Annotated in this window: 40 protein-coding genes (1 of these 40 running past the window's edge); 20 read left to right on the top strand and 20 right to left on the bottom strand. The window is 47.2% G+C overall.

Annotated elements, in window-relative coordinates; translation table 11 throughout:
- Positions 1-232 precede the first annotated feature (232 nt).
- A complete protein-coding gene (locus ABDZ76_RS15320; protein ID WP_343807386.1) occupies positions 233-835 on the bottom strand; it encodes a helix-turn-helix domain-containing protein in 603 nt (200 codons plus the stop codon).
- Positions 836-962: 127 nt separating this feature from the next.
- Between ABDZ76_RS15320 and ABDZ76_RS15315 the strand changes: the two genes are divergently transcribed.
- The 9 genes from ABDZ76_RS15315 to ABDZ76_RS15275 all read left to right on the top strand — a co-directional run bounded on the left by ABDZ76_RS15315 (position 963) and on the right by ABDZ76_RS15275 (position 10,397).
- Positions 963-2,618, top strand: a complete 1,656-nt coding sequence (locus ABDZ76_RS15315) for an ABC transporter substrate-binding protein (RefSeq protein ID WP_343807374.1) — start codon at positions 963-965, stop codon at positions 2,616-2,618.
- A 67-nt stretch (positions 2,619-2,685) separates the two neighbouring features.
- Positions 2,686-3,687 (top strand): ABC transporter permease, encoded by a 1,002-nt coding sequence (locus tag ABDZ76_RS15310; RefSeq protein ID WP_343807371.1) that lies wholly within the window; start codon positions 2,686-2,688, stop codon positions 3,685-3,687.
- The gene (locus ABDZ76_RS15305; protein WP_343807368.1) at positions 3,680-4,525 is read left to right on the top strand and encodes an ABC transporter permease; all 846 of its coding nucleotides are present in this window, start codon (positions 3,680-3,682) and stop codon (positions 4,523-4,525) included. The genes ABDZ76_RS15310 and ABDZ76_RS15305 overlap by 8 nt, the downstream gene beginning before the upstream one ends.
- Positions 4,522-5,520 (top strand): ABC transporter ATP-binding protein, encoded by a 999-nt coding sequence (locus ABDZ76_RS15300; RefSeq protein ID WP_343807365.1) that lies wholly within the window; start codon positions 4,522-4,524, stop codon positions 5,518-5,520. The genes ABDZ76_RS15305 and ABDZ76_RS15300 overlap by 4 nt, the downstream gene beginning before the upstream one ends.
- On the top strand, positions 5,520-6,488 hold the full coding sequence (locus ABDZ76_RS15295; RefSeq protein WP_343807362.1) for an ABC transporter ATP-binding protein: 969 nt from the start codon (positions 5,520-5,522) through the stop codon (positions 6,486-6,488). The genes ABDZ76_RS15300 and ABDZ76_RS15295 overlap by 1 nt, the downstream gene beginning before the upstream one ends.
- A 28-nt stretch (positions 6,489-6,516) precedes the next feature.
- Entirely contained in the window at positions 6,517-6,774 is a 258-nt protein-coding gene (locus ABDZ76_RS15290) for a hypothetical protein (protein WP_343807360.1), read from the top strand.
- Between the two features lie 8 nt (positions 6,775-6,782).
- Positions 6,783-7,292 carry a (2Fe-2S)-binding protein gene (locus ABDZ76_RS15285; protein WP_343807358.1) on the top strand — a complete coding sequence of 170 codons (510 nt, stop codon included), beginning with the start codon at positions 6,783-6,785 and terminating at the stop codon, positions 7,290-7,292.
- Complete coding sequence (locus tag ABDZ76_RS15280) at positions 7,279-8,253, top strand: FAD binding domain-containing protein (RefSeq protein ID WP_343807356.1); 975 nt, start codon at positions 7,279-7,281, stop codon at positions 8,251-8,253. Before ABDZ76_RS15285 ends, ABDZ76_RS15280 begins: the two co-directional genes overlap by 14 nt.
- Before the next feature lie 17 nt (positions 8,254-8,270).
- Positions 8,271-10,397, top strand: a complete 2,127-nt coding sequence (locus ABDZ76_RS15275) for a xanthine dehydrogenase family protein molybdopterin-binding subunit (protein ID WP_343807354.1) — start codon at positions 8,271-8,273, stop codon at positions 10,395-10,397.
- A 122-nt stretch (positions 10,398-10,519) separates the two neighbouring features.
- Here ABDZ76_RS15275 and ABDZ76_RS15270 read toward each other — a convergent pair whose 3' ends face one another.
- From ABDZ76_RS15270 to ABDZ76_RS15235, 8 genes are all read right to left on the bottom strand, one after another.
- Positions 10,520-11,461, bottom strand: a complete 942-nt coding sequence (locus tag ABDZ76_RS15270; RefSeq protein WP_343807351.1) for an XdhC family protein — start codon at positions 11,459-11,461, stop codon at positions 10,520-10,522.
- A 28-nt stretch (positions 11,462-11,489) separates the two neighbouring features.
- The gene (locus ABDZ76_RS15265; RefSeq protein ID WP_343807348.1) at positions 11,490-12,809 is read right to left on the bottom strand and encodes a TRAP transporter large permease; all 1,320 of its coding nucleotides are present in this window, start codon (positions 12,807-12,809) and stop codon (positions 11,490-11,492) included.
- Position 12,810: 1 nt separating this feature from the next.
- On the bottom strand, positions 12,811-13,374 hold the full coding sequence (locus tag ABDZ76_RS15260; protein ID WP_343807345.1) for a TRAP transporter small permease subunit: 564 nt from the start codon (positions 13,372-13,374) through the stop codon (positions 12,811-12,813).
- Between the two features lie 136 nt (positions 13,375-13,510).
- Positions 13,511-14,581, bottom strand: coding sequence for a C4-dicarboxylate TRAP transporter substrate-binding protein (locus ABDZ76_RS15255; protein ID WP_343807342.1), 1,071 nt, complete (start codon positions 14,579-14,581; stop codon positions 13,511-13,513).
- A 29-nt stretch (positions 14,582-14,610) separates the two neighbouring features.
- Positions 14,611-15,078, bottom strand: a complete 468-nt coding sequence (locus ABDZ76_RS15250; RefSeq protein WP_343807339.1) for an SRPBCC family protein — start codon at positions 15,076-15,078, stop codon at positions 14,611-14,613.
- A gap of 16 nt (positions 15,079-15,094) precedes the next feature.
- Positions 15,095-17,464 carry a xanthine dehydrogenase family protein molybdopterin-binding subunit gene (locus tag ABDZ76_RS15245; protein ID WP_343807336.1) on the bottom strand — a complete coding sequence of 790 codons (2,370 nt, stop codon included), beginning with the start codon at positions 17,462-17,464 and terminating at the stop codon, positions 15,095-15,097.
- Positions 17,461-17,943 (bottom strand): (2Fe-2S)-binding protein, encoded by a 483-nt coding sequence (locus ABDZ76_RS15240; RefSeq protein ID WP_343807333.1) that lies wholly within the window; start codon positions 17,941-17,943, stop codon positions 17,461-17,463. The genes ABDZ76_RS15245 and ABDZ76_RS15240 overlap by 4 nt, the downstream gene beginning before the upstream one ends.
- Positions 17,940-18,824, bottom strand: a complete 885-nt coding sequence (locus ABDZ76_RS15235) for an FAD binding domain-containing protein (RefSeq protein ID WP_343807330.1) — start codon at positions 18,822-18,824, stop codon at positions 17,940-17,942. The genes ABDZ76_RS15240 and ABDZ76_RS15235 overlap by 4 nt, the downstream gene beginning before the upstream one ends.
- 150 nt (positions 18,825-18,974) lie before the next feature.
- Here ABDZ76_RS15235 and ABDZ76_RS15230 point away from each other — a divergent pair, with 150 nt between their 5' ends.
- A complete protein-coding gene (locus tag ABDZ76_RS15230; protein WP_343807327.1) occupies positions 18,975-19,619 on the top strand; it encodes a TetR/AcrR family transcriptional regulator in 645 nt (214 codons plus the stop codon).
- A gap of 97 nt (positions 19,620-19,716) precedes the next feature.
- On the opposite strand, the gene ABDZ76_RS15225 is transcribed toward ABDZ76_RS15230, so the two are convergent.
- Both ABDZ76_RS15225 and ABDZ76_RS15220 read right to left on the bottom strand, forming a co-directional pair.
- Entirely contained in the window at positions 19,717-20,979 is a 1,263-nt protein-coding gene (locus ABDZ76_RS15225) for an FAD-dependent oxidoreductase (protein WP_343807324.1), read from the bottom strand.
- Entirely contained in the window at positions 20,972-21,790 is an 819-nt protein-coding gene (locus ABDZ76_RS15220; RefSeq protein WP_343807321.1) for a shikimate dehydrogenase family protein, read from the bottom strand. The genes ABDZ76_RS15225 and ABDZ76_RS15220 overlap by 8 nt, the downstream gene beginning before the upstream one ends.
- A 109-nt stretch (positions 21,791-21,899) precedes the next feature.
- Here ABDZ76_RS15220 and ABDZ76_RS15215 point away from each other — a divergent pair, with 109 nt between their 5' ends.
- The 6 genes from ABDZ76_RS15215 to ABDZ76_RS15190 all read left to right on the top strand — a co-directional run bounded on the left by ABDZ76_RS15215 (position 21,900) and on the right by ABDZ76_RS15190 (position 27,498).
- A complete protein-coding gene (locus ABDZ76_RS15215; RefSeq protein WP_343807318.1) occupies positions 21,900-22,820 on the top strand; it encodes a LysR family transcriptional regulator in 921 nt (306 codons plus the stop codon).
- A gap of 22 nt (positions 22,821-22,842) precedes the next feature.
- Positions 22,843-23,745 (top strand): alpha/beta fold hydrolase, encoded by a 903-nt coding sequence (locus ABDZ76_RS15210; RefSeq protein WP_343807315.1) that lies wholly within the window; start codon positions 22,843-22,845, stop codon positions 23,743-23,745.
- Positions 23,742-24,695 (top strand): LysR family transcriptional regulator, encoded by a 954-nt coding sequence (locus ABDZ76_RS15205; protein ID WP_343807312.1) that lies wholly within the window; start codon positions 23,742-23,744, stop codon positions 24,693-24,695. Before ABDZ76_RS15210 ends, ABDZ76_RS15205 begins: the two co-directional genes overlap by 4 nt.
- Positions 24,696-24,819: 124 nt before the next feature.
- A complete protein-coding gene (locus ABDZ76_RS15200; protein WP_343807309.1) occupies positions 24,820-25,842 on the top strand; it encodes an ABC transporter substrate-binding protein in 1,023 nt (340 codons plus the stop codon).
- A 53-nt stretch (positions 25,843-25,895) separates the two neighbouring features.
- A complete protein-coding gene (locus ABDZ76_RS15195; protein WP_343807306.1) occupies positions 25,896-26,663 on the top strand; it encodes an ABC transporter ATP-binding protein in 768 nt (255 codons plus the stop codon).
- A 10-nt stretch (positions 26,664-26,673) separates the two neighbouring features.
- Positions 26,674-27,498, top strand: coding sequence for an ABC transporter permease (locus ABDZ76_RS15190; RefSeq protein ID WP_343807383.1), 825 nt, complete (start codon positions 26,674-26,676; stop codon positions 27,496-27,498).
- A gap of 136 nt (positions 27,499-27,634) precedes the next feature.
- Here the strand turns inward: ABDZ76_RS15190 and ABDZ76_RS15185 are convergent, their stop codons facing one another.
- On the bottom strand, positions 27,635-29,050 hold the full coding sequence (locus ABDZ76_RS15185; protein WP_343807302.1) for a CHRD domain-containing protein: 1,416 nt from the start codon (positions 29,048-29,050) through the stop codon (positions 27,635-27,637).
- A gap of 436 nt (positions 29,051-29,486) precedes the next feature.
- On the opposite strand from ABDZ76_RS15185, the gene ABDZ76_RS15180 reads away from it, so the two are divergent.
- The 3 genes from ABDZ76_RS15180 (at position 29,487) to ABDZ76_RS15170 (ending at position 31,971) form a co-directional block, all read left to right on the top strand.
- Positions 29,487-29,975: an HPP family protein gene (locus tag ABDZ76_RS15180; protein ID WP_343807299.1), complete on the top strand. Its 489-nt coding sequence runs from the start codon at positions 29,487-29,489 to the stop codon at positions 29,973-29,975.
- Entirely contained in the window at positions 29,975-30,529 is a 555-nt protein-coding gene (locus ABDZ76_RS15175; RefSeq protein ID WP_343807296.1) for a TetR/AcrR family transcriptional regulator, read from the top strand. Before ABDZ76_RS15180 ends, ABDZ76_RS15175 begins: the two co-directional genes overlap by 1 nt.
- Before the next feature lie 119 nt (positions 30,530-30,648).
- Positions 30,649-31,971: a type I glutamate--ammonia ligase gene (locus ABDZ76_RS15170; RefSeq protein WP_343807293.1), complete on the top strand. Its 1,323-nt coding sequence runs from the start codon at positions 30,649-30,651 to the stop codon at positions 31,969-31,971.
- 43 nt (positions 31,972-32,014) lie between these two features.
- On the opposite strand, the gene ABDZ76_RS15165 is transcribed toward ABDZ76_RS15170, so the two are convergent.
- The 7 genes from ABDZ76_RS15165 to ABDZ76_RS15135 form a co-directional block, all read right to left on the bottom strand.
- Positions 32,015-32,692, bottom strand: a complete 678-nt coding sequence (locus ABDZ76_RS15165; RefSeq protein ID WP_343807290.1) for a cysteine hydrolase family protein — start codon at positions 32,690-32,692, stop codon at positions 32,015-32,017.
- A gap of 45 nt (positions 32,693-32,737) precedes the next feature.
- Entirely contained in the window at positions 32,738-33,757 is a 1,020-nt protein-coding gene (locus ABDZ76_RS15160) for a branched-chain amino acid ABC transporter permease (protein ID WP_343807287.1), read from the bottom strand.
- Between the two features lie 14 nt (positions 33,758-33,771).
- A complete protein-coding gene (locus tag ABDZ76_RS15155; protein WP_343807284.1) occupies positions 33,772-34,662 on the bottom strand; it encodes a branched-chain amino acid ABC transporter permease in 891 nt (296 codons plus the stop codon).
- Positions 34,663-34,666: 4 nt separating this feature from the next.
- Complete coding sequence (locus tag ABDZ76_RS15150) at positions 34,667-35,374, bottom strand: ABC transporter ATP-binding protein (protein ID WP_343807281.1); 708 nt, start codon at positions 35,372-35,374, stop codon at positions 34,667-34,669.
- Entirely contained in the window at positions 35,367-36,134 is a 768-nt protein-coding gene (locus ABDZ76_RS15145; protein WP_343807277.1) for an ABC transporter ATP-binding protein, read from the bottom strand. Before ABDZ76_RS15145 ends, ABDZ76_RS15150 begins: the two co-directional genes overlap by 8 nt.
- A 114-nt stretch (positions 36,135-36,248) precedes the next feature.
- Positions 36,249-37,415 (bottom strand): ABC transporter substrate-binding protein, encoded by a 1,167-nt coding sequence (locus tag ABDZ76_RS15140; RefSeq protein WP_343807380.1) that lies wholly within the window; start codon positions 37,413-37,415, stop codon positions 36,249-36,251.
- Positions 37,416-37,545: 130 nt separating this feature from the next.
- Positions 37,546-38,157: a helix-turn-helix domain-containing protein gene (locus ABDZ76_RS15135; protein ID WP_343807274.1), complete on the bottom strand. Its 612-nt coding sequence runs from the start codon at positions 38,155-38,157 to the stop codon at positions 37,546-37,548.
- Between the two features lie 616 nt (positions 38,158-38,773).
- Between ABDZ76_RS15135 and ABDZ76_RS15130 the strand changes: the two genes are divergently transcribed.
- Positions 38,774-41,125: an autotransporter family protein gene (locus tag ABDZ76_RS15130; protein WP_343807271.1), complete on the top strand. Its 2,352-nt coding sequence runs from the start codon at positions 38,774-38,776 to the stop codon at positions 41,123-41,125.
- 46 nt (positions 41,126-41,171) lie between these two features.
- Here ABDZ76_RS15130 and pdxR read toward each other — a convergent pair whose 3' ends face one another.
- Positions 41,172-42,043, bottom strand: the 3' portion of a protein-coding gene (gene pdxR, locus ABDZ76_RS15125; RefSeq protein WP_343807268.1) for a MocR-like pyridoxine biosynthesis transcription factor PdxR. It continues 568 nt past the right edge of the window; 872 of the gene's 1,440 nt are visible here — the last part of the coding sequence; the start codon falls outside the window, past its right edge; it ends in the stop codon at positions 41,172-41,174.

Raw genomic sequence — 42,043 nt, 5'->3', positions numbered from 1 at the left:
CCAGCTTCCTGCTCTTTAATCATCCCGATTATCTGTTCGTCTGAAAACCGTGAGCGTTTCATTGTCCATCTCCTACCAAGGATTGAACTCTACCAAAATCTGGAGGAGTTTGCGGGGCTCACGTCAAGATGATAGAATATTAAACGATATCAACTGGTGCCGTTTATAGTGGCACCAATAGTCTATGAACTGTATTTTAGATTATTCTACAAATTAAAATCCGTGATAAAAACTACCCAAATTCTCTTGATAAGATAATCCACATGATAACACTCTCCCCATCATATGTGTTTTTAAACATATGTGGCGCAGAACTATCGAACTGGAAGGCGTCTCCTTCATTCAAATTATACGGAGACGAGCCAATAGTGAGTTCGAAACTACCATTGAGCACGATGCCGCATTTTTCCCCAACTCGACGCCAAGGCTCATCGCCAGAGTAGCCGTTAGGCTGAAGACGTAGCAGCATCATTTCAAGCTGCGTCCCGCGCACAGGAGAGAGTAACTCCTTCACAAGACCCGTAGAGTCGAACCTAAGAAGCGGCCGTTCATTACGCCGCATGACAACGGTTGCCTCTGTTTCCTTATTATCTTGGGGATTTTCTTCGAAAAGCGCCCCAAAAGGCACTCCGAGGCCGTGGCGAATGCGATCAAGCACCTTAATTGATGGTGTAGAGCGGTTGAGTTCAATGTGGCTGAGCATCGCAACCGAAACTTGGCACTGAGCTGAGAGTTCTTGCAATGTCATATTGCGCTGAGTGCGCAATGCGCGAATACGCTCCCCCAGACTATCAAGAATGGAATCGGATGGCAGCTCCAATTGTTCAACATTCATCACGCCAAGTCTCCTAAGTATCACTCAAGTTTGTATAGTCTTTAAAGAAAATTCTATCCAGTCTAAAAATTATCTTGCAAATTTATCATGAGGCGATAATTATTAAGAGCAACAATGATGCGAGTCCTTGGGCAAAAGCCATAGCACTTGCAGCAGTGTACAACACCACGGGAGGGGTCAATTGTTCTTTGCAAGAAAATTTATATTTTCCAGTGCACTCGCAGCCAGTGCGCTTTTCGGCAGCCTGCATGTCAACGCGCAGCAGCAAGGTGGCAGCATTGTTATCACGACAACGCCTGAGCCGTCACTTATTACAAATGCATTAAGTTCAGCGCCGACTACTGCTGAAATCGCAACCAAGATTTTTGATGGCTTGCTTGAGTATGATACCGATCTCAACCCTAAGCCGTCGCTTTCTACCAGTTGGGAAGTCAGTGAGGATGGTAAAACCGTCACTTTCAAACTTCGTGACGGCGTCAAGTGGCATGACGGCAAACCTTTCACATCAGCAGATGTAAAATTCTCTTTGCTGGAAGTTGTTAAACAGTATCATCCACGTGGCAAAGGCAATCTCGGACCTGTAAATGCCATTGAAACTCCGGATGATTTGACGGTCGTTTTAAAGCTCGATCACCCATATTTGCCGCTTATGAAAGGGCTTTCAAGCCTAGAGACGCCTATTGTTCCAAAGCATATTTATGAAGGAACTGATTTTCGTAATAACCCAGCAGTTAATGCGCCTATCGGCACAGGACCTTATCGGTTCGTCGAGTGGTCAAAAGGCAGCCATATCCAGCTAGAGCGTAATCCTGATTATTGGCGTGACGGTCGTCCTTATCTCGACACCTTGATTTTCCGTTTTGTTGCTGATGCTGCAACACGCGCAGCTGGTCTTGAAAGTGGTGAGATTGATGTTGCAACCTTTGGAACGATTAATCCAGTTGAAATGCGCCGCTTAGAACAGCTTGATAATGTTTCAATCGCTTACGGCGGTTATGAAGCTATCGCTCCGGTGATGATGCTGGAGCTTAATACCAATGCGGCACCCTTTGACAAGAAAGAGGTGCGGCAGGCCGTTGCTTACGCGATCGACCGCAAGCGGATTATCGATACAGTCTGGTATGGTTTTGGCAAGCCTGCAGTCGGGCCAATCTCATCCTTTGTCAAAGGAGCTGGTGCCTGGACAGATGAGGGTGTAACGGATTTTACAGTTAAAGATCGTCTAGATATTGCTAACAAATTGCTTGATGATGCAGGCTACCCCGTTCAAGCAGACGGTAAGCGCTTTAAGATCATTCACGACGTTGCAACCTTTGGTGAAGATTGGCGACGTATGGGCGAAGTGATTAAACAGCAGCTTGCCCGTGTTGGCATTGATGTTGAGCTGCGAACTCGTGATTATCCAACCTTCGTTCGCGAAGTTCACAATAATTACGATTTCAATATGACGTCCACTTGGTCTATCGGCATGGCGGATCCAACACTTGGCGTCCAGCGTAATACCTGGTCAAAAAACATCAATAAAGAAGTACCATTCGGAAATGTTGCTCAATATTCAAATCCTAAAGTAGATGAACTTTGGGAAGCCGCTCAGACGGAAGCAGATCCCGTAAAGCGCAATGAGTATTTCCATGAATTGCAGCGCATTCTCGTCGACGACAGCCCTATTATTTGGATCATGGATATGGATCTGGTTGCAATGCAAAGTAGCCGCGTCAAAGATCTGATTACGTCTCCACTTGGCTTACGTGGCGGACTTTATGACGTCTGGGTCGAAAAATAACATTTTTTGATCGTGGCAGATCCCGGCGATGTACCGGGATCTGCAATAATATTGTCAAAGAAAGTCTATGGCTATGTGGTTTGCAAACGGTAAATATGTCTTGAGCCGTATCTTGCACGGTATCCCTATTATTATTGCAATTGTCGTTGTGAATTTTTTCCTGATCCGCCTGGCTCCAGGCGACGCAGCTCAGGTGCTTGCCGGAGAAGCTGGCTCGGCAACAGAAGAATATATGGCACAAATACGTGCGCAGTTCGGCCTTGATCAACCACTTTGGGTGCAGTTCATAAACTATATGAAAAACCTGCTTGTTTTTGACCTTGGTTATTCTTTCCGCCATGGGCGGGAAATTTCTTCCCTTATTTTTGAACGCCTGGGTGCCACTGCGCTTCTGATGTTTACCTCGATGATATTATCAATCAGCTTTGGCATTCTGCTTGGTGCTATAGCAGCTATTCGTGACCGTACTTATGTTAGCTACGTCATTATGATCCTTGCTATCATCACTTATGCTACCCCGCTTTTCTGGGTCGGCTTAATGTTGATCATTTTGTTTTCACTCAATCTTGGCTGGTTTCCAACGAGTGGATACGAGACCATTGGCACGTCACTGACCGGCTTCCGTTATATCCTTGATGTGGCACATCATTTGGTCTTGCCAGCAATTGCCCTCTCATTTTTTTACATGGCGCTTTATACACGCCTTATGAGAGCTTCGATGTTGGAAACACTCGGACAAGACTTCATTAAAACCGCACGCGCCAAAGGCTTATCTAATAGTCATATCGTAATGCATCATGCGCTACGTAATGCAATTATTCCTGTTGTCACAATGGCAGGTGTGCAGGTTTCAGCAATGCTGGGTGGCTCAGTTATTATTGAATCTGTTTTCGGATGGCCGGGGCTCGGATTGCTTGCTTATGAAGCTCTATTCGCACGTGATCTCAACTTGCTTTTGGGTATTTTCTTTCTGAGCTCGATTTTGGTCGTTATTACCAATGCATTGGTTGATGTCATTTATACCCTGATCGACCCTCGTATTCGTTTGACAGGTGGGCGACATGGTTAATCAAATTTCACGACCGTCCATGATAAAAAAACTGCTAAGTAATCCAAGCGGCGCAATAGGTTTTTTGGTGCTCGCCTGCGTTATACTTTTGGCCGCCTTTGCATCCATACTTTATCCGGAAGGCCCTTTCGAAATGGTAGGCATGCCATTCGAAGCCCCATTCTCCGGTGAGTTCTTATTGGGCACGGATATGCTCGGGCGTGATATTGCAGCCGGTATAGCATATGGCGCACGTATATCTCTGCTTGTCGGAGGCGTCGCAACAATTGTTATTGTTCTACTGGGCACAATTATTGGTGCATTAGCTGGCTATTTTGGTGGCTGGGTCGACAGTTTTGCAATGCGGATCACTGAATTTTTTCAGACGATTCCAACCTTTATCGGTGCCATTGTCATCGTTGCGGTTTTGGGGCCAACCTTACCCAATATTATAGGTGCTATTGCTATTGTTAGCTGGGCACCATTAGCGCGATTAGTGCGTGCTGAAGTTAAAAGTATTAAAAGTCGAGAATTCGTAGAAGCATGTGTTTCATTAGGAATGAATGATCTACGCATTCTCATTGTACAAATATTACCCAATGTTTTGACAACAATTGTTGTCGCCGGCTCTCTTATGGTTGCTACAGCTATCCTTTTTGAAGCCGGACTGTCCTTTCTGGGGCTCGGTGATCCCAATACTATGACTTGGGGTTATATGATTGGCGCAGGAAGGTCAGCAATCAGAACGGCATGGTGGATGGTTACCATACCCGGATTGGCCGTACTTTTGACGGTGCTGGCGATCAACCTGATCGGTGATGCGCTCAATGAGGCCTTAAACCCGAGAGCTAAGCGATGAACATTTCTTCCCCTGTTTTGCAGGTCGAAGGCCTGCGAACCGAATTTCGTAATGAACGCAAACAATGGTTTCCTGTTGTTAACAATATAGATCTCAAACTTTCAGCTGGTGAAATTTTGGCTGTTGTGGGTGAATCTGGTTGCGGTAAAAGTATGCTCGCGCATTCAATGCTGCAATTATTGCCAAAGCGCATTGCAAGGATTTCTGCCGGAAGTATTCGCCTTGATAATACGGATCTAGTGAAATTATCTGATAAAGAAATGCGCCGGGTGCGCGGTAAAGATATTTCCATGGTCTTTCAAGAGCCAATGACCTCTCTCAATCCCCTTATGAAAGTAGGGCAGCAAATTGCAGAGAGCGTACTTGAGCATGAAGCTTGTAGTCATACTGAAGCAACTAAGCGTGCGCTTCAACTCATGGATATGGTAGGCATTCCTGAAGCGAAATTACGCGCAGAACAATATCCTTTTCAACTTTCCGGTGGCATGCGCCAACGTATTGTTATTGCGATAGCACTTGCATGCCGCCCTCGGGTTTTAATTGCCGATGAACCAACAACTGCGCTTGATGTTACAATTCAAGCTCAGGTACTTGAATTGATTGATCAATTAAAAACTGAAATTGGCATGGGTGTTATCCTTATCACTCATGATCTTGGTGTGGTTGCCGAATGGGCACAACGCGTAATGGTCATGTATGCTGGCCGTAAAGTTGAAGAAGCAGATACGGAAACTTTCTTTTCAAATCCGGCTCATCCATATAGCCAAGCTCTTCTGGCTTCCGTGCCACGCCCTGATGCTGTCATTGATGGCTGTGAAATTGTGCCTCTAGCCGAAATTGCAGGAACTGTACCTCCTATGGATCAATTAGGATCAGGATGTGCTTTTGCTGCACGCTGCTCACGGGTCGAGAGTAACTGCCTTCAGGCTGTACCTGTCTTAACGAACCATCCTTCAGGTGGTCGCGTGGCCTGTTTCCATGCCGGAGTGTCTTGATGAGTAATGATCCAATTTTGCAAATTCGTAATCTTGTTAAATATTACGACACACCTCGTGGACGTGTTCACGCTGTCGATCATATAAATCTAGAATTAAGTGCCGGAGAAACTCTCGGTATAGTTGGTGAATCTGGTTGCGGTAAATCGACACTTGGCCGCACGGTCATTCGTTTACATGAACCAACATCAGGTGAAATCCTCTATCGAGGACGAAACATAGCCCATCTTTCCCGAGCTGAAATGAAACCGGTTAGGCGTGATCTGCAAATCGTTTTTCAGGATCCGTTCGCCTCGCTTAATCCCAGACGCACAATTCGGCAAATTCTAACCGAGCCTTTTTCAGTTCATAATGTAGGCTCGAAAGCAGATAGAAAAGCGATGGTTGAAGCGCTCATTGAGCGTGTGGGTTTACATCCAAGTTATGCTGATCGTTTTCCGCATGAATTATCCGGTGGTCAGCGTCAGCGTATTGCAATCGCACGTGCCATTGCACTCGAGCCCTCAACTGTGGTTTGCGACGAGCCGGTTTCAGCTCTTGATGTGTCCGTACAAGCCCAGATTATTAATCTGTTGCAAAAGCTTCAGCATGATATGGGCGCCTCTTATATCTTCATCTCGCATGATCTATCTGTCATCGGATATTTGGCAGATCGAATAGCTGTCATGTATCTGGGCGAGATTGTTGAAATTGCACCAAAGGCTGCATTATGGAAGCGCCCTTTGCATCCCTATACTCAGGCTTTATTTTCAGCCATTGCGCTTCCGCTACCACCGAGTGTAGCGCGCCGTGAACGCGTCGTCATCAAGGGCGACATTCCAAGCCCCATTAATCCGCCGTCAGGCTGTCGCTTCCGAGGACGCTGCCCTGTAGCACAACCAATCTGTGCCGAAATTGCTCCAAAGCTAGTAGATGTCGGCGATGGTGCACAAGTTGCCTGCCACGTTGCCATTGGTGTCACAAACTAAATCTATTCACACATCTTTTGAGGTTCTGATGTCTCTTTATTTTACTGCCCGTATTCGTTGTCGCACAGTTTTGATCGGTTATGATAACGATGGAAACCGTATCTCTCGTCCAGCCAACAAAACAGAATTCGTCGAAAAAGTTATCAAACTCGACCGTATTCTTTCATTCACCGATGACCACCTGTTTGTAGCATGTCCACATGATACTGTTGAAGTCTGGGATTATGAGGGTGACTTATCAAAGGTAAAAGAACATTTGGTAGCGCGCGAGCTGTTGATCGCTTGAGGTTAAACATGTGTGCAGGAACCTGTCATGACGATGATACAACCATCATTCCGATAAATGTGACCATGCTTGTCAATGGCAACCTAATCAGCCGGATGGTCGATCCCCGTCGAAGTCTTCTGGATTTTCTTCGTGAAGATCTCAACCTGACGGGAACTAAAAAAGGTTGTGATCATGGTCAATGCGGAGCCTGCACCATTCACGTTAATGGCGAACGACGATTAGCGTGTTTGCAATTTGCTGCTCAATTGCAAAGTACCTCAGTCACCACGATTGAAGGCATCATATCTGTTGATGGTAAGTTGCATCCTTTGCAAGATGCCTTCATCCGTCATGATGCCTTGCAGTGCGGTTATTGTACACCTGGACAGATCATGTCAGCACTAGCACTGATAAAAAGCGGGTGCCCGAAAAACATAGATGAAATTAAAGAGGCCATGAGCGGCAATATTTGTCGTTGCGGTGCTTATAACGGTATCATTGCTGCGATCCGAGAGGTTGCACATGGCACAGATTGAATGGATTTTCCCATCCTCAGTTGATGAAGCTCTATATGCACTTTCGCAAAGTGGGCATCAAGCCGTTGCCGGTGGAACAACCTTATTCGACCTTATGAAATTAGGTCATGCCGTCGGACCGGTGCTGGTTGATGTTTCAAAGCTTCCCCTAACATCGATTTCCCAACATGATGACTATATTCACATCGGAGCCTTGGCTTCAAATAGTGATGTTGCGAAATCATCTCTCATTAGCGAACATCTACCTGCACTTTCTGAAGCAATTTTATCTGGCGCATCAGAACAAATCCGCAATGCTGCAAGTATTGGCGGAAATTTACTGCAAGCCACGCGTTGCATTTATTTCAGAGATACCTCATGGGCATGCAACCGTCGCGTTGAAGGGGCAGGTTGTGAAGCCTTGCAAGTACCTACATCAGGGCATGCAATTCTTGGCACTTCATCCGCTTGTATTGCCACTCAGCCATCGGATATGGCGGTTGCATTGCTTGCAATGGATGCAATAATTGTTGCGCAATATCGTGGGTTAAATATTCGTATCCCCATTGCCGATTTTTTCCGTAAACCTGATCAAAAAGCAATGCCGTTAAACACTTTGCCTGTAAACGCATTAATTACATCCGTTGAGGTTCCAAGCGGGCGAATGCAAGCCAAATCTGGCTATCTCAAACTACGTGGTCGCGCTTCTTATGAGTTTGCAAGTGCCTCTGTTGCGGCTTGCCTCGAACTTGACGACAACAAAATTAGTCGGGCGGCAATTGCTTATGGTGGTGTTGGAACAGTACCGTGGCGAGATGTAAATGCGGAGCGACTTCTTCTCGGTCACATTCCGTCACGAAACCAAATTGATCTTTATCTGGACCGCGTATTTGAGCACGCCGAAATACGGCCGGAAACCGCACATAAAGTTTCACTGGCTCGTGGAGCAGTTCACCATATGCTTGAAAGACTTGCACAATGACACTGACTGGATCGTCTGTGAAACGTTATGATGCAGTGGAAAAAGTAACCGGGCGCGCGCAATATGCAGCAGATCACCAGCCCGATAACTGCCTTGTTGCTATGGCTTTAAGAGCTGATCAAGCGCCTGCCCGTATTGTTAAAATAGAAAGCGTGTCTGCGCGCGCATTACCCGGCGTTGTTGATGTTTTCTGTCATGAAAATGCTCACAAACTTGATTGGTTCAGTCGTCCTGAAGTTGATGCTTTAAGCGCAGAAAGCCTGGGGCGGACTGTTTTAGCGGACGCAGCTTCAAAATTGCCTGCCTACAGGCCGTTTATAACAGATGAAATTCAATTTGCCGGACAATGGATTGCCATTGTTGTCGCGGATACAATTGAGACAGCGCGCGAAGCATTATTGCGTATCAAAGTGGAACTTGAAGATTTACCCAATATTACAGAACAACCTATATTGCCCGGCCCATTCTTTGGCGGCGAAATGCAACATAGTTTTGAAACCACACATCCGGCAGGTAATACGGTCGCGATCGTTGATCAAGTTTACCAAACGCCTATACAGTTGCACCAACCAATGGAGCCATCCGCAACAGTAGCGCATTGGGATGAGGACAATGTAACATTGTGGGACTCTACGCAAGGCGCTTACGCAACCCGTGATTACATTGCCGCAAGCCTTGAGCTACCTCAAGATAAAGTGCGGGTTATTTCCGCTTATGTAGGTGGAGGCTTTGGTTCTAAGAACCAAATTTGGCCTCATCAAGCATTAGCTGCACATTTGGCTCGTTATCTTAAACACCCCGTCCGTGTTCAGCTGACACGTCAGGACATGACGCTCGTTTCTGGACATCGCAGTGAAACACGCCAACATATTCGTCTGGAAGCAGACGCTGATGGGCGGCTATCTTTACTTCATCATAACACTGAAGTTCCTACATCGCTACGTGGCGGCTTTTTCGAGCCATGCGGTTTAAGCTCTCTAATGCTTTATGCAGCTAAAAAAATCACAGTATCTCATCATGTTCAGCGCTCACCTATTCCCACCCCTACTCCTTTTCGCGCACCTGGTGAGACACCAGGATCATTTGCACTCGAAACTGCGTTAGATGAGTTGGCACATATTCAAAAGATTGATCCTTTAGAGTTGAGATTACGTAATTTTGCAGACCATGACTATTCACATCAAAGGCCATGGTCATCCAATTATTTACGTGATTGTTATAATCAAGGATCGGATGCTTTCGGCTGGTCAAGTCGTAATGCTGTGCCGGGTCAAACTTTTCGCAATGGTCGAAAAATTGGAATGGGGATGGCGACAACCGCTTATCCGGCGCCACTATTGCCGGCAACTGTAAGGCTACGCTTGCGCAGAGATAAGCCGCTACGGATTGAAACATCAGCCACCGATATTGGCACAGGTATGCGAACAATTTTAGCGCAAAAAGTAGCAAGCGAACTTGGGCTGACGCTAAATGACGTTGAGGTTTGTCTAGGTGATACTCAATTCCCCTATGCGCCCACCGCAGGAAGGTCTAAATCAACCTCAAGTGTCATGCCAGCAGCAGCAGACGCTTGTCGAAATCTGCTGGAAAAGCTCGGTCGTGAAGGAAAGAATACTTCCTTGCAAGACCGGCTTAAAGAGCTTGGTACGTTAGAGATTGAAGTAGAAGGGAGTTCTGGCCCCCGTAAAGAGGACGGTCATCTTAGTTTCTATTCATTTGGTGCACATTTTGTCGAAGTAGAGCTCGATGAGCAAATTGGACGCCTGCGCGTGACACGTGTGGTTAGTGCCTTGGATTGTGGGCGGGTTCTTAATCCGCTTCTTGCCGCTAGCCAAATTCGTGGCGGTATAATTTTTGGAATAGGAATGGCCTTAATGGAAGAAGGTATACGCCATCCAACTACGCATAAACTCTTAACAGATAATCTAGCTGATTATGCTGTGCCCGTACATGCGGATGTTCCAGAAATCGACGTTAGGTTTATCAATAAGCCAGACTTTGCAATGGGTGATGACGGAGCCCGTGGTTTAGGTGAAATCGGCCTGCCGGGACTTTCTGCGGCAATTGGAAATGCATTCTTCAACGCAACAGGCAGAAGAGCACGTTCTGTTCCTATCCCGTTTTCATTAATGACAAAAGATTGATGTAAATAATCAATCCCATATTGTGTCTTAAACGGCTATGCCAGCCCTACTCATCAATGATTTTGATAAATTAAGAGACTTTATCTTTTGTACCGCTATATCAGCTACATGAGATTTAATTTTTAACTCGCCACTTGCAAAACTTCTGCCAAGACAGAAATAGCAAGGGTACGGGCATCGCGAGCCGAGGGGATCAGGCCAATCGGGCCGTGCAATCTTGCAATGTCAATTTCACTTACACCTTGTGCAAGTAAATCTGCATAACGCATATCCCGCGCTCTGCGGCTGCCTTGTGCACCGATATAAAAAGCATGACTTTTCAATGCCTTTTTTAATATTCCGGGCTCCCAGCTATGATCGTGAAAAAATAAAACGACAGCCGTCCATCTATCAATCAACAAACCATCGGGTATTGTCGGGCAACTAATAGTTTCAGTTCTTACCCCTAATATCTCAACCCAGTGTAGTGTTTCTTGATCCGGTGATATTAAGATACACGGATAGTTAATAGAATTCACTAAGGAAGCAAACGTGCTTGCTTCAGGTCCTTTTCCAAAAATGAAAAAGCGTATCTGAGGAACAAAGCGAACGTAAAATACGCCATTTTCCAAACCTGTCGGGCGGTCAACACCCGCTAAAGAACAAGACCCTTGCTCCACATCCAAGGCCAGCACACATACTTGGCGCATATTTCGCATGCTGTTTAAAGCAACCAATACCTTAATATTAGGATTGGGTATGAGCAGAATATCCAGGCCACCCCCGCAGGGAAGCTGTATGTCAAAATATGGCGAATTCTTACCGTAGCGAAGCTGTAGCGGGCTGTTATTGGCCAATGTGCTTTTAGCATGAATAACCAAGTCGGCTTCAACACAGCCCGATGAAAGTGACCCGATACACCCTCCGTCCGGCATAATTGCCATCACGGCTCCTAAAGGGCGGTATGACGGACCTTCAACACCCACAATAACAGCGAGTACACCATGACCACCCTCAGCTAAAAGGGCATCTATCGGATCCTTGTTAAAATCCGGTTGTATATTTGCTTGTTGCAGCGGGTACATCAGTTTGACTTTATTTTTAACTTCACGGTTATTTTATTATCAATTGCGGGAATACGCTAAGTAATACTATTACTGCAAGCATAACACCAACAAAAGGTAACGCACCTAGGAATATAGATTCCAACTTTACGGATCGATCTGCAAGTGTCGCATGAACAGTAAAAATGGATATCCCGAATGGTGGCGTTAATAAGCCAACCTCGACGGCAATAACTGTGATGATACCAAAATTCACTAAATCAAAACCCAAAGCTTGAGCAATCGGAGCCGCAATCGGTACAATGATTAGTAGAATTGATGTGCTATCAAGGATCATCCCCATTGCTAACACGATCACGATATATAAAACCAAGAAACCAGTTGATCCCAGCCCGCTATGACGAACAATATCACCAATTGCAGTGGGAATTCCTGCAACAGCCAACATCTGACCATAAAAATTTGCAGCAACCAAAAGGATTAGAATTCCTACCGAGACTACACCAGTTTCAGTTAAAACTTGCCATAGCTTGTTACCGTTCAAACTACGCCTGAACACAGCAATAACGAAAGCAGCAAACGCCCCGACACCACCAGCTTCTGTAGGTGTGAAGTAACCGCTGTACAGGCCACCGATTACAAATACTACCAGGAGTAAAATCGGCGTTATTTTACGGATTACCTCTCCCGTTCCCATGATATGTTGATCATGTTTATGCTTTTTATTTTGTTTCTTATCTAAGTCAAAGGCAATATTGGGTGCGAATTTTGCCATTCCCAAAATCAAAGCGACAAAGCCCAATGCAAGAATTGCACCCGGAACAAGACCGGCGATAAACATTTGGCCAATAGATACTTCAGCTAATACGCCATAAACAATTAATAATAAGCTTGGAGGAATGAGCATTCCTAACACCGAACTACCGGCCACAATGCCCGTGGCAAATGCAGGACGATAGCCGTGGTGGCGCATTTCTGGTACGGCTACTTTTGTAAAAACAGCAGCAGAGGCGATCGATACGCCGGTGACAGCCGCAAAGATTGTATTGGCTGCAACCGTTGCAACTCCTAAGCCGCCACGTAACCTTCGCAGCATTGACTCCGCGACATCGAAAGTATCCTTACCCACATTTGAAATACTAACGAGCTGCCCCATCAGAACAAACAAAGGGATAGTTGCAAAAAGATAGTTTGCTACTCCGTTATATGTTGCAATCGACATTAATTTAAGCGCGAGATTGAAATTATCACGGATAATCCAAACCCCCACAAAAGCCACTGTCATAAGAGCAATAGCGATGCGCATTCCTAATAATACCAGAACGAGTAACGCCAATATCAAAATATAGCCGATGGTTATACTGGACATATCAGGATGCTTTCCTGTTTGTGTTTTGCGTTAAACGTGAAATTAAATTAGCCAGGAACGCAACAGCAGCAGCCAATGAACCAATCACAACGATGATACGGAAAGGCAAGGTAGGCAGTGTCCACACCCCTCTGACACCAAAAAACTCTGCTGTTTTCCAAGCCCTGTATGTATCAGGCCAAGCAGACCAAGCCATGATAAGGCATATGGCTACCGCCACGAGGCTAAATATAAAATCAATGAGATCGAGAACCCTCTTATGACGAGCCGGCACCATTCGAATAAGGAAATCAGCACGGATCAGTGTCCCCTTAAGAGCCGCCGCCGGAAGCATCAAAAATACAATAGCCACAACTGATCGTGCTGCGATTTCTGCCACCCCTGTCACCGGCATTTGTAAGAAATTGCGTCCAACTACATCTGCTACGATCAGGAGCATAATCGCGGCAATCCAAATTGTTCCAACCGCGGCCATGGCCTCAAGCAAGCGTTGTAATAAACGCATCGCCTTGGATGCAGTTAAAGGATCATAAGCATCATGATCCACATGTAATTCGGTACCCATGGATATGCTCCTTGCAGCTTTTGATAAAGTGCTTGAAAGGTCCGCTCACAGCTCAGTTTTATAACTAAAACCAAGATGAAAGTGGGATAAAACTATAAAGACGCGCAATGAGATTGCGCTGTCATTCACCTGAAGATTAAATACCAGCAGTCCAATCGCGTGCTGGTTTAATGCCTCGGCTTTGCAATGCTTTAAAATAAGCTTTCAATACCGTAGCGGCATCTTCTCCATTAGCTTCCAGCCATGGTTTAGCAATATTTGGTAAAGTGGCAGCCCACTCAGCTCGTTCCTCCGGACTGAATTCATAAATCTTCAGACCTGCATCCTGCATTTCTTTCAATGCGGCATCTGTTCGCTCAGTGACATAATCACCATGCTTACGCGAGGTTATACGCCCAGCCTCTTTAATGGCTTGAGCAACGTCTTCCGGCAAATTATCAAAGAAAGTTTTATTAGCCGCGATGCCTCCGAAATACATGGAACCAAAGCCAACACGGGCTAAATGCGGAGCCACTTCATAAACACGTGTTGGCTGAACGCCGGAAGCAAAAGAGAGCGTTCCTTCAGAAACACCTGTTTGAATGTCAGTATAATAAGTGGTCAATGCACCATCAACCGGAGTGCAATCTGTACCTGCCAACCAATTGGCTGATGTGCCTGGTGCACTCAGTCGGCGATTTTTCACATCTGCAACTTTTGTGATCGGGAAATTTGCATAAATATCATAACTATCAGTAATTAATGATGACAAATGCACCATATTATTATCAGACCAGCTATTTTTCAGCTCAGGCAATATTTCGGTGAGCTCGTCAAATATTTCGATGACTACATTATGATCTGAATTTGCAAAGGGTGTAAAATAAGTCACATTTTGCAATGGCATGGCAGAGCCTTCCCACAGCGTACCAACCATTCCTATATCAACGATACCATCGCGCACTGCAGCCAGAGTATCAGTGAATTTATATAATGTACCGCCATAATTTTCATGCCAACGGATAGAATATTTACCACCGGCCTCCGCTAAAATTCTATCAACTTCTGGCTGAAGTGCGGCCTGCATTGCATGAGCCCAGATATTATTCACCGGATGACTTGATCCGATCTGAATATCGATAACTTCACTAGCTAATGCGTTTGAATGAATAAACGGCATAGCCAATGTCGCTGTAGTGGCAGTTAAAAATACACGACGTGTTAGCATAATCCCCTCCCAGGAAATTTATTTGCAACTTATTGCTGCGTTTCTTCCAACTCGTATTTTTCATTAAGAATTGTTGTGAAGTTGGTAAAAAATTCTTCAGCCAGCTTTTGCGCGGTTGATTGAATAAGACGGCCACCCAAGGCAGCTAATTTCCCGCCAACTGAAGCATCCGCACTATAGTTGAGCAACGTGCCGCCATTATCCTCACTTAAGGTCACATGAGCTGATCCTTTGGCAAAACCAGCTATCCCACCAGAACCTTTTCCGGCAAGCACACAAGAAAATGGCTCTACAATATCACTGAGCTCTACATCGCCTTTAAACTTTGCAGAGACAGGGCCGATCTTAAGCTGCACCACCGCTGAAAATGTTGTTTCGCTCGTTTGCTCAAGCTCCTTACAGCCAGGAATTGCACTGGCTAATACCTCACGGTCAAACAGCGCCTTCCATACAACAGCTGGTGGCTGCATCAAACGTTGGGTTCCGATCAGTTCCATGGTCGTGTCCTCCTTATTATTTCTCACCAATGCCCAAGGCTGCCAGAATTCTTGCTGGTGTCATGGGGGTCTGTTCTATGATGGCATTTAACGGCCTAAGCGCATCGTTCACCGCATTCATAACAGCGGCACCGGCAGCAGCTGTGCCGGCCTCCCCAACACCTTTGGCTCCCAAAATTGTATCTTCTGTAGGAGTTTCAACATGGCCAATGATAATGTCGGGCATTTCACCAGCCATCGGCACTAAATAATCGGCCAAAGAACCATTCGTTAATTGTGCCATTTCATCATAAAGACACTCTTCAAACAGAGCCGGCCCCAGACCTTGCACAACTCCGCCACGAATTTGCTCATCAACCAAAAGAGGATTAATAATGCGCCCGCAATCCTCTACAACCCAGTGCTTCAGTAATTTGACCAAACCCGTCTCGGTATCAATTTCTAAATAAGAAGCTTGAACACCGTTTGTAAAAGCGAATGGATATCCGGTTGGTGCAAAATGATGAGCAACTGTGAGAGAACTATCCGTACCAATTGGCAATGTGTCTGGCCGGTAAGTCGCTATACGGCTGAGTTCAGCAAGTTCCATGCGCCTCTGATTAGTTTTTACTTCAAATATTGCCTTATCACGCAATATCAGCTCATTCGGTGAAGTCTGTAAGATAGCACCGGCAATAGTTAGTATTTGAGTAGCTAGTTTGCGCGAAGCCAATAAAGCTGTCTCTCCACCAATACCGGCTCCCCGACATGCCCATGTCGCACCGCCGGAAGGTGTATGATCCGTATCGCCTGTTGTTACTTTCACATTTTCTGGTGCGACGCCTAATTGATCTGCAACAATTTGAGCAATGATCGTTTCAGTACCCTGCCCTTGCTCTGTCACCGAAATAGAACAATGAATGTCACCACCGGGTGTCAAACGTAAAACCGCACCATCCTGTGCAGAAATACGCGCACCACCAACACCATAAAAAGCAGCCCCGGGATTTGTAATTTCAACAAAAACAGCAATGCCAATCCCGCGATAAATGCCTTTTTTACGTAACTCTGACTGCTCTTGACGGAGCCCTTCGTAGCCCATCATTGAATAGAGTTTTGTCAGGCACTCTTGGTGGGAAAGTTTTTCAAAGCGATAACCTGTGGCAGAGGTGTTAGGATATGCGTCATCAGGTATGACATTACGTAGCCGTATATCAAAAGGATCCATATCCAGAGCTTGCGCTGCCTTATCAACCAATGCTTCCGTGACACCACAGGCAATCGGATGACCGACTGCACGATATTGGCTCGTTTGTACTTTGTTTTGATAAACGACCGACAACCGGCCATGATAATCCCGCATCTTGTATGGAGCGCCCATCAAGCGGATTGCCTGATTTCCCTCAATAACGGATGTACGCGGATAGGCAGAAAAAGCGCCCACAGGTGCCAAATCATCCACCTGCATGCCTAAAACAGTACCCTTATCATCTAACGCCATTCGCGCTGTTATATGGTGATCTCGTGCATGTATATCTGAAACGAACGATTCAAGTCTGTCTGCAACAAAACGTATAGGTCGGCCAAGCAATATCGAAGCCGCAACCGCGCCCATTTCTTCATTATAGACGTGCAGTTTCATCCCAAAACTTCCGCCGACATCCGGCGCGATAACACGTACTTTATGATCTGGAAGACCAAAATGACGTGAATAAACATCTTGAAACTGAAACGGAGTTTGAGTGCCATGATGCACTGTTAATTGTTTGGTCGCTGCATTGAAGTCTGCGATAATCGCACGCGGCTCTAAAGTGACAGCTGTATGGCGTCCGAATTGGTATTCACCTTCGACTATTAATGCTGCACCGGCAAAAACTTGATCAACATCATCCGTTTGCAACACAGTTTGATAAGCTACATTGCTTTTCAATCCTGGGGTGGCAATGACAGCTTCGGCTTCCATGGCAAGTTTACCATCAGCCACCACTTCTTCTTCTTCAATTTCCAGCCAAATTTTTTCACAAGCATCTTCTGCTGCCGCGCGGCTATTCGCTAATACCATTGCAACCGGATGGCCGGCCCATAGCACATGCTCATCTGCAAGAATATTTTGCGGCATGCTTACCATACCGGAAAAATGTTCCAGATTACTTGTCCAGGGCGTGCATATTGGATTGAGGTCCTGAGCTGTAAAAACCTTTACAACACCTTCTGAGGTCATTGCCTCATCAATGTTCAGCGTAGTGATACGCCCGCGTGCCATTGGGCTTCGCAAAAAGGCAGCATGTAACATACGTGGCAAATGCAAATCAGTGACATAGTTTCCACGTCCTGAAAGATGCCGCAATGCATTGTCACGTCGTTGCGCATTACCAATATGTCGTACAGGGCGATCATGAAGCATCATGTTTGATCCCCTGCCTGACGCTTGAGAGCGGTTTCAGAAATAGCATCCACAATGGCTTCATAGCCGGTGCATCGGCAATAATTTCCAGACAAAGTTTCGCGAATTTTATCTCGGTCAGGTTGAGGATCCTGCTTTAATAAACTATGCGCGGTCATCAGCATTCCGGATGTGCAATATCCACACTGCAATGCATTACGACTATGAAACGCCTCTTGAAGATCGCTAATTTTTCCGCTTTCACTCAAGCCTTCAATGGTTGTAATTTTTTCACCCGACATTTGAACCGTCAGCAGAAGACACGCATGAGCAGCTGTACCGTCGACCAGAACTAGGCACGCGCCACACACGCCCATTTCGCAACCAAGATGTGTACCCGTCAAACGCAATTTATCACGTAAAAAATCTGCTAAACTTAAACGTGGCTCGACCATATCTTCAATGAGCTCGCCATTTACATACATAGAAACAGCCTGCTTCATGCCGCCACCTCTACAGTCATATCAGATAGATTTTTGATACGTCTGAGCAAGCGGCCAAGCAGAACACGCGCCATGTGCAACCGCACATCAGCAGGTAGGTGCGGGTCATCTGCTGGGTCAATATCCTCACCTAATAAGCCCAATGCAGAACTTATATGCTCTTCATCTAATCCGGAACCGACTAAATGTTTTTCTACAGTAACAGCGCGCATAGGAATATTACCTACAGAGCAAAACACAATACTGATATCATTCACTTTTTTCTGCTCGTAGATGCCCTGTATGGCCAAACCTACCATAGCGTAATCACCACGACGACGAACCAGTTCATCAAACGCATAAACTGAATTTTCTTGCTGAGGAGGTACAAGGATCGAACGTAAAATTTCGCCGGGTTCAATCACTGTTGTATAAAGATCAATGAAATAATCATCTGCTTCAACGTAGCGAACACCTGTGGGTCCAACAATTTCTAATCGGGCACGCAATGCGCGAATAACTGCCGGAAATTCCGATGCCGGATCAGAGAGCGCGAGATTGCCGCCTATCGTTCCACGATTTCTAATAGCCGGGTGCGCCACATAAGGAGCCGCCTGAGCTAATATAGGAGCATGTTGCCTGATTAAAGGATGTTCAGCAATTTCAACATGACGGGTCAATGCGCCAATCCGCAACCAGTCATCCTGAATAGAAACCCCTTTCAATTCCTCTATATGCGCTATGTCAATCAATACCGCTGGCGCCTGCAATCTTAAGGCAAGCGATGGCATCACACTATGCCCGCCAGCAAGGTAAATGCCCTCTCCATCAGCCGCCTCATAAGCTGCCAAAGCATCAGAAAGGCTATCGACACGCAAATAGTCAAATTCAGGGAACTTCATTTTTCCTCCCAAATGCGACTCCCACCGCATTTGTTACCACTTGGTTACAACTATATTATTTAAAATTATTGTTGCAAGAGGAAAATGACCATTTGGTAACTTTACGAATAAGCGCTATATAGAGAATTGAAAAAGTTAAGGTTTTGACACATGAGTATGCCAGCACAACCGCAGAAGCGGAAAAACATGACAGGTGAAGAACGCGAACAACAAATATTGGAAGAAGCAGTTCGCTTCTTTGCCGAGGTTGGCTTTGAAGGACAAACACGAGAACTCGCAAAGCGTCTTTCTATAACTCACGCAGCCATATACCGACATTTCCCAAGCAAAGATGCTTTGATTGAACGTGTCTATGAGCACGTCTATACAAAGCGATGGCGCACCAATTGGGAAACATTGATACTGGATCGTACAAAAAGCCTAGAACAGCGCATGGTCGAGTTTTATTTAGATTATGCTGATTGTGTCTTTGAATATGAATGGGTACGGATTTTCATCTCATCCGGCATGAAGTCATATGGATTGCCGCAACGCTATCTTGCTATAATCCGTAATAAAATCATTATCCCGGCGGCAGCAGAACTGCGCTTTCAGCTGAACCAACCAGAAGGTCCCATCACTGAGGAAGAACAAGAAGTCTTTTGGGGGCTACACGGCAGCGTATTCTATATTGCGATACGAAAATTCATATATGATACACATATTAACGAAGATATTCCCACAACCGTTGCGAATACCGTTCGTGTTTTTTTTAAAGGTCTAACAAGCTCAGACATTTCCCACAGAGCATCATGAATATGATACAATGTTACCCATGCCGCATTGAACCGCTTAGCTTTTCGTTACTCGCACCGGATTGCTGCATTTATTTGTAAGCAAGGGGGTTCATGCATTAAATCAGCGCATTTTGCGCTGTCAGTGCCTCACGGACTGCTTCTGTGCTCAATGAGCCGGAAGCATGCAGAGCAGCTGCAATACCCGCAGCGTGGCCAGTGGCAAAAGCTGTGCCCATCACCCGAAGCGAACCATAAGCTGCACCATCAGCACCCGTAACGCGCCCGCCCAAAAACAAATTATTCGTCGCAGCCGCGCGCAAAGCATTCAATGGAATATCGGCAAAGCCATCACCGCCCAGATCAATAAATCTGGCGCGACCTGGTGCTTCATGCACCTCCATCGGCCATGCTGCACGGGCAATGCCATCTGCACGGCGAGAGCCATTTTGCAAGGCTGCGCCGGTCATATCTTCCAGCGCCTGTGGGCGGCGGGTTTCACGGATACCAATTTGCGGCCCTGTTGAAGCGATAAAGGCTTTTTCAAAACCCGGCATTTTTTGCAAGATTTTTAAGTTTCGCCATGCTTCAAAACGCGCCTGACGCTCTGCCGCGCCAAGGCTTGCACCACTCAAGCCATCAGTTTCAAGATCGATTGTCATCCACCAATAGTCATTGGAGATTGGCAAACGCATCATAACACCACCATCAGCACGGTGGATCGGCGTGTCGGAACTGGCATTATGCTGCTTGATAAACTCTGCCATCAATGCGCGGTCAAACTTTACGCCATCAGCAATACCACCAATACGCACCGGCATCGAAGCGGGTTGCACATGGTCGCCCGCAACGCTGTTGACACTCATTTTTGTGCCCGCTAGTGCGCTTAAAGTTGCCTCACCGCTGGCATCAACAAATGCACCGGCCGTCACATCATAACTGCCCGCGTGGTCAGTAATGACAATGGAAGCAATGCCATCAGCGCCCTTTGTTACCGCAGTCACACGACTATGCAGCACCACATCAAGGCCGGAAACATCCGTCAAACGGTCAAAACCATATTTAAGCGCTTCCGGATCAAGCATAATAATCCAATTGCCACTATTGGATTTAACCGGTGCAATATCCTGACCAATCTCGCGCAATATATTGAGAAGATCTTCACCAACCCCACGCACGGCCACAACCGGCTCCGGCCCTTTTTGATAAAAACCGCAATAGGCAAGCACCAGAGAGTTTGCAGCAGCACCGCCTAAAAACCCATAGCGCTCAACCAGCAAAACCTTGGCACCAAGACGTGCAGCACCTACGGCGGCACTTGCTCCGGCTGCCCCGCCCCCAACAACGACAACGTCATAATGACACGAACGCTGATTAGCCATTGGTTTGTTCTCCCGGGATCACGCCCATTACCTGACCGAGTGCAAAAAGCTGTGCTTTTGCCATTTCTTCGCCGGTTTGAATTTTCAAATTACGTTGTGCCGCAGCGATCAGCAGCGGCGTCATTTTCGGACTGGTAACCACATCAGCCACCAAGGAACCTTGCGGCAGCAGATCCAGAATAGCCTCGGACACAGGCAGCGGATCATCCGCTTTCATGCCACTTGAAGAAGCGTTAATAACCAGATCAAAAGCTCGGTTTGGCAAGGCTTCAGCCGCAATATCAACCTGCGGAAACGCTGTTTTCAATCGTGCAGCCAGCTCAGCAGCACGCTCTGGATTGCGATCATGAATGATGAGCTGTGCCACTCCGCTGCCAGCCATGGCATAGCCGATTGCACTGCCGGCAGCACCCGCCCCCACCATCAAGACGGCTTTGCCTTCAGGCTCAAATCCATGCAGACGTGTGGCACCTAAAAAACCAATGCCATCAGTCATATCCGCGCTCAAGCGTCCGTCAGGGTGACGCCGAACAACATTGGCAGTGCCTAAAAATTGCGCAGTCGGGCTCAATTCATCAACCAGTTCAGCAACCGCATTTTTATGCGGGATAGTGACGACAAACCCGTCAAAATTCTGCCAGCCACGCACTGTTTTAACAAAATCAGCCACATTTTCAGACAAAAGATCGATAGCAATCATGGCCGCATCTTTTTGCGCACCGGCAAAATAATCATTGAAATTATCCGGTGATTTAACCTGCGTTATCGGTGAACCGATGATCGCGACCAAACGTGTTTTGCTGCCAACCAATGCTTTTCTCCTGAACTTGTGATCGAGATTAGAGCGGGAGACCTATTGACTCCAATATAAATTATGGCTGAAGACATAAGTCTGATTTATAGGGTGAAGTAACGAGCTGATGCAGCATCCCAAACTAAAAGAACGCCAGATCGAAATTTTTCGCACCATCATGGCCACCAATTCCATGACGGCAGCTGCGCGTCATTTAGGCGTTTCTCAGCCTAATCTTTCCATCGCAATCAAGCGTTTGGAAGATCAGCTCGGTATTGCATTATTTGCCCGTATTTCTGGCAGATTGGTGCCTACACAAGAAGCAGAGTTGATTTTTGCCGAAGTGGAGCGCGTAAACCAGCAATCGGAAATGCTCTCTGAACTGATCTATTCCATTGCGCGCGGTGATGCCTCAACTTTTCGGTTTGGTTCCACGCCGAGCCTTGGTGTGCGGCTTATTCCCAAGGCGCTGCGACGCCTGCAATTGGAGGGCACGGCCGGCACTTATTATAGTGACAGCTTGTCCCAACGCGATGTGCGCGACTATCTGCTTTTTGGTCAAGGCGCTTGTGTCGCCACCATTGCTGAGGTCAATGATCCGGTGATTGAAACCACCAAAGTGGCAAGCGCAGGCTTGGTGTGCGTCGTGCCGAAAGATCACCCGTTGGCGGGTAAAAAAACCGTCTCGCCACTGGATATTGCGCATGAGCCACTGATTTCTTTTGGCGCCACCACCACCCATGGCTTGTTCATTGATGAGACCTATCGGCGTTGGGGTGTTTCGCGAGAAACGGCTGTCTATGTGCATTTTGTCGAGGCAGCACTTTCTTTTGTCAGCGAAGGCATCGGCATCACGATTTTAGATGCGTTTTCTGCCATCAATTGTGAGGCTTTCGGCCTTGTCGCAATACCGATTGAGAATAGCGTGAGTGTTTCGGCCTATGTTCATATTTGCCAGTTGCGGCCACGACAAAAAGGCGTAGATAGCCTGATTGATGCGCTGCGTGACATTGCCAATGTGTCAATTAAGGCTGACGCAGCCCAATAAAATAACGGAGGAGAGCCCGCCCATGCTTAGGCCAGCCAATCAGCTGTTTTCAGGCTTTGAAGACAATTGCATCAGCACTGAAAATGTCGATTTTGCCGTGTTGAGTAAAGGTACGGGGCCGGCCATTTTGCTCCTTCATGGCTATCCGGAAACGCGCACCGCATGGCATCGGATTGCGCCGGAACTGGCTGAAACCCATACGGTTATCGTGCCGGATTTACCTGGTTATGGCCGGAGCCGCGTTAAAAATAGCGTCGCCGATATGGGCTCAAAACGCGCTATGGCTAAAAGCTTGCACGAGATGATGCGCGCTCTAGGTCATGATAAATTTACGGTTATCGGCCATGACCGTGGCGGTCGTGTTGCCTATCGTATGGCGCTGGATTTTCCGCAAAATATCACTGCACTTGTTTCGGTCACGGTCGTGCCGACGCCGGAAATGTGGGAAGGCGTCAACAAGGCTTTCGGGATGGGCGCCTGGCACTGGTTTATGATGGCGCAACCCTATCCGCTGCCTGAAAATTTGATGGCTGGAAATCCGCGTTTTCTGATCGACACAACGCTGCAAAAAATGACCGGCAATATTGATCTGCTAGATCCATTAGCCCTGGACGATTACCGCACCGCATTTGATGATCCGGATGTGCGCCACGGCATTTGTGAAGATTACCGTGCGGGTGCAAGCGTGGACGAAGCCGATGATCTAGCAGACCGCAATCAGGCAAACAAAATCCATGTGCCGGTTTTGTTTTTTTGGGAAGAAGGCCGTCGCTATGGCGGTGGCCGCGAGCCGTTGAACATCTGGGCAGACTGGACCGATTTGGCCGAAGGCCAGCCACTCACCGGCGGCCATTTATTGCCAGAAACCGCCGCCCCTGCCCTGTTGAAAGCGCTGCATCCATTTCTTCGAAAGCAGGAACAATGAAGGATATAAACGAGCAAAGCGACAATAGCGCGTCTGATACTCATGAAAGCCTGTTGAGCCTGCGCCAAATGGAAGTGTTTCACACGGTGATGCAAACACGTTCCATCACCGGTGCTTCCAAAGTGCTGCATGTGTCTCAGCCAGTTTTAAGCCGCACAATCCGGCGGATCGAAGACCAGCTCGGCATTGCATTATTTGCCCGTGACCGTAACGGCCTCGTGCCCACTTCAGAGGCTTTGCAGATTTTTGCCGAGCTTGATCCGCTCATCCGCCAGCTGACCAGTGTCGGCACGCAGATTGGTCGAATCGCGCGTGGTGAAACGGCAGTTTTCCGTGTCGGCTCCACTGCAAGTGTGGCGCGCGCACTCATTCCGCAATCATTGCGCACATTATCTGTGGAAGTTCCGGGCATTGAGCTGTTTTTTGACGTGTTACCAGTCAACCAGATTGAGGACTATCTGATCACCGGACGCGGTGAAGCAGTGGTCACAATTGCGTCATCAGAACATCCGTTGATTGCCAGTGAGCATGTTGGCAAAGTGGATCTTGTTGCTGTTATTCACAAAGATCACGCCCTTGCCCAGCGCAGTATTATTCGAGCCCATGATCTGGCAAATTGCGATTTTATTGCATTTTCTACCGGTGGCGCGCATCAAACAGTGGTTGATCGCTTCTTAAACAGCGAAAAACTAAGCGTTAATACCCGTGCCGTTGCCCGTTATGCTGATACAGCGCTGGCACTGGCCAGTGAAGCTATGGGAATTATCCTTGTTGATTACCTTTCAACATTAGGGCCGCTTGGCAATAATCTTGTCGTACGGCCGATTGAAAATGCACCGCAATTTTCAATTTCTGTTTTGTGGAACCGCCGCAGGCCGCATTCGGCCAATTTACGCAAGCTGAAAGAGATACTTGCCCGCAAACTTGAGGGGCTGCCAGCTCTTGCCTGAAATGTCACAACCGCTATATGTTCGCAGGACATGGGAGACATAACCATTTTGCGTTGTCTCACATTTCAGTCAATGCCATGAAAGTGAATGGCACGCATCCGTGTCACCTTCGGGAGGAATAGCTATGAATATGTTTTTGAACCGCCGTCAGGCTTTGGTCGGCATGGGCGCGCTTGGCGCGGCTACAGCCTTTGGCATGCCTGCACGTGCCGCAACCCGCAATCTCGCTGTGCTTCATCTGGCCAGCCATGCGCCGAGCTTTATCGCTTTTGAGCGCGGCTATTATAAAGATGCAGGCCTCGATATTGAACTGAAATTCTTTGAAGCTGCACAGCCAATGGCCGTGGCTATTGCTTCGGGTGATGCCGATTTTGGCGTAACTGCCATGAGCGGCGGCTTGATCAGCCTTGCACAAAAAGACGCCGTTAAAGTTATCGGCGGCGCATTGACCGAGCAAAAAGGCGTTACCGGCGCAATCATTCTGGCATCCAACAAAGCCTATGAAGCTGGTCTGACCGATCCTTCCAAGCTCTCCGGCAAAAGCTTTGGTATTACCACTGCCGGTTCTTCCTTCCATTTCATGGCGCATAAAATTGCGCAGGCCAACAATATCAAGCTTGCTGATATGCAACTTCGTCCGTTGCAAAAGCTTGGCGCGATCGTTGGTGCGCTGACCACCGGTCAGATTGATGCATGGGCCATTCAGCCAAATGTTGCCAAGAAGATGATCCGTGAAGGTGCTGCCAAGCAGATCGGCCTCGTTTCCGATTACGCACCGGATTATCAGGTAACAACTGCCTTTACCTCAACCAAAAATGCTGCCAATGAGCGCGAAATGACTGAAGCTTTTGTCAAAGCTTACTCACGCGCTATCGCTGATTATAACGCAGCCTTCATCGACAATAAGGCAGATGACAAAGAGCGTGATGATCTGGCGAAAATCGTTCACAAATATGTTGAAAGCGACAGCCCTTTCGAAACAGCCAAGCAGAACCTGATTGATGGTGCAATGAAGGTCAATGAAGGCCTTGCTCTTTCACTCGACAGCTGCGTCGAGCAGCTCGAATGGTTCAAATCTGAAGGCATGGTCAAAGATGCCATCACCAAAGAACAGCTGTTTGACACATCATACGTCAAAATTATCTGACCGGCATACTAATCTCGCGGAGGCGTTTTTTACGTCTCCGCTAAGGAGAACTCATGGATCTGAGACTTAAAAACATCAGCCATTCATATGGATCCGTTGAGGTTCTGAAAGACATTTCGCTTGATATCCCTCAGGGTCAGATCGTCTGTCTTATCGGACCTTCGGGCTGCGGGAAATCAACATTACTCCGCTTTCTGGGTGGCTTGGAAAAATCGACATCGGGCGAGGTTTTGCAGATCGGCAATCCGCCGCAAAATTCCCTCAATCCCCTAACTTATGTGTTTCAGCACTTTGCCCTGCTGCCTTGGCGCACGGTCGAGGGCAATATCAAGCTTGTTCTCGAAGATCACGGTATAAGTAAACGCGACATGGATGACATTGTCACCGATGTGCTTGAGCGCACGCGTCTTTCCGATTTCCGTCAGGCTCTGCCTAAGCAATTATCCGGCGGCATGCGCCAGCGTGTTGCAATCAGCCGCGCTTTGGCTGTGCGTCCTGCCGTGATGCTGATGGATGAGCCGCTTTCTGCGCTCGACAGCCAAACGCGTGAATTGCTGATGGATGATCTGGTGTCGCTCTGGACACGCCAGCCTTTCACCTCCGTTTACGTCACTCATAATCTGAATGAAGCCGTGCGGCTTGGCCATCGGGTCGTTGTTTTGTCACGTCGTCCCGGTCGTATCCGTGAAATAGTCGATATTGATATTCCGCTGAACGAACGCCATTTGGGCGATCCGGTGCTGGAAGAAAAACAAAAACAGCTCTGGGAACTGATGCGCGAAGAGGCTGCGGCCGCAGACAAGGAATTGGTCAATGTCTGACGTTACCACCATGACATCAGCTGACATGTCAGCAAAAAAAGACACAGCGCCGGTGCGCCCTGTTCTGTTTCGTGGCGGCGGCTTTGCGCCTGTTCCGATTAAAGGTGTCGGCATTGCCGTTTTTGTAGTGCTGATCCTGCTAGCAGAAATTGGCACACGCAGCGGCTTTATTTCAAGCCTGACTTTGCCACGCCCGACTGCTGTCTTCGACACATTCGTGCAATTATGGCAAACGGGTTTGCTCTGGAAACATTTACTGCCATCGCTGCAACGTTTGTTTGTCGGTGCATTTATGGGTATTGCCGTGGGCGTCGGTATCGGTGTGCTGATCGGCTTGTTCAGCTATGTCCGCGCGGGTCTGGTGCCACTGGTTGCAGCCCTTTTTCCAATCCCGAAAATTGCATTGCTGCCGCTTTTCGTAATTTGGTTCGGCATTGATGAAATGTCGAAATATGCGCTCATTGCTTTCGGCACATTCACGCCAACCGTTGTTGCCACTTATGGCGCGGTTGATAATGTTGATCGTTCGCTGATCCGTATGGGACAAAGCTTTGGCCTGAGCTGGTGGTCTATTGTCCGCAAAATTGTGCTGCCAGGTGCTTTTCCGGCTATCTTGTCAGGCTTGCGCGTGTCGATTTCAATTGCGATCATTCTGCTTGTCGCTGCTGAAATGCTCGGCGCACAATATGGTGTTGGTTCCTATATTCTGGAAGCCGGTTCGCTCTATGATCTTGAAAAGCTTTTTGCCGGTGTCACCATCCTGTCAGTGATGGGGCTGATCGTGAATTTCATTATCGGCAAGATCGAAAAGCACTTCCTCAGCTGGCGCGGATAATTCCCCGCTGCCTAGCAGAGCCACTACTATTTTAAGTTACAAAAATGCCGCGATAGATGGTTTTAAGCAGCTATCGCGGCATTATCATTTAAAGCCTGTTAGCCACGGCTTTTAGGTGTCAGTTCGGCAATTTCTGTTATTGAGGCTCAAGCTGTCCACGCAAAACGCCCATCGGATTTTGTTTTGTATGAATGTTGAAATACCACAGACCTCTGATCAAGCCATCCTCCTGCTCATCCGTCAGAACTTGCTGCCCCTCAATCGGGCTGGTCAATTGGTCTGCCGGAATGTTGATGATAATATCAGCGTTTTGTGCCGGTGATGCCGGTCCGTGGAAGTGTGCCGCAACCGGTGTTTGCGTGGTACCGCTCAAGCCTGAATATGTCACTTTCCACTGAAGTGTTTTTGTTTTCCTGTCATATTGAGCCGTCACCTCGCCAGTGGCTTTATTGCCTGTAACAGGTGGAATTTCATTCATCGGCGACATTGTAGTATTAAAATTATAGATCGCTTTTTGATCTTTTTCACAGCTAACAATCATATTCCCGTCAGGATTAAGCTGCTTTACGATATCACCTGCATAAGCGAAAAATGAATATTTAGCCGAAGTTCCCACAGTCCCATCTTCTGCAACATAAACATATTGCGCATCATTGGGCTGCGGCAAATCCAAGGTTGACGTATTCACAAACCGCCCTGAACCACTTACCCTCAGGCTATCGCTGTTTTCTGTAACAATTGAAGTGTCGTATTTGCCATTGATAAGCAGATAAAGTCGCCCATTATCATCAATATGGTGAGGGCTTTTATTTGCAATATCAAATACCGGCACATCACAAACGGGGTTATCTCCGATCGTTACAGGATTCTTACGGATAACAGGCGCTATAAAATCCTTGCTCAAACTATCCGGATTATAAACGACAATACGAGCTGTTTCCGAGATGTTATTAGCAAATGGCCAGTAAATCAGCTGCCCACCTACAACCTTATCAGTCGGGCTTAAGCGCAGAGTTGCCAAGCCTGTCTGATCAGTCTGCAAATAAAGATGTGCTTTATTGTCATTGGCAGGATCATTGAAAATACGGATATCGGAGGCCATGCCGCCAGAGACCTGTTGTAAATTCAATGAAGTCAATAAAGAACCGCCCTTCTCTTCCGTGATATGGGCGATCGAATTGACAAGCACTTGTGAAGCATTATCCAGATTTCGGCCATACCAAACATAGTCAACCGATTTATATCCTTCCGGATTGCCGGGCATCGAGCCCGTTGTTTGAAAAACGCGAACATTGCGCTCTTTGTTTTCCTGATAGAGCATCAAAGCATGGCCTGATTTCTTATTCTCGATTTGCACCAAATAAGGAATATAGGGTGTCTCTTGCGTAATCTCTGCCGGATTGACACTTTCAGTGTATATCTTGAGTGGTATTTCACTCACACCATTGAGCAACGGAAAATAAACATCAAACTCAGCCTGACCATCCTTGCCTTTTTTGGTAGCAGCAAAAACTTTTTGCACATGATGCGTATTCGTGATTGTATCAGGCAAAGCTATATAGGCTGGCGCTTCTGCATTTGATTTAGATTGGACAGACAGCGTCAGACCAGAATATGAATTAGCAAAATAATTTTCATTACTTTTTTTAAAATTATAGTCTTCTACATTTATAATATTCTGAGCATATGCGCTGCCAGAAAATATGAAAAATAATATTGATGAAGATAACCATAAATTTCTTTTAAACATATAAACACCATAAATAAATAAAACAAAGAAAATTTAACTTAAATTACAATTTATTTATTTCTATATATAAATATAAATTTTAAAAATGAGTTTTAAATTTGGTTGTATTTTCACTATTATAATTGAGCTTATAATTTTTGACATTCATTCTTAAATATTTTTTCATCACTTGACCACACAAGATAACCTCTGTACCAATTGGTAAAATATAAAACGATTGGTACAGGATTCGCCATTCATGAAGCATTATGTGACACGTCATCAACCACAACAGCCGCTGCGCATGTCAGCCATTGCAGGTGCTGGTGGTTTGCTGGCAATCGGCGCGCTCGGAGCTCTCAGCTTCTATTCCAGCTCGCCCTTTATCATGGCGCCTTTTGGTGCAAGCTGCGTTCTTTTGTTCTCCGCACCAGCAAGTCCCCTCTCCCAACCAGCCAATGTTATCGGCGGTCATTTTGTTTCGGCTCTAGTCGGATTATTAGCTCGCCAAGCTTTGCCCAACGAATGGTGGGGCGTTGCCATTGCCATCGGCTTGGCCATCAGCATCATGGCCGCATTACGCATTACCCATCCGCCAGCAGGTGCCGTACCGCTTGCTATTTTTGCAGAAAATCCAGGTTTTGAGTTTCTGATTATGCCTGTCATGATCGGTGCGGTCTTGCTCGTCACCATCGCTTGCTTCTATCATCGCTTAACGCGCGGGATTTATCCTCTAAGGAACAGTTAATGGTCAAAATCATTCTGGAAAAAGCCGATATCATCCCTCTTTTGGGGGAAGTTTTTCGTCGCTATGGTTTTGATGGCACAAGCATTGCTTTGATTTCTGAGCATACAAAGCTTGGCAAAGGCAGCCTTTATCATTTCTTTCCCGGTGGCAAAGATGAAATGGCCAAAGCAGTGATAGCCGATATCGGCGATTGGTTCGAGGCAAACATTTTTCTGCCACTCGAACATAATGAAACGGATGCTCTCGCAAAAATGTTTTCGGCCGTTGAGACATATTTCAAAACGGGTCGTAGAATTTGCCTCATCGGCGCATTGGCTCTGGTTGAAACCCGCGATCGTTTTGCCGAAGAGGTAAAACAATATTTCAGTCGCTGGATCGAAATACTAGCTACACATTTAGTGCATCTTGGGCATGACAAAGCACAAGCTTTGCAATTGGCCACAACCACTATTGCAGGCATTCAGGGCGCGATTATTGTCACCCAAGCTTTGGATAATGAGCAATATTTCACCAATATAATGCAATCATTACGTCAGCTGAACCTGCGTCACTAAAAATCTTGCTCAACATGGTTTGATGTGATCAAAAAATTGCTACAATCTACAGGCGCTGTTATATAGGTTTTAAATATTCGGTGGGCTTTTCTAAAGACAAGCTCGTTAAGGGCGGCGGAATGTCAAAACAATTTGAACCTCTTGCAGGCATCGTAACAACCGATCTGGCTGCCATTACCCGTGGCCGGTTTATACAAGCATATAAATTTGACGACCTAAAATCCCGCGGCGTGGGCTGGATACCATCCAACCTGTCACTGACCGCTTTTAACAGGCTGGCAAGCCGAAATATCTGGCTTTCATCGGGTGATTTACGTCTTATTCCTGACGAAAAAGCACGTTTCACTACCAGTAAAACAGGTACTGAAACAACCTTCGATATGATCATGGGTGACCTGACCGAAATTGACGGCTCACCTTGGGTCGCCTGCCCGCGCTTTTTTTTAAAACAAGCCATTAGCGCCCTCTATCAAGCAACCGGCCTCAAATTAAAAGTTGCTTTTGAACAAGAATTTTATGTCTTTGAAACGGGTAAGGCACCGGCGCATTCTTTGTCTTTTTCAGGACTTCGGCAGCTTGATCCTTTTGCTTCGCAACTGGTTGCAGCTCTCAGTGATGCAAATATTGAGCCTGAAGTGGTGTTGGCAGAACTCGGGTTTGGACAATTAGAAATCAGCATTTCGCCCGATGATCCGCTCTATGCCGCAGATAAAGCCATTGCCGTGCGGGAAATCACCCGCGAACTCGTGCGCAATTATGGCTGGGAATGTAGCTTTGCCCCCAAACCTTTGGCCGATCAGGCTGGAAATGGTGTCCATATTCATTTTAGCCTCACAGATGCTGATGGTCGCTCTTGTAGTTATGATGAAAATGGCACAGCTAAAATGTCAGCCGGCATGGCCGCTTTTTGTGCAGGCATTTTAGCACATTTACCTGCGATTTTAGCCTTAACGGCTCCAAGTGTTTCCTCTTATATACGATTGAAACCCTATAATTGGAGCTCGTCTTATACATGGCTTGCCGAGCAGGATCGCGAGGCAAGTTTGCGGGTGTGTCCGGTTCTGAAATTGCCCGGTCTGAATGTAAGAGAGCAACTTAATGTGGAATATCGCGCCTGCGACGCTACCGCCAATCCATATCTGGCATTGGCTATGCTGATTTATAGTGGGCTGGATGGCATAACCAACAAGCTCAAATTACCCATTTTGACAGATAAAAATCCGGAAGAAATGAGCCAGTCAGAGCGTGATCATCATCAGCTCAAGCGCTTACCCGAAACGCTGGAAAAAGCCTTGGACGCACTGAAAACTGATCCGATAGCACTTGGATGGTTGCCGGAACCGTTAAGAGAAACATTTTTTGCGGTGAAGGAATATGAGATCGAGCGTGTCGCACACCTCGATCAAGAGGACATTGCCGCGCTTTATCGGAAACTCTATTAAAATAAAAACGGCCGGTTGATTTTTCAGCCGGCCGTTTAAAAGATTATTTCTGAGGCTTGAGGAAGCTGACCACTTCATCCGATGAAACCACATGACAATAAATCATGTTGATGATTTCAAGTTCATGGTCATGCAGCTCTTTGGTTGCTGCGGCACAGCAATCTTCAACCACCACCACATTGAAACTTTCATCAGCAAGGCTGCGCACGGTGGATGAAATACACTGGTCAGTGAAAATACCCACAACAATAACGTTTTTGATGCCCATATTCTGCAAGATCAACCGCATATTGGTGCCGGTCAGGGCACTGTCTGTTGTTTTGCAGAAAACAATCTCATCGCCCTGCGGCTGTAATTCCGGCACAATGCTGGATTCTTCAGCATCTTTCGGCAGCAACAGATAATTCCAGCCCGGCTTTTTCTGGCTGAGGGAACGATCACGGCCATTATCTTTAAGACAAGCGATGCGTGCAAACATCACTTCCAATTCTTGAGAGCGGCATTTGTCGATCAGTTTGGCAACATTAGGAATGACAACATCATTCATGCGCTCGCGAAACGGCGCCCACGCGTCACGCTGTGCGGCATCTTCAGAAGGCACCAGATAAACACCTTGGATGTCGACGACCAGCAATGCAGTTTCAGCTGGATCCAGCACAATATCATCAGGCTCCGGTGCGCCCTGATAATAAAACGAACGATAATTAGTTTTCCAGCTCATAGAATTCTCCCGATCATATATGAACACGAATGATGAAGTTTGTGATTAGTCGCGCCGCCATTTTTTACTTATCAGCGCACCAAACTCTTCTGCCCCGATCAGGCCGCTTGGCCGAAGGATCAGAATGACAATCATGGCAAGCGCCAGAGTAATTTCGGTCAGACCAATCATCTGCCATGGCAACACAGCGGAAGCATTGAGCGTGTTTTCGGCGGCTCGTAATGCTTCAAATGCAAAGGTCACCAGAAATGTACCAAGCACCGCACCTGAAACAGTCGCTGCACCGCCGATCACCAGCATGCCGAGAATGACGAAGGTTTCTTTCAGGTAAAACGCTGACGGCTGAAACGAAGTGATAAAATGTGCCCACATGCCACCGGCAAAACCTGCAAACAGTGCGCTCAATACAAAGCCGCGCCAACGCAACAGCGAAAGATTGGCACCCATTGCGCCTGCTGCCACTTCATCATCACGCACAGCACGCAGTAACAAACCGCTGCGGGATTCTTTAAAGAAAAGTGCAGCAATCATCGCCAAAACCGCACCACCTGCTGCCAGATAAAGGCTGGTTGCTTTTGGCACTCCAAAAAGGGTGCGCGGGCCATTGGTCACTTCGCTCCAATTGACCATGATTGTGTGCATCACGACAAGAAGCGCAAAAGATGTGATCACCGCTGCCGCATCTGACAAGCGCATCAGCGGATAAGCAATCAGTGCCGCTACCAGCATTGCCACAATAGCACCAAGCACAATCGCGCTATAAGGGCTTAGCAAAAGCGGCTTTAACACCGGATAAAGATCAGGTAACACCATGCCCCGCATTTGCAGCGGAATGGTAAAAAGCGACGATGTGTAAGCGCCAATGCCCATGAAGGCGATGTGAGCAAAGGACAAAATGCCTGAGTTGCCCATAAAAACCTGCAAGCCCAGCACGAGGATCATATTGATCAGCAACAGGGTTGCGATACGCTCGAAAACCGGAAAGCCAAGCATTTTAGCGATGAGTACCAGCACTAAAACCGGCGCGATAACCACAGCGAGTGTAATGAGTTTATTTTTATTCATGATCCTGCTCCCTGTTATGTCCGCTGACCGGTTGCCGGGCCTTTAATCAAGCCATCAGGGCGCCAAAGCAGGATCAAAATGACCAGTGAGAATGTGAAAGCGTCGCGGAATTTCAAGAGTTCCGGCGGCAGGAAATAGTTGAAGCTTGTGACAATCAACGCCAATAAAAAGCCACCGACCACAGCCCCTTGCAGGCTGCGCATGCCACCAATCACGGTCGCAATAAAGGCCACCAGCAATGGCTCCAACCCGATGCCCGGCACGACAGAACCAATACGGCCAAACCAGAATAGTGACACAACACCGGCCAACAAGCCACTGATTGCGAAAGCTGAGGTAATGACCAGATTAGCCGGAATGCCAAGCATACGTGCCATGGTGAATTTGGTTGCCGCGGCGCGCATGGCCAGACCAAGCACGGTTTTCTTCATGATATACGTGAAAATGCCAAGCATAATCACGGCCACAACAATGGTCAGAATATTGCGCAGCGGAATAATTGCCCCGCCCAAATTAATGGTATCAGAGAAAATTTCCGGCAGCGGCACAGTGCGGGCGCGTGGCGAAATGAAGAGCAAAGCCGCATTTTGCAACAATGTTGAAAAAGCAAATGAGGTAATCAGCACCGCGGTGACGGATTTGGAGCGCACCGGACGGAAGGCCACATATTCAGTGGCGATACCGGTTAAAATTGCCATGATAATCGCGACACCTGCCATGGCCAGCCACGGAAATGGCGTGCCGCCAAGCAAAAACAGTGTGTAGCCTGCAACCATAATCAATTCGCCATAAGCAAAATTGACCAGTTTCAAAATACCATAAACAATCACCAGCCCGAGCGCCATCAACGCATAAAGACTGCCGAGACTGAGAGCATCAGTGAGAAATTGAATATAAACGGCCATTTTCTCAGCCTCCCAGATAGATTGATTTAAGGTCGGAGCGCTCGGCAATTTCGGCCGTTGTGCCATGTGTGGCGACGCGACCCAGTGAAAGAATGTAGTTTCTGTCACTGACTTTCATTGCCTTGGAGGCATTTTGCTCAACCAATAGAATGGTCAGACCCGACTGGCGCAATTTGACGATCATTTCAAAAATGACATCCACAATTACCGGAGCGAGGCCAAGTGACGGCTCATCCAGCAACAACAAGCTCGGATCAGACATCATCGCGCGCGCAATCACCAGCTGTTGCTGTTGACCGCCCGACAAAGTGCCTGCCGGCTGCTTGATGCGCTCGGCCAAAAGCGGAAATAAGTCGAACATAAATTCGCGGCTTTTTTCAACGCCGCGCGTATCACGGCGACGGCTGAAAGCACCAAGCTGCAAATTTTCATCAACAGTCAAGTCCGGAAAAACATCGCGCGTTTCCGGCACCATAGCCACACCGCGACGCACCAGCTGCTCCGGTGACAGATTGGCAATATTTTCGCCGTTCAATGTAATTGTACCGCGGCTTGGTTTCAGCACACCGGCAATCGATTTCAGCGTCGACGATTTGCCAGCACCATTGGCACCCAGCAACGTGACCAGCTCACCCTGATTGACCTTCAGGCTCACATCACGCACAGCTTTCACAGCGCCGTAGCGCAGTTCGATGGAATTAATTTCAAGCATGAGGAGTTGCCTTCATATAATCGGCATCATGTTCCAACGCGTCCGCGCCAAGATAGGCTTCGATAACCGCCGGTAGCCGCCGCACTTCATCCACACCGCCCTCGCCGATGGTTTTACCCTGCGCAATGGCCTGCAAGCGATGGCACAAACGCATAATCAGCGGCATGTCGTGATCGATAATAATAATGCCCAGATTGCGCTCTTGCGGCAGACGCGCCAGAATTTCCATCAACATGGAAGATTCTTCTTCATTCATGCCCGCAGCAGGTTCATCCAACAGCAGATATTTAGGCGATGCCGCCAAAGCACGCGCAATTTCCACCCGTCGCTCGTCACCATAATTGAGCGCACTTGCCAGCTCGAAACGCTGATGGAAAAGCGAGAATTCTTCCAGCAATTGGTCAGCTGCACGTCCGGCTTGCTTACGCGACAAACCTTTGGCAATTGCTGCCACTTCGATATTTTCGCGCACTGTCAGATTATGAAACAAACGCACTGTCTGGAAAGAGCGCATAATTCCGCGCAGCGCCCGATGGCGCGGCAGCAAAGCGCTTAAATCTTCACCATCACATGTCACTGTGCCCGATACAGGTTTAACCTGTCCGGTCAGCACATTGATCAATGTGGTTTTGCCCGATCCGTTCGGACCAATAAGCCCCAGAATTTCACCTCTGTTCAAGTGCAGGCTGACATTGTCCAGCGCCCTTAAACCGGAAAATTCGACAATGATTGAATGAGCCCGCAGGCTTTGCTCAGTCATATTTTCTTTATCCAATGGAGGAATTGAAAGACAATGCGCCGATGCTGATGACCGCCCTCAACCACAATGGCCAAGGGCGATCCAGTCAGTGACAAACAATGCCATTATTGCAAGTTACGGGTTTGGCTGGCTTTCAACACGGCGCCAACCAAGGAAAGAAGGTTTTCCGGCATTAACAGCGATGATCGCTGCGGATTTATTCGGCTGATGGCCAAGTTCGGCATTGCTGTAAGACAATTTACCGGTCAGCAAATCAAATTCGGTTTCTTCCAGCGCCTTGGCAACGGCTGCACCATCTGTAGAGCCTGCAACTTCAATGGCCTTTGCCATCATCATCACAGTGTCCCAACCGGTCGCAACAAAAGATGTATCCGGTTCGCTGCCAAATTGTGCTTTATAAAGGTCGATAAATTTCGGCATATCAGGATGCGCTTCCGGCCCCATCCATGTGTGACCAACAAAGTAGACATCATTGCCAAAACGCTCACCAAGCGCATCAAAAAGGCTTGGATCATCATAAGAGTCACCACCGATAATCGGTGTGGTAATGCCTACTTCACGGATAGCGCGAATGATCGTGCCCAAATCCGGCATGTAAGACGAAATAAAGATCACGTCAGGCTTGTTTGGCAGTGCCTGCAAACGGGCGAGCTGCGCAGAAAAATCCTGTGCGCCTTGCGTGTAGCTGTCTTCCAGCAGCACTTCACCACCAATATCTTTGAAATGCTGGGTGAAATATTTGCTCAGGCTTTTCGTGTAAGCAATAAACTGGTCTGTCACCACATAAGCGGTTTTCCAGTTACGTTCTTTATAAGCAAACTCCGCAGCCGTGGCACCCATAGTGGTGTTCCACATTGCAAGGGTAAACTGCTTGTCACCCAGCGACCACGAGCTGTAAAGCGGGTCAGATGCACAGGTGGAAATACCAACCAGATCAGCATTTTGTGCTTCACGGCTGGCAGGGCCGCCAAAATCGAAATCGCAAGGTGCAATAATCAGCTTCGCGCCCTGATTGATCGCGTTGATGGCATTATTGCCAACCACAACCGGATCACTTTTACCATCAATATTGATAAGCTTCAGCTGCTTGCCAAGCACGCCGCCCTGCTCGTTCAAATATTTAACGGCAACTTCTGCACCTTTAAGGCCGGCCTCATCCAATGGTGCCTGCACGCCTGTCAGGCTCAGTGCACCACCAATGATAATATCATCGGCCAGCACCGGTACTGCCAGTGAAAATGTCAAACCAAAAGCTAAAGATAATTGTGAAATGCGCCCCAGAGATTTCATGCGCCACCCTCCTCATTTTATTCCTCAGGCACCATAAATCATGGCGCCCAACTCCCTCTTGGAAGTGAGGCTATGGAGACACAACAAAATTGTCAATAAAGAAAATTTTCAATTATGAAAATTATGAATTCTCGTGAATTGAAGGTCGTGTGGAGACAAAAAACACTTCTGCCGCCACATCACTGGTACTGACATAAGCATGAGGAACAGCAGAATCAAAACAAGCACTGTCGCCTGCTTCCAGTCGCAATGGCTCTCGCCCGGCATAGTGCAAATCGATGGCACCGGAGAGCACCGTCACCACTTCCTCGCCCTCATGATTGCTCCAGTCAATTGGGTCAGGCACAATGCGCGTATTGATAATCATCCGATTGGAATTCAGCCTTCCATGCACACGGATTGCCTGCGGATAATAATCATAAAGCTGCGTTTTATGGGGTTTTATCTCATGGGCGCGCTGCACCACCACCGGAATTTCCTGTAACTGATCATCCTCCATCAGATCGGTTACCAGAATACCAAGTCCGCGCGCAATTTTATAAATCGTCTGAAAGCCGCCATAGACTTTGCCAGTTTCAATTTTGCTGATGGTTGCAAAAGAAACGCCGCTTTTCGCACTCAGTTCAACAAGCGTTAAATTCAGCTCAAGGCGGCGCGCACGCAATTTGGCACCGACACTGCCGGACGATGTTTCAAGCGAAGCTTCGTCATTTGATTTTAGATTTTTTCCCATAGGGAATGAGTTCAAAAAAATCGATTAATTGTCAAGCCCGACAAATGAATGGCACTAGCATAAGAGATTTTCTCTTCAACCTAGCCAAAAACATTCATTCAAATTGTGAAACCGTCAAACCTATCAGGAAGATAAAACTGACAAGGAATGGTAATTTATTCAGCAAATACAATTTTTTAAAACGATTATTTTTGTTATGCTATGATCGAGAGACGAAATGCTCATTAGTGCTTTTAAAATTTTATTTAATTTAAAACTCTCAAGCCTGATCGCAACACTAATCATTATATTTATGAATTATAATACCGCCAAGGCTGAGGATTTATATTTCATCGGCGTAATAGGCACCCCAATAAATCTTCATCCTAGAGGAGGCTTTGATAAAACAATACCCGGCGAATACGACAGGTTAATTTATAATCGAGATAAAGGTTCAACAATAATTTTACCCATGCCAACCATAAAGACATTTGGCCAACTCGTTTATCTTGAACCATATGAGGGAGCTGGCTTTTCATTCGATATTAGATTCAAAAAAATAACACCACTACGAATTGCAGGCATTGATGGGCTAAGCATCGACAGTCAGGTAAATCAAGCAATTACTCTACATGGAATGCTTGAATTAACATCTTCGCAAGAGTGGAAAGTAAACAGTAAAACTGGAATAATCACTCAACTAGTTTATCCTGATTTTCCTGCAAGCATTAGCTTAGATCACCATCAACTGAGACTTACTGCGATTGGCTCAGGCAATGCTTTCATACTCAATGGTACTATTACAGGCACTGGCAGCCTTGCCTTTCAAGGCGCCGGTTTAACCTATCTTGAAGCCGTAAACACCTATTCAGGCGGTAATTTTTTTGAAGGTGGCAGCGCTGTTATCAGCAATGATGCTAATCTTGGCGATCCATCTTCAGAGCTTAATTTTAACAGCGGTACATTAAAAATAAGCAACTCTTTGAGCACAGACCGCGACATTATCCTACAAAACGGTGGCGGCACTTTGGATGTGCAAGGCAACCGGCTTGAACTCAACGGCCAGATCTCTGGCGATGGCGCATTACATCTCACCGGTGCCGGTGAATTGATTTTGAACGGAGAAAATACTTCATCTGGTGGCTTTGTTGCAGAAACGGGACTGGCAAAAGCCAATATTGCCACCCATGCTTTCGGCTCCGGTATTTTGACCGTCAAAAATGGTGCAACGGTTGATTTTATGGATTTCAATCAAACAGTTGGCGGTTTAAGCGGCGATGGTGAAATATTGCTGGGACATGCTGATTTAACCCTAGAGCAAACATCGGACGCAAATTTTTCCGGCACAATCACAGGCGGTCAAAATCTTATTAAAACCGGTGAAACCACACAGATTTTAAGTGGCAGCAGCCATTATCAAGGCGACACATTCGTGCATGACGGAATCCTTGCACAAGGTGCCTTTAACGCATTCAATGCACTGTCCGCACATTTCATTACCGCCAAAGGCGCATTGGATTTGGGTGGTTTTTCCACCGCTCTGCCTTCACTTTCCAATGAAGGCGAGCTTTATTTTAATGGCACAGGCGGCACGATTTTACAAATTCATGGCGATTATCAAGGCAGTGGCACAATCTATATGAACTCTGTTTTGGCAGACGACAGCTCTAAAACAGATATGTTGCTTATCGGTGGTCACTCATCCGGCACTAGCACAATTATTATCAATAATCGCGGGGGTTTGGGTGCACAAACAATCAACGGCATCAAGCTGATTGAAGTGGCAGGAACCGCTAATGGAAATTTTGAACTGCAAGGGGATTACGTTACCAAGGATGGCCAACCCGCTATTATGACGCCTTCTGCCTATGCTTACACTTTACGTAAAAATACCAAAAAAGACATGCAAAACCGCGCGACTGCGCCAGAAAGCTGGTATCTCGTGAGTGAGCAAACCACCTCGCCCGAAGAGGCCGGTTCCGAAGAAGAACCCAATGGCGGCGAAGGCAATAATCAGGGCGGCACAACACCGCGTTACAGCCCGTCGGCACTAACCTATCAATCTTATACGGCCACGTTACAAAACCTTAATCAGCTGCCAAGCTTACGCCAGCGTACCGGCAACCGCTATTTCGCAAATCAGCTTAATCCGACCGCTTTTTGGGCACGGACAGAAGCCGGATATGACCATTTACAATCCAATGGCACGACCGGACATCTCAACCAAAATATCAATACATACAGGCTGCAAGCCGGAATAGACGGCCAGTTTTATGAGGAAGATTTTGGCAAACTCATTGCTTCATTGAGCGGCCAATATGGCAAGGCACGCGCTCGCATTGACAATGTCTATGGCGATGGCACCATTGACAGTCAGGCATTAGGTCTCAGCGGCGCTTTAACATGGTATGGCAGCAACGGTTTTTATCTCGACAGTCAGGCGCAGAGCAATTGGTTCGAAAGTGACTTAAGCGTCAAAGCTACAAAGCCAACCCTCGCCCGTCATCACAAAGGCTTTGGTTATGCGCTCAGCATTGAAGCCGGACAAAATCTGAACATTGATGAGCATTGGTCACTGACACCACAAGCACAGTTCATTTGGTCATCAGTTGATTTTAAAAATTTTACCGATCCTTATGGCGCTGTGGTTGAAAACCGTAAAGGTGAGCGAGCATCGGCGCGGATTGGCTTGGCGCTCAACTATGACAGTGAAACGTCCGGCACTCACGGTTCGACGGTCAAACAATCACTTTACGGAATTGCCAATCTGCATCAGGATTTTTCCAGCACTCAGAAAGTGAAAATCACTGCAATGGAACTGACCAGCCGGCAGGATAGGACATGGGCAGAACTGGGCGGCGGCGGTTCTTATAGCTGGAACAATAATAGCTATAAGCTCTATGGCGAAGGCATGGCCAAAACTTCGCTGAACCATTTTGGCAAAAGCTATAGTGTAAAAGGTTCTGTTGGCTTCAAGGTCAATTGGTAATCACAAGCGCTGCCCTTTTACAAAGGCAGCGCTTTCATCAAAATTGTCAGTTCGGCTTAGCGCGGATCAGAATTTGTATCGCACGGCCAAGCTCTTCCTCATTCATGCTGGCAAAGCCTAAACGGAACGCTTCAATCGGCTGTGTTTCATCCAGCGAATAATGGATGCCTGGTAAGAGCGAAAGCCCCAAACGGGTAGCATTTTCCGACCATTCCTGTGCATTGAGCCCATGTTTCAAACGCAGCCAAATCGCCAATCCGCCTGATGGCAGTGTAAATTCCACATCATCGCCAAGCCGCTCGGTCAAAATTTCTGCCAGAAAATCACGTCTGGCATGATAAATCCGGCGGGCTTTTCGCGCATGACGCTTCATCGTGCCATCAGAAATCAAACTGCTGAGCGCCAATTCCAAAGGCACATCACCCTGACGGTCAATCGCCTCACGCTGCAAAGCCATTTTCTTCAAAATATCCTGCGGTGCAATCGCATAACCAACACGGATACCCGGTGCCAAAAGTTTGGATAAAGAGCCTAAATAGATGATCGGCAGGTCTTTATCAGCACGCGCACGCAGTGGCAAAACAGGGCGTCCATCATAGCGATATTCGCTGTCATAATCATCTTCGATAATCGTCAGACCATAACGGCGCGCAATATCCAGCAAGCGCAAACGCCGCGCTGCGCCCAGTGTCACCGTGGTCGGATATTGATGATGCGGCGTGATATAAACCGCGCGCAATGTTTTGTCGCGTTTGGCGATTGCCTCCAAAACATCCACATCAATACCTCCATCATCCACCGGAATGCTGATAAGATTGGCACCGGCAGCACGAAATGCGGCCCATGCCAGCGGGTATCCCGGATTTTCTACGGCAATGCTGATGCCGCTTTCTGCAATGGCACGCGCTGCCAAAAACA

Origin of the sequence: Paenochrobactrum glaciei (genome assembly GCF_039522165.1) — a bacterium.
Taxonomy (GTDB): domain Bacteria; phylum Pseudomonadota; class Alphaproteobacteria; order Rhizobiales; family Rhizobiaceae; genus Paenochrobactrum; species Paenochrobactrum glaciei.
The sequence above is the reverse complement of the archived record's forward strand: the minus strand, read 5'-3'. Positions and strand labels throughout refer to the sequence as shown.

Coding starts and splice junctions, on each gene's coding strand:
- ABDZ76_RS15240 (WP_343807333.1), bottom strand. CDS start 17,943: ATGAAGCAGGCTGTTTCTATGTATGTAAATGGCGAGCTCATTGAAGAT.
- ABDZ76_RS15195 (WP_343807306.1), top strand. CDS start 25,896: ATGGATCTGAGACTTAAAAACATCAGCCATTCATATGGATCCGTTGAG.
- ABDZ76_RS15285 (WP_343807358.1), top strand. CDS start 6,783: ATGTGTGCAGGAACCTGTCATGACGATGATACAACCATCATTCCGATA.
- ABDZ76_RS15305 (WP_343807368.1), top strand. CDS start 3,680: ATGGTTAATCAAATTTCACGACCGTCCATGATAAAAAAACTGCTAAGT.
- ABDZ76_RS15175 (WP_343807296.1), top strand. CDS start 29,975: ATGGTCAAAATCATTCTGGAAAAAGCCGATATCATCCCTCTTTTGGGG.
- ABDZ76_RS15205 (WP_343807312.1), top strand. CDS start 23,742: ATGAAGGATATAAACGAGCAAAGCGACAATAGCGCGTCTGATACTCAT.
- ABDZ76_RS15300 (WP_343807365.1), top strand. CDS start 4,522: ATGAACATTTCTTCCCCTGTTTTGCAGGTCGAAGGCCTGCGAACCGAA.
- ABDZ76_RS15215 (WP_343807318.1), top strand. CDS start 21,900: ATGCAGCATCCCAAACTAAAAGAACGCCAGATCGAAATTTTTCGCACC.
- ABDZ76_RS15230 (WP_343807327.1), top strand. CDS start 18,975: ATGAGTATGCCAGCACAACCGCAGAAGCGGAAAAACATGACAGGTGAA.
- ABDZ76_RS15270 (WP_343807351.1), bottom strand. CDS start 11,461: ATGTACCCGCTGCAACAAGCAAATATACAACCGGATTTTAACAAGGAT.
- ABDZ76_RS15280 (WP_343807356.1), top strand. CDS start 7,279: ATGGCACAGATTGAATGGATTTTCCCATCCTCAGTTGATGAAGCTCTA.
- ABDZ76_RS15225 (WP_343807324.1), bottom strand. CDS start 20,979: ATGGCTAATCAGCGTTCGTGTCATTATGACGTTGTCGTTGTTGGGGGC.
- ABDZ76_RS15250 (WP_343807339.1), bottom strand. CDS start 15,078: ATGGAACTGATCGGAACCCAACGTTTGATGCAGCCACCAGCTGTTGTA.
- ABDZ76_RS15235 (WP_343807330.1), bottom strand. CDS start 18,824: ATGAAGTTCCCTGAATTTGACTATTTGCGTGTCGATAGCCTTTCTGAT.
- ABDZ76_RS15310 (WP_343807371.1), top strand. CDS start 2,686: ATGGCTATGTGGTTTGCAAACGGTAAATATGTCTTGAGCCGTATCTTG.
- ABDZ76_RS15160 (WP_343807287.1), bottom strand. CDS start 33,757: ATGAATAAAAATAAACTCATTACACTCGCTGTGGTTATCGCGCCGGTT.
- ABDZ76_RS15320 (WP_343807386.1), bottom strand. CDS start 835: ATGAATGTTGAACAATTGGAGCTGCCATCCGATTCCATTCTTGATAGT.
- ABDZ76_RS15130 (WP_343807271.1), top strand. CDS start 38,774: ATGCTTGAATTAACATCTTCGCAAGAGTGGAAAGTAAACAGTAAAACT.
- ABDZ76_RS15200 (WP_343807309.1), top strand. CDS start 24,820: ATGAATATGTTTTTGAACCGCCGTCAGGCTTTGGTCGGCATGGGCGCG.
- ABDZ76_RS15210 (WP_343807315.1), top strand. CDS start 22,843: ATGCTTAGGCCAGCCAATCAGCTGTTTTCAGGCTTTGAAGACAATTGC.
- ABDZ76_RS15295 (WP_343807362.1), top strand. CDS start 5,520: ATGAGTAATGATCCAATTTTGCAAATTCGTAATCTTGTTAAATATTAC.
- ABDZ76_RS15245 (WP_343807336.1), bottom strand. CDS start 17,464: ATGATGCTTCATGATCGCCCTGTACGACATATTGGTAATGCGCAACGA.
- ABDZ76_RS15150 (WP_343807281.1), bottom strand. CDS start 35,374: ATGCTTGAAATTAATTCCATCGAACTGCGCTACGGCGCTGTGAAAGCT.
- ABDZ76_RS15255 (WP_343807342.1), bottom strand. CDS start 14,581: ATGCTAACACGTCGTGTATTTTTAACTGCCACTACAGCGACATTGGCT.
- ABDZ76_RS15145 (WP_343807277.1), bottom strand. CDS start 36,134: ATGACTGAGCAAAGCCTGCGGGCTCATTCAATCATTGTCGAATTTTCC.
- ABDZ76_RS15170 (WP_343807293.1), top strand. CDS start 30,649: ATGTCAAAACAATTTGAACCTCTTGCAGGCATCGTAACAACCGATCTG.
- ABDZ76_RS15290 (WP_343807360.1), top strand. CDS start 6,517: ATGTCTCTTTATTTTACTGCCCGTATTCGTTGTCGCACAGTTTTGATC.
- ABDZ76_RS15135 (WP_343807274.1), bottom strand. CDS start 38,157: ATGGGAAAAAATCTAAAATCAAATGACGAAGCTTCGCTTGAAACATCG.
- ABDZ76_RS15165 (WP_343807290.1), bottom strand. CDS start 32,692: ATGAGCTGGAAAACTAATTATCGTTCGTTTTATTATCAGGGCGCACCG.
- ABDZ76_RS15190 (WP_343807383.1), top strand. CDS start 26,674: ATGACATCAGCTGACATGTCAGCAAAAAAAGACACAGCGCCGGTGCGC.
- ABDZ76_RS15265 (WP_343807348.1), bottom strand. CDS start 12,809: ATGTCCAGTATAACCATCGGCTATATTTTGATATTGGCGTTACTCGTT.
- ABDZ76_RS15260 (WP_343807345.1), bottom strand. CDS start 13,374: ATGGGTACCGAATTACATGTGGATCATGATGCTTATGATCCTTTAACT.
- ABDZ76_RS15155 (WP_343807284.1), bottom strand. CDS start 34,662: ATGGCCGTTTATATTCAATTTCTCACTGATGCTCTCAGTCTCGGCAGT.
- ABDZ76_RS15180 (WP_343807299.1), top strand. CDS start 29,487: ATGAAGCATTATGTGACACGTCATCAACCACAACAGCCGCTGCGCATG.